The following is a 42,040-nucleotide window of genomic DNA, read 5'->3' as shown; positions in this document are numbered from 1 at the left end:
GTCATATGATGCTGGCCTCCATCCAGCCAGCATCAGTGAATCAGAACAGAACTGATTTGGGAATCCCAGCCGATTCAGAGAAACGAGAAAACGCTCTAAAACGTGAAACAAGCATCAACGGCTGCACTTCCTCGTTAAGAGGCCGTTGATAATAGCGTAAAAATTCTTGTTCTATTCGAGAAAATTCAAATTTTGAACGAATCTATATTTCGTGCCGGACCACTTTATACAAAAGCGACTCAGTACAGGCTCGCCACCTCAAGCGTTCAGCTTCCGACACGAGCCTTACGGAATGAGGCATTTGCCATCGTCCTAACGTCGTTCACAAGAGTTGATGAAAACTCCTGTCGCTCTTTTATCGAAGACTGCTGGTTCTTCGCAATACGGACTGCGAGATTGCGACTAGCTATTTCGACAGAAAGCAATGCGGGCCTAATTATCGTTTGTGGCGTTGTTTTTTTTGCCATCTCCAGCCCCTTCTCAACGTTCAACATCCGATGCTTCAACAGCACTGAATTCGCCCAACGCAATGACCACACCAATTGAATCAGCAAAGTGCATCAGTAGCAAGCCACTATCTGCGTCAAAACGATCCTGGCGATCACTTGTTGCAACAAGAACTCCGTAGGGCAGAGCACCTTCCTCATCGAACGGGCCAATCGGTATAGACGCAAAGGAACGATAAATTTCCACATCATAATTTTGATGCAACATCGCAGGTGCCCCACACAGCTGGATTACGTCTGGGTGCGCAGCATCGCCTGTGATTATCGGCTTGCCATCGACAAACGCTTTACCGACGTGCCCTTGTCCGCGTCCCCATGACCTACCCACTTCTCCGGATGGGTGGTTGCGGCTTTTTTCCCGCCAAATTTGCTGAAGCTGGTCTTTGTCCGGAAAATAAAGGTAAACACCGATACTCCATCTTTCCGACGCTTCAAATCCAAGAACTTCTCCGCCATTTAGATAAAGCGGAGACAGCGCATCTCCAACAAATTCAATCAAATCACTGGAGACAGTAACTTTGCCTCGGCAAGCTGCGACAGTCATCTGACGGAGCGTCAGTGCCGCGATGCTATGAAAAACCCACTTTTTTGCGTTTTCCAAAAGCGCCTTCAACTCAGCATGGTCGGCCCTGAGATCAAAATTTTCTACCGTGAGCGAAAATACTGAGCTGTCTGAAGGGTAAGAACGAAACCAAAACAACCCATGCAAAACTATGGCTAAAAGCCAGCAGAGTAAGACAAGCCAATAGTAGTCGCTCCAAAGAATCGTACTAAAGACCCCGAGCCCGGCCCATAGGGCCGGCATCACGACAACAAGCGCTACGTCAGTGGCGCGTCCTCGCTCTTTCAACCGTGACGCCTCTTTTCTCGCAGGATGATTGCTGTCCAGCTTGAACATTTCCCTCTCCGGCTACAACGGGCGATCGGACAGCCGCCGCATAAATTCCATCTTAAAAATTATGATATAAGATGGTGCCCCGTGCCGACGTAGCATGTTCGGCCAATTTCAAAGACATGCCTTCCCCGCACCTGCATTCAAAGCCCTGTTGAAAACGCTCGCGTTTTCGCGCAACCGACCGCACCTTTTGCATCGGACAGATCGAAAAGGATCGCTTCGGCATATCTGTCCAGCATGCCAGCAACATCGCACGCGGCAACGCCTGGATGGTGGAAGCAAGGGCCGGAAGAGTGGTGCCTGCCGGTCTGACCACGCGCGCAGCCGTCGCCATAGAACAGACGCTCGGCATATGGCCGTCAGATGACCACAAAGCTTTCGTCGAGGGCAGTGCGATGGCGATGCTCCGCTCTGAAAATGGGCGCCGCGTTATCATGGAAGATATCGGCAGATGGTTGGATGTTCAGACGCAGCACGTGCCGCCTACGAGAATGATTGACTCCTAAACCAACAAGAACATAATGAGAACGAAATCTAACGATCGAGTTCTCCATGACGAAAAGAAACGAAGCAGCTTTCGATAATTGGTGGGCATGCCTCCCTTCTGGAGAGCGTGAGGCGCTGGACGAGGCCGCATGCAGGAAGGTGTTTTGTGCAGGGTTCGCCATCGGTGCAAAGCCAGAGAACAAGACATTCATGTTCTCTGTCGGCAAGCGTCGCGTCACCGTCCAGGCGCCGAACTATCGGTCAGCCAAGCACAAGGCGGAAATCACCATAGCCAAGAGATTTGAGGCTGAAGGAAAATCGCCGCCACGCTCCGGCTGGGTTCTCCAGCCTTGTTCACAGAGGCCGGCAAGCCAATGAGCCTACCCGCGCTGAAAGATTTCCGAGGCGAAAAGATCGACATGTCGTGCCATCGCTGTGATCGCCACGGCGTTTATGATCGAAAGGCGCTCGTCAAAAAGTTCGGCGCGAAAACGAAGTTCGTCGAACTGCGTCGGATCATGGCTATCGGGTGCGACCGCCGAGGAACGGACAAGTGCGAAGCTTCCTTCCCTTGCCTGCTGGCTGCGAACATCCTGATCGGAGCGGGCGGAGATGAGTGACGAAGGCCAACAGAAGAAAACCGACGCAGGCCCTTACGTGCATTATTGCGAGCACCCCGGCTGTGCCGCTTGGGGCAGTTTCGGCTTTGACCAGGGCGGCGGCGTGATCCGCTGGACCTGCATCGAGCATCAGCCGTCAGATTACAAGGGCCTCAAACCGTTTGGGTCACGCAAAGCAAGATAAACACAATACGCTGACAGCGTATTTTGTCTTGACCGATATACGCTGACAGCGTATATATAAGTCATCAACAAACGAGTTGATGACGGCGCCTCCCGAATGAGGGGCAAGGATCAAGGCAATGAAAAAGATCGTAGTCGTATCCGGCAAATTCCACGCAGTCGCAGTCCCTCAGAACCCCTGCGCGTGGTATCTTGACACATGCGATATCAAGGCAGAAATCGCAGACCTTCGTCGCGCCTATGGCGTTGACCCCGAGAAGGATGTCAAAGTCCTCGAAACCGTAGAAAATGGCTACGGCATCGCATTTGAAGGCAAGGGTGAAGTCCTCGCACGCTTTACATCGCACGAAGATGCGCAGCGCGCAGCAAACCGATACGCGAAGGAGGCTTGAATGGCGGCCTCTTTCAACCGGGGGCGCATCAATTGCGCCCCACTCACCATCTCGCCCATAGCACGCTCGCACATGATGGGTCTTCCACCCAACCTGGAAGCCGTGGCATCGATCTATGATTATTTCCCGGTCGTATCCATGGGCCTGATGGTGCGGGTCAAAAGCACTGGCATCCTTTGCCAATGGCGCGGCCGCGCTCTCAAAAACCTTGACCAGCGCAAGGCCACAGCCGCGCTCAACCTTATGCAATCGAGGATAGACGAGAATTATGACTGGTCCCAAAGAAAAGGAAATCAACAGCCGGATGGATCTGGCCGCGCGAGAGACGAAGGATCTGCTGCAATCACCTGAATACAAGGCGCAGCAAGCTGCCGAACTGGCGGAACTATGCAAGGCTTGGCGAGAAAAGGCCGACATCCCCGCATCGCGCGCTGCTCAGGTGCTAGGCATCCCGAAGCGGACTTACGAAGGCATTGAACAAGGCAGGGGATTTCCGTATCCGCTCTTGCTGACGCATGCGATAAGATCATTCGATTGATCGAATTTCGATAACAAAAAAAGCCTCGGCCGTCACCAGCCGGGGCTTTAGCTTGCCGCCTCACGCGCCGCCGCTTATCGCGCCAGCAACCAGGCCCATAGATCAGAGCCGAATTTGGTGACGACAAATGTCAGCGCCGAGGCCCCGACGCCGACGATCGCCAGCGCACCGATGCCGCGCTGCCGCCACACCTGCACCTCATCCACCACCGGCCGCATGTCCTTTACGTCATCCTGCACATCCGACACGGTCGCCTCGACCTTGCCCATGCGGTCGGTCATCTCGTCCATGCGCCGATGGATCGACGCCCGACTGACATCCGACTTTTCTTCCGAGCGCCGAACGCTCTCAATGAGCATGTCCAGCTTGCCGGACAGCATGCCTATCTCTCGCTGCATGATCGCATCTTCCGTTTGCACCGCCGCCGCCCTTTGCCCCTGCCGTGGTTGAGACCGTTAGTGCACCGCCCGGTCATGGGCGGCGCACTCATCTGGCGTCCAGGTGCGAGATCCGCAGACACCTGCCACGGTGTCATCGATCCGCGCCTGATCTTTTGGCGTGGCGCCCCGCGCGCCGATCAGCGAGGTGCCGATGATCGCCCTAGCCGTCGTTTGCAGTTGGCTTTTCGAGGCACTCACCTGTTGCGTTGAGGTACAGGCCGCCGCGCTCAATGCACAGGCGACGACGCACACGAGCCTTGTCAGCTTCATTGGATAACTCTCCTATTGCGATTGTGGTTGCGGCCTGCAGGCTGGCGCGCTCCGCCGCCCTCGCCTCTCGCTCCGCCGCCGGCTGCCACACCAGCGCATTGATCGAGAGGCAGGCGACAAAGCCGGCCACAGCCCCGGCGCCGAGTTTCAATCCGTCCAGAAGGCCGATCATGGTCAGGCCTCAATTTCGCGACGGATAGATTTGATCCGCCGGACGATCCATTCCCCTCCAACGAGCACGACGGCGAGAACCACGACGGCGATACCGGCCACCAGCAGCAGGCTTTGCCAGTTCATGCCGGCAAGCCATGCCGCAGCGCCGCCGCCACCGAACAGCGTGCCGAGCAGGCCGGAAAGCCAGTTTGTTTTCTGGCGCACCTCTTTCTCGACAGCGGCCGGCACGACAGGTTTTTCAACCTCGACAGCAACCGGCTTCTCGACGACAGTTTCGACCACGACCGGCGCGGCCCGCACCGTCTCGGAAGCTGCCCCGCTCAACTCCACGAGGCGCGCATGCAGCGCAGCGCGCGTTTTTGGCCCCACATCGCCATCCACATCGGCAAGGCCGCGCTCAAGCTGGAAACGCTTGACCTCACTTTCGGTGACGCCATACCCGCAGACAACGAGGCCGATGCGACCATAATAATCGATGCGGTCCGCCAGCCCGTTCTTACCGCCGTTGATCTTTTTGGTGATGGTCTCGATGTCGTTCTGGTCTGCCCAGGTGTTGAGCTTGCGTGTGGACCAGTACCAGATCGGTGCCAGTCCCTCCCACGGATCGGAATTGACCGCATCCGGATTGGCGACGAAATCCGGAGGGTTATACCCCTGTTCCCGGCACCAGTCGCGAAACTGCCGGTAATTGCTCTTTCCGGTAATCTGGATGCCGGCGCGGCCACGATACTTGTATCCGTCGCCATCGCGCTCAGGCGTATTGCCGAGATCCGTGCGCGTATCATAGCGCTGCTGTGCGGCAGTCGGCCCCCAGATTTCCTGATCGTAACGAAACGCTCCGCTCTCGTGCATGAGCTGCGCAAGGTAGTGCACAAGCCGATGCAGACGGTCGAGACCGGCATCAACACCAAACCGATCGAGCGCCACCAGCACGGATTGCATGTTGGCGTCATTGGGTTTGATTTTCGCAGCCATGCGGATTTGCTGCGCCGTTATGGGCACATTCATGGTGTTTCTCCGGGGTTGGATTGATTTCGACCGTTGGTCGGATATCCTCCGCATCTCAAATGGAGGCGGGGATGAAGAAGATTGCAATTACTGCCAGCGTGGTCGCGCTGGCTCTGTCAGGCTGCGCCGGCGTCAATTACGCGATCCAGCATTATAGCGGGATCAAGCCAGTGATCTGGACAAGCCCAACAACTGGGAAGTCATACCGGATCTACGACAAGCGGGCCGAGAACAGACTTATGATCGCCCTCGGCTTGGGTGAATCTGCACTTCAGGGCATTGGCGCCGGCGCAACCCTCGGCATTGCCGATACGAGAACGCCATCGGTCGTATATCAGGATGCCGCGCTGGAGTGGCTCGCAACAACCGGCAAGAAATGCGAGGCGAAAAACATCTCGCTCGTATTGGAGCCTCAGTATGAGGTCCGCTATGTCTGCGCCGGCATTCCGGCATAGATGAACACGCTCACCGCCATGTAAGGCGGCATATTATCATGCGCCTCGCCGCCTCCGGCCTCGCCGGTGGCGCCGGTCGAGACAGATGCAGTCGGCGGCTTGGTAATGTCGCCGGTGGAAATACCGAGCAGCGTGGTCGCCAGCAGAGCCTTTTGCACCGGCGTCTGCGCCACGCTCGCTTTCACTTCATCATGGCTGTGTTTCGGCATTTGCGGAGCGGTCAAAGCCACCTTCTCGGCCCCGCCGGTGGCAGCCAGCGGATATTTTTGCCCTGCCATCAGAAGGAAGCGATCGCCTCCAGGCGGAAGCCCGAATGTCGTGCTGGCAGCGCTACCGCCATACTTCGTGCCCAGAACCGCGAAAAGCTTGGCGTATTGCACCTTGCCGATCATGCGAGTGGTTTCGGAGAGCAGCAGCCACCCGTTGTGATCCTGATCGCCGGGAATGAAGCTGATCTTGCCATCGCCAATACGAGGAAGGCGAGCTAGGCGGTTGGGGTTGGTTGCCATAACGAATCCTCCTTGAAATCGAAAGCCTCACCAGCAATGATGCGGTCCTTGATCTCTCGCCCGCGCATGAACATGAAGGTCACGAAGTCATCTGCCGCCTGGCCGAACTCCACCATCATCCAGGCATCCATAGGGGTCAGCGAGTTGTCGGCAGCGATCCATGCAAAGTTCTGACCGGGTGTAGCCCACTGAAGATCACCCTCTCTTGCGCCATCGATCTGCGCTTTCGTCGCGCGCGCCGCCTTGCCCGCGATGTTGAGGATATCGCGTTCGCGCGCCTGGTAGACCTTGCCGTTAAAGGCGAAACCGGCATCCATGCGGCGATCCCGCTCGGCATCCACCACATCGGTCGTCAAAACCACAGACGCCAGCGCGTTGACTATCTTCGGTGAGCCATCGACCATCTGCAGGCTGGACGAGACCACCATCTGCCCTGCCGGAATAGGATCGGCCGGAGTGATCACCTTGAGCTGATAGCCCCGCAACGACCACCCATCGACCGCCGGAGAAACACGGGAGCCGTCCGGCAGGTCAACCCATCCACCTTCGGCGAATTGACCTATAATTTCCGTGCGATTGAGAACGGGGTTGTCCTTGATGAGTGCGAGCATTTTATTTCCTTAATAGAAAACGGCGGCGCTATGGCTCATATTCGTCCCGCCCGTGTTGCTGACTGAAAAGGAGGCAGCAGAAGTGTCATTGCGAAATGCAGATGAATGCCGATCACCGCCCACGGCGAAAAAGCTTGCTGAAGTTGCCCCCGTCCAATTAATTGCCGCCGTGCCGTTGTTCTGCGCAACAGCAATAGTTCCGCTCTTTTCAGGGGCAGTTAGAGGAATTGCCGCCGTACCGATTGATCCACCCGTCTGATGAATTAGTCCCAGGCCGCCAGTCACAGAGTAAACGGTTATGCCAACGTTAGTTGACGCCGTGCTCGACATAGTCACGACAATATCAGCAGAAGCCCCTGACGTTACCTTAAGACGATATATGGCCGAGGAAATATTCGGACTTGACCCGGTTGCTCGACCGGCACTGACGACCAGTTCCGCCGCCATGCCGCCAATTGAAACCCCTGAAATGTTGGCGTTCGATTCTGTGGTTACGCCGACCACAACCCAGCGATCCAGAGAAGCGGGACCTATATCCTGCGCCGCAAAAGTTCTCTGCCCTCCAGATGCAGCACCGACAGCCGTAGACACGAAGGACACACTAACAGGAGCCTTACCCAAAGCGTATGGAGGAGGAAAGAACTGCATCACCATCAGGCAATCCTCTGCAAGGCTACGGATGGAACGCCGGTGACGTTCGTCACATAGGCAAGAAACAGCGCCGTGTTGTCGGTAACGTAGGCATCTCCCGAAACTTTTGCGAAACCGGTAAAGGTTATGGCTCCCGCTGTCGCAGAATTGTAGATTTGAACGACGCAATAACCCGTCACGGCTGCGGGTGCGAATGTGTGAGCGCCACCGTTATTGTAGGACTGCATCGGCCGTCTGGACGGGTCAATGGTTACGGTTCCTGCGCTGATTACCCCAAGATTGAGCGCCGTTACCCCGGCCCCTCCGGTGATGGTCTGGCTTTCGACATTCGTTTTCACGTTGTCGTTCATCCGGCCGTCGTCGCCAGCCGCCACAGTTCCAGCAACGGTTCCCACATTGCGCGCCGCCGCATTGCCAGGCGCAAAACCAATGCTCGTGATAACCTTGCCGGTGGTGCCTGAGAATACAGCCAGATGTAAATTCGCTGCACTGGCAGGTCCGGTTACGTCGGAGCCAGCCTTGATGCCGGCAAGCTTGTTTGCCTCAGTCGTTGTGTAGCCCTGATAACCAGCAGACCACGTTAATGCGAGCGTGCCGGACGTTGTGACCGGAGATCCTCCAACGGTAAGACCTGTCGGCGCCGAAAGCCCGACACTCGTGACCGATCCTGTACCCGTGCCGTTCTGACCGGCAGGGATGCCGAAGTTGAGAGCGACCGTATCAGCATCGACAACAGTCTGCGTCACCGTCGCGCCGGAGCCAGCTGGTCGCGTGGTGACAGTCCCGATTATGATCTCGGTATAGGGCCCAGTCGGACCTTGTATGCCCTGTGGACCCACCCCATACGAGAATGGCCCCGCCCAGTCATTCAGCGTTGCGCTGCGCTTCACGTAGAGCGCGAGCGTAGCGCCGTCATTGACAAGATAGGAAAACCCCTGCGGCTGCGCGCCGTAAGAATTCCGGCCAGACAAAGGTCCGCTCACGTCATACTTGAACAGCGTGCCGTTTCGCATCTCCTCGATCAGTTCGGAGAGCGCCTCAGCATTGCGGATGATCTGGTTTTCATCATCCTCGCGGGCGATGGCATAGGCATAGGTGCCAGTCGCGCCCCGCCATTTCGTGGCAGCCGTGATGTTCACATTGCTGTTGACGCTCGCGATCGGAAGCGGGTTGCCAGCGGCGTCCGGATAGACGACGCCGGCCACGATCAGCGCCGTCTGCCAAGCCGTGCCGGTACCAATGACCACGGCAGAGCCGTTCGTCAGGGTGATGGTCCCTGTCGTGTAATTTGCCATGTGTGGATTGCCTTTTAGGGAGCCAATATGACGTATCTGACGAGGCTGCCGACCGCGTCGGCCCGCGCAACGAGCTGCAGGTTGCCACTCGCCATATTGAGATTTGCTTGGACGGCGAGCAGCCGGTGGCTTTCATGTTTGATGATAAACACGGGGGGCGCGGCGAAAGTCCTTCCCAAGGAGACGCTCACCGAGGTTCCCGGCGGCACATTGACTAAGCCGGTAGCAACATAAGTGAGCGGGCGCGACATCTCTTCATGGATCGTGCACTCCTGCAGTGTCGCAGTCCGCGCATTAATGCCTGGTCGAGATATGCGCATTTTGAAAACGCCGTTGTCATTCCCGATAAAGACCCTTTCAACCATCTATCTCGGCCTCTTGAAAATGACGTATCCCATGCGAGGTCGACGATTACCGGCCTGCCCCCCTTCGATGTAGAAATTTATGCTAAGGCCGGCTGAACCAACGGATAAACTCAAGTTGCCTATACCCGAACCATTTATATAAGTTATCTGAGGAGGATACGACACAACAGACGACCCCTGGTCCAGAAACGTTATATAATAAAGTGGGTTATACCCCAGCGCAGCCCAACTTCTTTGCCCAGAAATGAAGTATGTATTATTCACGTCTTGCGTAATACTTAGATTAAATACACCAGAAGCATGAATTTCCAGAGATGAAAAACGGCTATCAAGGATTAGCGCTTTTTGTGGATTACTTACATCGTCACCAGGCTGGCTAACAAAAAATCCTTTTGCGCCAAATAAATCGCCGATCAGCGTTCTCTCCATGATCACATACCCACGGCAAAAACTATATAAACGACAGAAAAGCTGTTTCTCTGCCTGTTTATGTATAGATAATTATTATCTGTTCGGCCATCTACCGCCCCGCCAGGGAACTCACCTGTGGTGATTACCAATGCGGAAGGTGCATAATGAAGGCTGTAAGGAAACGGCACCGGATGCTCTCCATAGGGCGCGTTGCCCCCTGCGCCTGGAACAGTGAGCGAGCCGGAAGCGATAACCAGACCACTCGCCATCCAGTTGCTGTCGAATATCTTCTGCTCGTCCGGCATATTCGGACTGGCATCGAAGCCAGCCTTACTCATGATGATGCGGCCTGCGTTCGCAAGAAATCTTACTGACATTGGTCAATCCGAGAATGACAGGAAATCGCCGGCCAGGTTGAATATTGTTTTTTCGCTTGGACTTACCATCAGCGCGGCGCGGATAGTCCCGATGTCGGCAACATTGAGTTTCAGCACCCCGTTTTCGAACACCAATGGCAGTGTGTACTGCCCGCCATCTGTTACGACGAACTGATCCGCGAGGATAGCGAACCGGCTGCGCTGGACGCCAGACATGGTGTAGAGTTCGAGAAAGAAGCCCGTTTCCTTGAACGCCTCGTTGAGCGATCCTCGGATCGAGACCGAATATCGAGCATCAACACCACTCTGATTGGCAGCAACCGTGAAGGCGACCCGGCCTTGTGCGGATATCCCCAACACCGACGCATTGAGCGAAGTCACCGTCTGAGAGAGCGCACTGTTCGAGTTCGTCAGCGCCGTTAGCTGCTGCCCTACTGCCGCAGAGTTCTCATCGAAATCCGCTTCCAGCAGAGTGATGATTTCGGCCAGCGCATCGTCATCCGACGCGCGAACCCGCCGCTCTTCGACGATCTGCGCGAGCGCATCGCCCATCTGCGCCTTCATCTTCTGGCGCTGTACCTCGCCGACCGCCCCATTCAGGCTAAATGATGTGATCGCCTCTCGCAGCTTCCGAATGGCATCGGCATTGCTGGTCTGCAGTTCGGCGAACCGGTCAAGCACGTCCTTGTTGAGATTGTCGAGGCCCACCTCAAGATCATCATTGCCACCTTCCAGCGCCGTCGCCTCGATCTGTGATGACCAGCTCGTGACGCGAGAGGGCGCAATCAAGATGTGCTCGAAGACATAGGTTTCGAGATTGACCACGCCCTCTTGCAGCAGCACCAACGTTTCGCGAGAGGTGATGGAACGACTGAACTTGTTGTTCGGCTCGTTTTTAGGCCACCAGCGAAACTGCACGCCCTCAACGGTCACATCATCGACCGGCGACCACGACACGCGGAAGGCCGGATAGGTCCGGCCATCAGGACCAGCAGCCAGAACCGGGATGACCGCCCAGTCCTGTAGCTCATTCAAATAGACCGGCTCCGCTCCGGGGATTGCCACGACCGGCGGTGTAACGCCAACCGTCGTATAGATCGAAGCATCACGCTCCTGGAGGGAGAGCGAGACATTGCGAGGGCCGTCGCTCGTCAGCGCCCGAATGGATCGTGCCTGCACGATATAGACCCGGTCACCGTAGCGCGCCGAATTCCAACGCACCCAGTCTCCGACCTTGATGTCCTGAAAATACGGGCGCAGCACGACATCCGCCGTCGCCTCGAAACGGTTCTCGTTGTAATAGATCGACGCGAGCTGGTTGGCCTGACGCTTGGAGGTCACCGTCTCGAAGTTCACCTGCATGTCGAGGGTGCGGCGATCCAGCGCCACCTGGCTGACGTTGGTCTGCGTGTCGTATCCGACCGGCGACCACATGTTGGCCGGCTCTGGATATGTCCCACCCACCGAGTTCACCAGCTCGGACATCGAGCGCTTTTTCTTAAAACGCACCGGCTCGCTGATGATCAGGTCCGCATCGGCAAACGTTGCGACTACCGGCTGAGCCGTCCCGATCAACGGCCACGACCCCTCCACGCTATCGATCACCATGCCGGCGCAAGACGTCATCAGGGCGTCGATGTTGTCGCCGTGTTCCGCATCAGCATCCAGCATGATCGAGCACTTGTAACGCGTCTCGCCGCCGGCAATTTCGTCGCAGATATTGGCAGCGACGGCATACTTGTCGATCGGCAGATCACTCGCCGCCATTTCCATTCCGAGAAAAAAATCCGGCTGCCCGAGCGAATTCTGACCCCACGCAAAGCCGCGGCAATAATTGTAATCCATCACAATGGGGTTTTGACTGAACTCGTGTGTCGAGTAGTCTCCCCAACGATGGGAACCTGAGCCGCCGACAGTAGAATCCTTACGGAAGTCATAAAGCCGCGCGCCACGGATCTCGAAGAAGAAATCAGGGAAGTTTGCCAGCTTCTCCTGGTCATAGGTCATGCGGGCGATCAGGTAGCAGAGACCATCGCCGCGATGATCCGCCGTCCAGCGACCGGTCGGGTTGGAATTGGTAATCAGGCCGGCGTTGGCCGTCGTCTGCGTGCCGCGATAAAAGACAAACGTCATCCGGCCGGCGTAATCACCGTTCGCCACCGCATAGGTCGTCGAGTGCGCGTCGGTCGCCGTCTGGTTCAGTGTCAGCAGAGAGCCGCCGGCCCAGATCCGGCTCAACCCGTCGCACGGGTAGTCGGAAAACACGAATACCTGTTCCAGCCGCTTGTTGGACTTGTCGTAGGTATTCACGTAGCAGTCGTGGCCGGCGATGCCGACGAGACCGCAAGCCACCTGACGCGCCTGATTTTCACCGTAGGTCCGTTCGAACTGCGTGCCGGTAACGGTCTTCTGGTTTTTCTTGGCCAGCTTTTGCTGGATCTTGGCTGCAACGAAATTGAGGCCAATGCCGATAATGGCCCTGCCGACAATACCGAGGGCGCCGATCGCGGAGCCAATGGCTCCGATCGCACCAACAACCGCAGAAATGATGGGCATCTATCGAACCTGATAAGCGCGCGCGACGGCGGAAACGGGCAGGAATTGAAGGTCGTATCCGGTCATGACCTCGATACGCTTGCCGGCGATGCGATCGACGCGGCCATAGATGGTGCGGACAGCGAAGCCGGCAGAGGTGAAGACGCCGCACGAAATCGCGCCGTCACGGTCGATAACGCCGACATCGCCGCGCATGGCGGTCATGGGCGCGATCGGTTCACCCAGCGCCTTCACGAGGGCTTCCTCGACCGTCCGTTCGAACCCGTGCTTGCGAAAGACCTTGTAGCCGTCCGCCTCGCTCTTGTACTTCTGCAGCTCCGGCAAAATGCGTTCGCCGGTAACGGCCTCGATCGCATCCATGGTCATGATCCAGCAGTCCGAAACGCCCCATTGACCGGCGCACGCCTGATGCTTCGCCACAACATCGTTGAGGCGATTTTCCCAATCGGAATGTCTCATGGATCAGCCTTTGTTGATCAGGCCCTGTAGGACTGTGCCTATCGAGTTGTTCGACGATGCGACCGCCGCTTTCACACGGCCCCAGTAAACCTCGACGCGACCGGCCTGCCCTGCATGCTGAAAGAACTTGTCGCCAGCGGATCGCCTCTGCTGGTCTGCCATTGAACGCACGCGGCCATTGCGGCGACTGTAGTCGAGCTGGCGCCCTTCGCACATGGCGGTCAGGACATACCCGCGTTCTGGGTCGGCCTCGTGATTGACCACATCGAGGTAACCGCGAGCGACGGTTTCGACTTGAATCAGTGCTCCGGTATCTGGATGAAAGTGCGCATCCATGACCACGACCGGCCGATCGCGATAGTCTTCGTTCTCGATCTGGAGAAGGACTTCAGGCGTCAGGCCATCATCCGGACTTTCTGCAAGCGTCAGAGTAAAACTGCCGTCTGCCGTGGTGCCCGAGCCTCCGCCAATGTCGGACACCTCGATCAGGCCAAACGGCTTGTATTCGACGCCTGCATAGGTCAGCGGCTCGGAACGAGCGATAAAACCGTAAACGCCTGACGCAAACTGAAAACGCAACATCTGGCGCGTGCTGATGCGGCCCTCGTCGTAAAGGGCCTTGACTTCGGAAGAAAGAGCCATCAGCGCCCCTCCACCAGTTGGAAAGACGCAGTGTATCGACCAGACGATTGCTGCATCGACCAGCTACCGGGAACCGGACGCATCAAGAGAGCAGGCCTCGCGAAGCGCACGACGGTGCCCACGCCTGAAACCGCTGCAAATGGCGGCGGCTCGACTGCAATGCTGCGCGCCTCGCCAGATCCGGAAACCTCAGAAATCCGCCCCACATAGTACCGGCCAGAATTCTCCAGCCCGACACGATCGCCAATGACGAGCGACAGACCCACATCCACACCATTGACCGACAGGATATTGCCCGAGGAGACCGAAACGAGGTTGCCCGGATCGTTCGCAGGCGCCTGATTGCTTCCGTGATTTTTGGGAAAACACACATGCGGATGACGGAATAGCACGCTGCGCAAACCTCCCCGCAGCGACATCCACCACGCCTCAAACTCTGCAAACTGGCTATAGACCAGCGATCGAGTGACGAGAGAGGCACGCCAGGTCGGATCGGCCACCTGGGTATAGTTGATCAACCGGGCTCCAGACGGCGAAGCCCTCACGCCATCGTCGAGCGTGAAATCGGCAGTGACGTAACCGACATTCGGCAGTTCGCGCGGAAATGTCACCACCATTAGATCGCCCTACGCCTCTGCGCATCCTTGACCGTGCCGACGATCGTACCGGGAAGCTCTGCCCTCAGCTTAGCAAGCTGACGCTCGACCCGCGCAAGCCCAGCGCTGTCGGCCCCCGTTGCATCGATATTGATCGGCATTGAAACGGAAACGCCTCCGCCACCCATGGCTTTAGGAACTTTGGGAATAACCTGAGCGCCGCGAGGCAGGTTCACCAGCTCCGGACCTTTTTCGCCGACGACAGCGAGACCGCCCGGAGCGAAGTTGGTACCCTTGGCAAATCCCGGCACAGCACCGATGAACTGGCCGAACGTGGTGTTGGCCTTGAAGCCACCACCACCGCCGAACAGGCCCAACAGGCCCGACAGAAATCCACCGCCTCCGCCGCCAGCATTATTGATCTTGAAAATGCTGTCGAGCACATCGTTGATCAGTGAGTCGCCTATTTTCTTCAGGCTGGATACGACAAGGTCTCCGGCTTTGGCGCCATCTGTTAATCCGTCGATAAGCCCTCGCGTGACATCCTTCGCTGTCGATAGAGCGTTTTCTGCACGTTCGCGGATCTCATCCTGCTTTTCCGAAAGCCGCTCGCTTTCGACGACAGCAAGAGCATAAGCGGTCGACAGACTCTCGATCTCTTTCGCAAGCTCAGGAGTGACCTTCTTTCCGGCCTCTTGCGCGGCGGTTAGCAACTCCTGCTTTGCTCGTGCTTTCTCGACAGCAAAACCGTAATCCTCGATCAAAGGGTTTACACCAGCCTGCGCCGAGGTCTCCGCGATGACGGCAGCCGTCCGCTCTTTGATTTGCTTTATCTCGCTCGCGTAATCATCGAGACGCTCCTTGCGCGCTTTCGCTTCCTTGCCGCCGACAGGAGCCTTGAAGTCAGAGAGCGATACGGGTGTAACCACTGCAGCTGATGGCTGGCGCCTTTTTCCGCCACGGATTCGAGAACCGCCCATCTGACCATTGGTTCCGGCCTCCGATCCACCCGGAACCGCCTCGAAACCGGTCTCACCAATGCGATACCCTTCGATCGTCGCCGGGATCGTTCCTATCTGAGCCTGCAGCCTGGAAAGTTCTGCCCTCAGCTCCTTGAGCTTCACCATGGCTGGGCTGGTGTCGATCGCCATTTGAGGATTCGCTTCAATGCGATCCTCCAGATCCATGATCGCGCCTTCGACGTTCTTGATCTTTGTCTGAGCCGCATCGAGAGCAGGGTTGATGAACTGCCCTTCGCCATCCGTCACGCCAAGAGCCTTATTTAGACCCTGCCATTGCGGAATGCTGTTGAAGAAATCATCAATCTCCGTGCGAGCATCCCGAACTTTTTTTATCAGACCAGCGACGTCGAACGCAGCTATTTCACGCGCTGCCCAGTTTATCCCATCTGCGAAGTTTCGGCTCGCCCCCGTGCTATTGTTGAACTCACGAGCCACATCAATAAGAGATGTCTTCAGGTTTACATTGGCCTGTTCAACCGTGAAAACGGCGTTTTTCACCTTGTCCTGAAGCGTCGGCGCCCCGGCCTCAAACGCGCGGAAGAATGCTTCCGAGGAAATCTTTCCGTCGATAACGAGAGCCTTCAGACGAGATACAGATCCTCCGGCTTCCTTCAATCCAGCCGCAACCGCCTGCGCGATCGTCGGCGCGCCCTCAAGAATTGAATTGAATTCTTCGGCTTGGACCTTACCCGCGCCTAGAGCCTGACCAAGCTGCAGAAGAGCGCCACTGGCCGACTGAGCATCTGTGCCAGCAACGCGCAGCGCCAACGCCACATTGTTGGTAAAGCCAATCAGTTCTTCCGTACTGACGCCGAGCTCTTTCTGGTTTTGGGCAGCTTTCCCGTAGAGAGCGGCAAGCGTCTCGACGGGCGCCCCATTCTCTACAGCCGCCTTGCTAAGGCGCTGGTAAACCCTTTCTAATTCTTCGCCGGACAGGCCAGCGACCTTGAGCGAGTTGTCGATCCGCGTGGCAGCGTCTGACAACTCCACCGCACCACGAACGAACTGCGACGCGACAAACGCTGCCGCTATCTGCGCACCGGTCTTCGCGAACGCTGCGGCGATTGCGACACTACTAGACTCTGCCTGCTTGCGGATCGCACCAAGGCGCTTGTTAGTCACACCCTGAGCACGGTTCATTGCATTTTCGTACTTCTTGATATCAGCCGAAAGCTGAACCACAAGGCGCTCAAGTTCAGTTGCGGCCATAAGTTCTGCACCCTATAACCAACCATCGCCTGATGTTTGGAGGTTGAATTTGTCGAGGTTGTTGATTTTTGCGGCGGCATTGGCCGCCACGCCGGCAGTAGCGGCTGAGATCGAGATCGAAGTTCAGAACTTCACATCAAAGAACGGGATTGCTCGAGCGACGATGCTCGTAAAAAACACGTCCAACGAAACAATCCGGGACGTCTACATTGACTGCGCTTTCCTCGGGCGAGACAAGCGAGCTGTCGGTATCGGTAAAGCAAACATCAGGAATCTGCCGGCACGCGGTGACGCCTACACGGATGCCTCCCTCGTTACGAACGACGACATAAAATTTGTCGACTGCCGCGGCATAGACGGGTCTCGCTAAAATCCCTTGTCCTTTTCCTGCATCCATTGCCAAACATCATCAACGTCTGCGCTGGAAAGCTTTCCGTCATCTGGTGTATTCGCCTGCACATACCCTTCGATCGCGGCCATGTATTGCCACATGGACATGGCACGCACCTGCTGAGGCGAAAAGCCTACGGCTGCGCCGGTCCCGTAGATGGCGCCAAATCGGATTTTCCCGTTCGGGAGGTCGTCGACCTTTTGCCCGTCTTCCGCTTTGGCGCCCTGGGCTTTCCCAGGCTTTCATCCGGCGCCCCCATCAGGCCGGCCGATAGGACGGCTATCGCATGGGGAACATTTTCCATCGGTGGACGTTGCTCGACGTAGTATCGAACCTTTTTGACGGCCTGGTCCGGCGCCATGCCACCTCCGATCAAACCCATGCGGATGACGTTGGAGATATCCTGCACACGCCACGTGCCAGCGTGGAGACGTTGCAGGACAACATACGGCCCTGCGTCGGTCTTCTCCTGCAGCTCCTCCAGTTCCCCCCAGCCGAGACGGAACTTGAAGTCGCCATCCCCCCAGGGGATCGTGATCGAGGCATCACGGCTCATGCAAACGTGTCCGTATCGACGAGTTCGCCATCGGACTGGAGAGAAACCGAGACCGTGACACGACCGCCCTGCTCGGCACCCAGTTCCAGAGTTTCGAGGTGCATGAGGCCGGTGAGCGTGAGCGTGCCAGTAGAAAACTCGATTTCTACTTTCACAGGCACAGACTCGACGCTTTTGTAAGCTGCCATCCAGGCAGGCAAAGCAGAAGCGGCGAGCACCCCTTCACCAGAAACCGACGCAGTCGTGCTTTCGACATCGCGGCCGGTGGCAATAGGCTTGTCCGGATCATCGCAATCCGGAATCGAAACTTCGGAAAGCGATTTGCCCAAAGTCAGGGATTTCGACGTGAAGCCACACGGCGCGGTGTAGACGATCGGATCGGCATCGTTTCCGAGCAAAACGCGGAACTTGCCAAAGCGAGCAGTGACGGGAGGTGCCATGATTATCTCCTATGGCGCTGGAAAGCGGCGAACCGCACGGATGTGGATTATCGTCCGGCCGCCACTTCCTTGGCCGCCTTGGTCGTCGCACGCGACATGCGACTTTTCACACGCCGACGAAGGGTGCGGAAACTGACATAAAAGAACGGCTGCGCCGGGATGGCTGGAATAGTCGATCCAGAGAACTTGCCGCCGGCCGTATGAGCAGACGTCCCGAACTCAACCCAACGGGCATAGAATGCCTCGCTGTTGCCAGCGTAGACAGTAATCGTCATGCCGCCAGCAGTTGACTTCACGCTCGCGATCTTCAACGCGCCTTTCGGCGCGTCACCCCACGTCCAGCCAATACTGTCTCTGAGATCGCCGCTATCGACAGGAACAAGAGACCGGGCCAGAGAAACAATCTCTTTCGCCCCCTCCTCCATCGCCTCACGGATACGCTGCTTCACTTTCAAAGGCAGCCGAGCCAGTTTTTGCTGCAGCTTGCTCAGCCCTGCGATCCGCGCGCTCACACGTCTTCCACTTCTTCGACGATCGCCAGAACCTGGACAACACCATGCTGCTGCGTCGGATCAGGATCATCTGTCACCCGCCATAAACGAACTTCGATGGCAGCGAGCGCCGTACCGGATAGTGGCAGATACGCTTCGTGGAGCGACTTGCGGATCTGAGAAATCACATCATCGACAGACCACCGATTTGGCTTACGAGACCAGATATCGATCTGCGCAGTAATTTCCTGTCCGACAATGCAGTCCGCATCCTCGGACGAACCGGTAAAAGGCCCGCGGCTAATGTAGGTTTCGCGGGCGCCGAAAGGATTGGCGGGCGCTTTGTCATAAACACCATCAACAAGCGACATGAGGACGGGATTCGCCTTCATGGCCGTGAGCATGGCACCCCAGAGATCTTTCCCGGCGCTCACTCTTCGGCACCTTCTCCAACACCGCCGCCAGCCCTGATTTCTTCCGCCTTGCCCTGCGCGATTGCCTGATCGGCACATTCGCGCTTCACAGTTTTTTCCATCCCAGCACGATATCCCACGGTGACCTGAGACGTCGGCTTGTAATCGAAATCATCCGTAAAACGAACGCGAGCCATGCGGCCTCCTATGCGGCCACGCCGCTCTTCGCCTGAAAATAGATGAAACCCGGCATGGTCAGCCCATCCGGCTGCGCATTGATCGCGTATTCGCGATCGACACCGTGATCGGCAACGATCATCCGCCATTCCGAGGTGATCTGCCGCGTCTGTGTGGATGCTCGAACGTACACGTTGAGGACCTGCGTGCCTTCCAGCCGAGCCGCAACGACGGCTTCAGACAGGCCGCCTGGGCGCAGAGCGACCCAAACTTTGAACTTCTCTTCCCAGTCGCCGGAGACCGGATTCCCATAACCGTCATCGCCGACCGCTCTGGCCTCAAAACGCGCACGGTTTTTGAAATCTCCGGCCTGAAGCTTCGGCGCCATAAATCACACCCGCAACAAGCGATATGGGTTGATGAGCATCTGCGCGGCAGATGGGATACCTTCACCACCACTACGATTTTCGAACAGATCGCTCACAATCATGAGCGCAGCAACCTTGAACACACTTTCAGCGCCAAGGGGCACGAGCGTGACGTTGCAATACTGGAGAACCGCCTTTTCAGCAGCATCCATGTAGGCCTGAATGGTCGCGTCGTCATCGCTTGTGTCGACGTGCAGATGCGCCTTGACCTCTTCCAAGGTATAAAGCGGTCCCAGTTCTTTGATGACGACGTTTGCCATTGGCTTGCCCTTAAGTATCGATAGATTTGTTCGCGACAGGCGGCGCCATCTTGTTCTTGACCGTCGGCGCAGCCTTTACGGTACCGTCGCCCGCCTTGCGAACCGCCCCCAGCGCTTCCAACCGGTCGAAATCGACCTTGTCAAATTCGCGCTCAGATCCTTCCGGATGGCCGTCCAGCGGCTTTGTGAGAATTGCCTTGATCATCTTTGCCTCCTTCGGTTCATGAAACCGGCGCTCGCAAAAGCGCCGGTCGGTATGAGCCGAAAAGATCAGGTCACGCGGCTAAGATCGCCGTAGGTGAGCGACTGCGGACGATAAATCGCCAGCGCCAGGCGCTCTTCCGCGCGGATCGTCACCTTATTCCTGACAAAGTTGTCCTGGTCTTCAGTCGATACATCTACCGTTGCATCCTGACGATCAAAGATCTGGGCCGCGAGATTGAATGCGCCGACCAGCGCCTTGTCGACACCCATGGCCTGCGTTTCAACGACCGGTAGACCCCAGAGCGTCTTCTGGATCGTCCCCTGCGGATTACCGATCACGTAACGACCGGTATCGTCCTTCTGCATTTCGATCGCAGCCATATCGATCGGGTTCATGACGATACCGTTCGGCGGATATTCAGCCAGTGCCGTCTGCAAAATCATAAGACGAACGGTGTCCAGCTGTGTCGTGGCGACCAAACTGCCAGGCGCAGCATAGGCAGTAGCAGCAGTCACCAGACCAAGAATATTCTGGCCGACGCCGGAGCCGTTGAGCAGCTGCTGCTCTTCGACGTAGGAAAGGCCATAACGGAGACGCTGGTCAATGATCGAGCGCAGGCCGGGGGCGTCCGCGAGGATCTGCACCGAAGTGCGCATCCAGTGAGCGATGGTGCGAACGTTGGCGACCTTGTCTTCGAACTGCAGTTCCGACTGCGGCTTCAGCGCGCCTTCGGCGACGGGCTCGGCGTTGTTGGTGAACAGCTTTTCCTGTTCGTACTCGATCGAGCTACTGGAGGTCTGGCCAGGCATCAGGAGCGAACGAACCGTCATACGGCGCTGCGGCAGCTCGACCTGCATACCGCGACGATCGGACGGGATCAGCGCGCCGGCAGAACCGGGAGCATCGGTCGACAGTGAGGTGATATCCTTCACCTCCACGAGAACGCGGCCACGCGGACGGTTCTGTCCGGCGAAGGCCTTGAAATTCTCGTCATCAACGAACATTTGGCCGGCAGTGCGCGCATCGTCACCGTCGCCGCCGCGCCGCGCCATTTTCTGGTCGAGCTCATCGAGGCGAGCCTTGGCATCGTTCATGCCCTTGATCGCCTCGTCGGCCAGCTCTTTCGCCGTGGTCGCCAGCGGCGTGCCCTTTTCGGCTTCGGCAAGCGCCTTTTCGGCAATTTCCTTGACCTTGTCGTGCTTGGTTTCGAATTCGCGCTTGAATTCGGCAGCCAGCTCCGCAGCCGTCTTGCTGCCATTGCCACCGGAGCGATCCGGCATATCGAACATGATGCGCGGGCCGAACGGCATGGCCGCCATGGACGCCACGACAAAAGCAATCGATCCGCCACCAACGATGGCGAGTTTACGTCCCGACATGGGGAACCTCCAGTTTTCGGTTGAGATCGGGCTTTCAGCCCACAAGGGCGCGGAGGAATTCCACGCCGTCATCAGCCGCGTCGACAGGTTCCCCCTGTCCCTTCAGGCAGACACGCGCGGCGCGCTCCGCCTGAGAATTCGAAAAACCCACCTCAAGGCCCTTGAGCCAGGTTTCGAATTCACGTTCTGTCAGCCGGTCCCCGGCCTTCAGCTTTTCGGTCAGTTCATGCACGGCTTTTGCCGCTTTCACGCTCTGAACGACCGCGTGTTCATTGGCGCCTACGGAAACGATGCTAACCTCGATCAGGTCAAGCTTTTCCAGGGTCCAGATGCCGGTCTCGTCGTCGACACTGTGCCTCTGGATCCGGTATCCGATGGACAAGCCGTCGATATCGCCGGCCTTTAACAGCGCATACGCCTCGCGTCCGCGCTGGACATCCATATTCAGCTTGCCCTGCATCAGCAGGCCGTGGTCATCTTCTTTAGCGGACACCCATTTGCCGATTGGCTCATCGCGATTGTGCTGCCAGAAGAGCTTGGGCATGGTGCCCTTTGCCTTGTGGTTGGCAAGGCTTTCGGTATAGGCGCCCACCGCGATAACATCGCCGTAAACGTCCGGCTCACCGCCAAACGTCGAGCCATAACCTTCGAACTCACCGGTATCCTTGAGCGACTTGATCTCAAGAATCGGAGCCGTTTTCTTGTCCATTTCGATCTCCGTTGATGGCATTCACGAGCGGAATGTCCTGCATCTGCACTGTCACGACATCACCGCCCTCGATCGGCGGCAGGTTTTCCAGCGCACGGCACTCGTTCCGGGTAGCAAGGCCCATGCGGATGGCTTTTTCGTAAGCCTCATACCGGCTGGCAGTATCGCCCCGCAGCAGACCTTCCAGATTGAATTCGATCGTGATGCCCTGCGATCGGCGCTCAGAAAGCGGAATAAGCTGCTTCTCGACCGACTGTTCCATCCGCTTGAGCCGCTTGCGCAGGGCGAATTTCTGGAAACCGAGAACATCCGCCTCTTTTCCCGTGCCCCAGTTCGATGCCTTGTCGCCGAAACCGACCATGGCAGGCGGGACGCCAAATATCCGACAGATCTGCTCACCGCTGAATTTCCGACTTTCCAGCATCTGCGCATCCTGCGGCTTGATGGAAAGCTGCTGCCATGTCAGTCCGTTGTCGAGCAACATTGGGCGGCCGGAGCGCATGGCTCCGACATACCGCTCTTGCAGGATCCGCTCTAGATCGCCCCGCTGCTCTTTCGAGAGCTGCTGGTCAGGCTTTGTTGAGAGGACGCCACCGGGATTGACGCCATTCCTGAACATCGAGCCGGCGGCATCTTCTGCGGCCATCGCATCAGAAAACACGCTGCTGCAGATCGAGAGCGTCGAGGACCCGGATAGACCATCGCCCAATGGACCACGAATATGCAGTACATCTGCGCTACGCCTGACGTAACTGCGACCATCCGACCACGAATACTCCAGGTCGCCATCCAGCTTGCGAGTAACCTTCATCCTATCTGGACGAACCGGATGAAGCGCCGTCACAATGCCGCCGGTGCGCCGCTCGATCAATGCATAGGCATTGCCGTAAAGCTCAACGCTGGCGGCCATCACCTCCCAGAAATCCACCGCCGTCTGGTCAAAGTTCGGGCTGTCATGCAGCACAAAGTAAAGCGGATGATCCTTCGCTACGGTACGAACGCCGTTTTCCGAGCGATAAATCATCAACGGCAGAGAGGCGATCGTGCCGGCGATGAGCTGGACACAGGCCCATGTGGCCGAGAGACCCACCGCCGCATTCGCATGCCCGTATCGACCATCCTGCCAATCGGACAACGTCACCTGATTGGTCGTAAAATTATCGCCGTTTTCGGTCGATGCGGCACCCGAGCGCCATGGCTCGATGTCCTTCACGCCACTAAGGCGCGCCATAATTCGCCCGAACCGGTTCATGCGTAACTCTCTATCCACGCTTCCGCATCGAATGCAGGAGCTGCTTCAGGATTTCGGCTCATCAGCGTGACCGCCGCGAATGTAGCGATCAGCGGGTCAATCTTGGCTTTGCCGGATGTTTGCTTCTCAACCACCACGGCGTTTCCGCGCTGGATGACCTTGGCGTTGCCGACTGAGAACGTCATCAGGTCCTGACCGCCATGGGAAAATGTCCCGTCTTTCAGCTTCCGCTCCAGCCCCCACACCGCCGGGGAAAGCCGAAATCCCTGACTGACCGACACAAGGAGCGGGTCACCCATGCCCCTGGACGCCAATTCGTCGATGATCGCCGCAACTCCCTGTGGGTCGAAGCCGATGCCTCCCGCCTTCGGCAGCAAACCGGCATCACGGATTCTCTCGCAGACATCAGCAACTCCGAGAATATCGGCGACTGTATCGTCGCAAAAGGTCAACTGACCGAGATCAGCGATGTCCTGCAGGCGAGAAGCGATATCCTTGCGAAGGTCCAGGACATCTCGCTGACACCATGCATGCGACCAGTGCAGCCACCGACGCGTTGTCTTGCATCGACCGATGACGGCAGCCGCAAGCAAATCGTCCAGACCGCCGCCATCGACGCCGACAACCGCGACCTCGGATCGTTCGATCAGTTCATCCAGATCCTGAAGCCGGTCATCCTTGGCGCCTTCCCAAAAGTGGGCACCGCGCCAGCTCGTCCCATTTATTGCAATGCCGATCTCGACGTTAAGATGCTGGCTGGCCCATATCGAGAAGTCGCCGACACCCTTTTCTTTCGCCTCCCTGAACTTTGGGAGAAGGCGTCCGATCGTCACCGATCGGTTGATGTTTGGCAGCACGAGAGGCCAGTGCTTCGGGTTTTCCCAAGGCTTGCTCTCGTCGGACTGCATGGCTGCCGGAAACTCGTAGAGCATCGGCAGGGTTTCACCTTCTGTAAATTCCCCGTCGCGAACAGCACGCGCCAGATCCAGTTCAGATTTGAACACGCCCGCCGGCGGCTCCACTGACTGCGTCGTGATGATGATCACAAACCCTTCCGGGTTAGCGAGGATGCCGCCATCGATCTGCGACATCACCTTGGCTGCGTAAGCGATCGTGCCGAGCTCGTGCAGCTCGTCGACAAGAACACCGACAGGCTTGACGCCGGTCATCACCTTGCTGTCGAAAGACTTGACCTTGAGTTTAGCACCGTTCTTTCGGTCCTCGATCGTCTTGACGTGATCCTTTGTGTGGAACCGCTTCTTCAGCCAAGGATCGGCATCAACCATCCCTTTTGCCTGGTCATATGCCAGTTCGGCGGTCGCCTGTGTCGGGCCAACCAGAAGAAACTCCGCATTAGGCCGACGATTTCGCAGCAGCGCGGTCATCATGATCGCGGCGCCGTTCGTGGTCTTGGAGTTCTTCTTCGGCACGAGCTGGAAGAATTTCCGCACAGGCCTGTTGATGATTACTGAACGATCCTCGCTCATCTCCACCAGACCGAAGATCGCCGAAACGAAATCCCGCGCCCATTGGCCGGCCACATCACGCAAGAGCGGTTGGCCAGGAACGTCCGGTAACCGCAGCTTGTTGAAGACAACGACTGCGGCGTCAGCTTCTTCCCTGTCGATCGGCAGATGATCAGGAAGCGGAGATCGCCCGTCTTTCAGCTTTTCGAACCAGTCAGGGCAGGAAAGATCGAGCGTCATTGCATCGTCTGCGGTATTGCGCCTTCCCAGTCATCCGGCGGACTGTCCGCCTCGATGCGGGCCTGTTCCTTCTTGCCGACGCGATCTTTCGCCCGCTCGACCTGCTCTCCAAAGATATCGCCGACCGCCGCATCGTGACGCCGGAAATATTCCCTCATGGCAGCGACATTCCCTTCGCGGCCCATATTCCAGAGGGTCAGGATGCCGATGGCCTCAACGCGATCGCGGGCCACATCCCTTGTCTTCAGAACTGAAAAATAATGCCGCTTCAAAGTCGGTATCGTGATGCCAACGGCGCCAGCGATCCGCTCGTTCGTCCAACCCTGCGCCAAAAGGAGCATGATTTTATTGATGTTTTCCTTTGTTGGCACGTGTTCCGGCCTGCCGCGCTTCCCGGCATTCCGCCTCACCGGATCGCCAAACAGGTCGAATGCCGTCTCAGAATTATCCATGCCGAAAAAAAATCCGTGAATGAGAGGGACGCGGGTGCGGCGCCGCCGACCCTTTTGAACTTTCGACCCGCCCCCCCTTGATGGGTCAGGCGGCCTCGGTCGGCTCCCGCCTCATGATCGAGAGCGTCAAGCCTGGATCAACGATAAGCAAGCTGGTGTCCTGACCCGCAAATGCTTTGAAGGCGTCCTGCATACGCAAGCAGGTCTCGGCAGATATGGGTCGATCCGACTTCATGATGAACTTGTCACCATTACGGACATCAACACGATGCAGATGACCATCAAAGCTGAGCTTGTCATCTTCATCTAAGGCAACAGCGTCGATCCTCACTGGACTGATCATGCCAGCCAGATCAATCAGAGTAGCAACTAACCACATGCGAAGCCCGAAGGCTCTTGGCATACGGACTGAGATAGTCAGGCTCCGCATGATACCGGCTCCATCAATTTCTACCTTGGCCATGTTTCACCAACCGGGCTGCGCCCGCTCCTGCTTCTGCTTCTCACTGTCGTGGTATTCCTTCGTCACAGTCTGGAGATTGTTGATATCCCAGAACAGACGCTCGTCACCGCGATGTGGATGCTTGTGGTCGATCACCGGGCTGTTTGGCTCTGGGTGCTTGCCGGTGCAGATCACGCCAGTCTGCTGACATGTCCAGTGATCACGCTTCAGGACCTCTATCCGAAGCGCTTTCCATCGCTGGCTGTGATACCACTTGCGCCAAGGGATAACCTTCTCGCGCTCCGCCAGTCTGGCCTTCTCATCACCAGGCGCTCGACCGAGCCGTGATGGCATCGAGGTCAACCGAGGAGGAAGCGACTTGAGACGAGGCATATCCTAAGACGACAAAAGGCGACCTCTCGGTCGCCTCATCATTCAGTCATAGCGGTAGCACTTGCCCTGAATCGATGCCTCACTTCGAAGGCGGTTCAGGGCTGGGGCTGATGGCACTGTTCCCTTGGCTTAATGGAGCCTGTTCTGGCGGGATCTAGTCCCGGCATCGGAGGGTGTGCACGTCCTGCTCGTCCAATGAGCAAATGACTCTCACAGCTTTTGAAGGAATGCAAGAGGGATGCGCGCGATCGGGAAAAGGCGACCAGACATATCGATGGTCACCGACGCCCAAGCCTCTCGGCACCACTCCACCTTCATGATGAGGCAGCAGAAACCGTTGAAGGGACCATGGGTAATCTCAGCTGTATCACCATCCCGAAACGACTTGTCGCATGGCATGCGCGATGTGTCTGCCTTCTCAAATATCGATTTGAAAACAGCAACATCCTCGTCGCGAATGACATGATAGTGCCCGTCATTCCGCCCGACTATTGCCACCACATGACGGTGGTGACGAAGACCGTAAAACGCTTCAGGAGAGGGTTTCAGACGCACCAACACATAGCCAGCCATATAGGCACGCTCACCCTCGATCTTGCGACCCTTCCGCACAGAAACCCACTTTTCACGCGCGACAAAGGCATCGACATTCACGTCGAGAAGATCTTTTTCCACAACGAACTCTTTCCCTTTGTCGACATGGATGCAGAACCATCGTGCCGATTCGGCGCTTTCCGCCCAACGCTCCCGCGAAGCAGCCAGCAGATTGCGGGCAGCGATTCTCCGCATGCGGTCATAAAAGCCTTCACGTGCGGTGCCGATCGGAGATCCGGTAAGTGTCTTATGCTGCATCATCATGGTCCCGTTCCTCGATCATACGTTTCTGGAAGTCTTTCAGCGCCCACAGCACCGCCTCATCGGGATCATCGATCCCATCCGGCAGCGCCGGGAATTGCACGAAGGGCAGCCCCTGCGGCTCCGGCAGCCATGGCCAGCATCGCTCGTGGTGAAGCCGCTTCCACGCCTCCCACACATCGCCGCCCACCTCGACCTTGTCGAAGCCTGTCGCTGCGAGAGCAACGATATGCGGCGGCACCACGACCTGCTTTCGCTCGCGCGCCAGCTCGTGCATCTTCACCACATCGGGCCAACCGGCCTTTTCACGCTTGTTGCGCCAGATCGCGTCCGCCTTCTCAGGTGCATCGGCGATAATCTTGTCTTCGAACTTGTCGAGGAACAGCTGCACCGGGTGCTGCGAGAGAAGCGCAAGACGATGCGCAGCCCATGGCCGGGAATAGGCGTTGTGCCTCTCGATAGCCGCAGGTGCCGCCGTCTTCGCCTTAAGCGCCGGCAGCTTCTCCCAACGCCGTTCCTTCAGATATTTCGCAGCCGAGCAGAGATACTTCCTGCCCGTCGAAAGCGCGATTTCCTGATAGACAGCCGATCCGTCCTGCGCCGCCTGCCGCTCTTCTGCGGTCAACACCGACCATTCCCGGCGAGCATCCGGTTCGCTGTCGCTGATCGCGGTGCCCCAGCCGATGAAGAACCGCTTGAACTCACGCTCCACGGCCTTCGCATTTCCTTCCCCTTCCGAAAAGCCGCGCTCGCGCTCTCTCTCTTTTCGTTCATCTGGGGTCGTTAAACTGGGGGCGTTATATGGTGCCGATCCAGAACCGGCAGGGGGTGCCGCTCCATGGTCGGCAGGGGGTGCCGATATATCGGCAGGGGTACGCCCTTCAGATGCTCCCGAAATAGGATCGTTTTCCTGTTCTTCGGCTGCAAGATATGCGTCGAAGTCATAGCCTGCATCTGGTGCGCGGTCATAGATCACACGGTATGAATGCGCCGTGTCGCCCAGTCCCGGCAGTTCGCGGGTATGCTTTTCTAGAACGCCAATATCGATCAGCCGATCGATAGACGCCTGCACGGTGGAGCGGGCGCAGTCGAGCTGCGCCGCCATCTTGACCTGGCTGCGGAAGCACCAGCCATGCTTGTCTGTATGGCGGCCCAACAGACACAACACCTGCAGGTCGCGCCCCTTCAGGCGGTGATCCGTGACGATCCAGCCGGGAATGATGGAAAATCGAGCGTCATTACTCATTCGGAGAACTCCGCTCAGCCGTCTTCACGGCTTCCCACATCAAAAGCCGCGCCATCTCGGTGGCCATCAGTACGGTCTGCGGAAACCGCCCGTCATCTGTTCGGCGCGCGCTCACCTGCGCCGTCAGAGCACAGAGATATTTGTGGCCGGCCTCAAAGCCCGCCACGTTCAGGATGGCCGCAATATCCGGTCCATCGCGATAGACGACGCCGTGAGGAACGGCAGAAAGCCATTCCGCGCGCGCCCTGTCCGTCGCTGCCCCCGCAAGGATATCGACGATCGGTAGAAACCCGCTCATGGGCGCACCTCGCCACCTGAACCAAGATGTTTCACATTGCGTCTGGTGCAAATCTCTGGATCGAAAGGCTTTTCCGGCTCCAGATAGAAGTGGTCAACCGGCACGTCGAGCCACCGGCAAAGCGCAATGACCTTGCCGACGCTCACCATCTGTCCGCCCATGGCGCGAGAAAGGTCACTTGTCGTAACACCGATCTCGTCACCAATGACCCGCAGGCCACGACTGTCACCGGCCCGGTGATTGCGAAGCGCGCTCGCGAAACGCCGCAAATCATAATCAGCGCGGCTAGGGTTGCTGGCATTCTGCAAACCACTCACGAAACCACCTCCTGACGATCCATACCCACCAGGCGCACGCCAAAGCGTGCCGGGTCGGCGCCAAGCGCCTTCCACAGCCGCAGCCGCGCATCTGGGCAAATTTTCCGTTTTGAAAGGACCAGATCGATCTGCTCTGGCGTGACCTTGGCGCGCTTGATGAGCGCGGCTCTTTCCGCTGCGCAGGCTTGCTCAAAAGTCACCTGCGCGCGCCGTACCGATTTCCGCTCATCGGGAAACGTTTCCCGATATCTGGCGGAATGAATTCGCATGTAGACGAACCCGTGAAGCATGGCGGGGGAGAAATCAGGCGTCATGAGAGCACCTCATCCAGCGGCACGCCAGCACGCAGCGCCTTGGTCATTTCGACCGCGCCGACGGTGGCGATCATTTCCATGCCCTTGCCGGTCGGCAGCCAAAGGCCATCATCACCCACGCGGATCAGCTCATTCGCGGCGAATGCATCGATCAGCGCCGAAGCGGTGGAAGCGCGCAGGCCAAGGCCCTTGCGAAACTTCGCCGCGTCGAAAGGTTCGAGGTCCTTCATCCAGATGAAGGCGCGAGCGAAATCATCTTCTACCCGCTCATCCAGCGTCTTGCGCGGCGTCGTGCGGGTGAAATCCTCTTCCTCTTCACGGAAGGTCAGCGGCGAGACATGCCCGCCCTCACCCGGCGCCAAAGGTTCGGCATGCTCGAAATTGTCGTAAACGACGCGGATCAGGCGCGGATATCCATCACCATACGACCCATCGTCATTGCGGTCCCAAACGAACCATCCGGTATTCATCTGGCTGGAGGCCTTGTTGCCCTGCCAGCCATCCCGATGCATCATGGGAAGGCGATGCGCAAAGATGTAGACGCGGCTCGGCGGGTTCTCATCCATCACGAATTGCCGGTTGGCATCCTCGAATCCAGCAAGGAAATTCAAGTTCAGCAGCAACGCCATCTTGCGCGGCTTGTGCTCGCGCAGCGCATGGGCGGCATAGGCGTTCGCCACGCCGTAAGGCGGGTTCGTCACGATATCCCAACCGCCACCGATGGCGATCGACGCCAGAAAATCGCCCACGCCCTGGCACTCGCCATGCTGCGTGGTGATCTCGCGGTCGACGAGGTCGGATATCGTCACCTCGTAACCGGCAGCTTCCAGAGGCCGCAGGATCGCGCCGCGTCCCACGCTGGGCTCCAGCACGTTCAGGCCAAAGCTTTCCAGCGCCAGCAGCGTGCGCATCGCCTCGATCGGCGTCTCGTAAAGATCGTCGCCGCGATCTTCTTTCGTCGCGGTTTTGGTGCCGATCGCGTGTCCGGCTTCCTTTTTCAGCGCCGCGCGGCTCGGCTCCAGCCCTTCGGAAAGGCGAGCCTCGACCACACGCTCGATAAATTCCGGCTCTCGGCGCACAGCCTCGCGGATCTGCCGCGCTTCATGGAGTCGTCGCTTGTCGATGCCGACATCTTCGAGTGTAAAATGGTCCTCGCTCTGGACCTTTTCTGGACGCCCACGAGAGAGCTTGCCAGAGGCTTGCGCGACGTCCACCGCGTCAGCCATCGCGACATAGCAAATACCCTCGATCTTGGCCGCCTCTGCCTGCATGCGGCGGGCTTTGTCCACCAACTCGCGGGAGGCCTTCACCCGTTCTGCGCAATCTGCCTCTGCCTTTGCGCGGTCGTAGGTGACATTCGAAAGCTTCATTGCCTTCTGCACGTCACCGGCATCCAGCAGCGCGCGAACGATCTCGATCGAGGCGACCAGTTCGGAGGAATTGGCAATGGGAGCGACAGCCGTCATCGCGCACACCCCTTTGCCTTCAGGAGCAACGCCTTGCGCGTCACCTGAACAGCACCGAGCGAAACGGCCTTGGCGCGGTTCGCCTTGCAGATATCGTAATGCGGCGCCCCGGCCTTATCCTGAAACCAACGCTTCACGCCCAGCTGGTCGGCCATGCCGTGCAGCTCATAGAGCGTGTCAGCGGCCATGTGGCACATCTGCATGCGACCGAGACGATAGGAGGAAGTGTCGACGTAAACCGCCATCAGCCTGCCCTCCGGTATTCGCGCCAGACATCGAGCGTGCGCTGGATCGTCGCCTCCGGCACACCCAGGGCCATGGAAATCGACGCCGTGTCCCAATCGCCGCGCGCCCAAAGGAGAAGCGTACCGCCCACCACGGCATCCAGATCCGCATCAGTGATCGGCATGCTCTTTTCACGCGCGCAGATCGCCGCAAATCCGATGTCAAAAACGCGGCCCGCCCAGACAGAACCAACAAGTCCACGTTCACGCGCCTGACGGTCAATCGTGATCTTCGCCCGCTCCGGAACGTTGATCGTAATCCCCACCTGCTTTTGGAAGCGCGGCACCATCAGTTCGCCCTCGCGCGCCGCAGCCGGTTGCGGATGCTGACAAGAGCTGCCATGAGGCCGCGCCCCGCCTGATCGTCCGTCATACCGGCGTCGACACATTTTGCCGCGGCGACAGCCAGCGCCACCTGAGCGGCGTCAGCGTCATCGGCAGGCAGCGCATCGATGATCGTGTCGGAGGCTTTCTGGATTTCTGAATCGGTCATGATCAGCACGCCCCCGCCATCATTGCGTCGAGACGCGCCAGGAACTGCATGGCCGGCACGATGCGGCTGCGCACTTCGTGCCGCTCCGCCGCATCCATGTGCCCGTCTTCGATCGCGACTGCGATGGAGCGCACCACATCATCGAGCACGCCATCCAGTTTTAGAATGGCCGTCGCGGTGATCTCGCCGACGCTAACCGGCGCCTGGTCGGCAACCAACTGGTTCATGGCCGTTGTGAGAAACGGATGCCCGGTCGCGCGATCGAGAGCGACAGCAAGATCCACGCGGATGAAGTTTTTCGACCACTCCTCAGCGGTGGAGCAGTACTTCGTCAGTGCAGAAGTGCCCATGCCGAGCAGCTCGGAGGCTCGCGAAATGCCGCCAACCGCATCCACGGCGGCAACCGTCGCGGATTTCAGCAGGGCATCGGATTGAGAGAGATATGCGCGCACAAAAACACCCCTGAATTTGGTCAAGGAAAAAGTGAGGTCCGAAGGATTCCGTGAGTGCCGCGCGAGGGCGGCGTAAGTGTCAGGCCGTCACATCAGGAGGCCCACATGCATGCACTTCAAGAAAAGAGCCGCCGGGGCTCAGAGGTCCGCCACCCCGGCGGCAGGCGGTGCGGTCCGCTGGGAGGAGCGCCGAACCGCACTGGGGAACATCGAGAAGGCGCATCATTCGGCCGCCTCGCATACTGCAGTTTCATCCTGAATAAACTTTTCAGGACGGTTGCTCCTCAGCCACTGAAGCCGCGTCTGGAACATGTCAGCAGCACACACTGCCTTAGCAGTAACGGTTTCAATCCGCTCAACCATGTCTGCATCAGGCTGCCTTGATCCCGCTTCAATACGGGCAAGGGTTCCGCCCGGATTCACGCCGACAATGCCAAGTTGCCGCGCCAATGACGCGACAGCTAAACCCTTCGACAATCTCCAATCTCGTAAAAGCATTCGTTATGTAAGCCATAACGGCTAATTTAATTCAAGCATTTAAATTAGCCAATGCGGCTCTTTTTGCTTTAGCCAGATTGGCTAGGATCGACCAATGATCGATTTATCTAAGAAATACGAGCATTTCAGCGCGCGTCTTCGTCAAGCGATGGAAGCGCGCAACCTGACAAATGAAGAGTTGGCTAGCCGCATCGATTCACACACAGTGACAATCTCGAAGCTTCGACGCGGAAAGATCGCGCTAGACGACGAATGGCGAGCGAAAATTGCAGACGCATTTGCGATGGACGAACAGGTATTGTTCGGCGATAGCGAATTGCCGGACCCAGCACCGATGGAAATGTTTCACCGACGCAGAAAGCCAGGGCCCAAACCACTAAATGACAACCAGGACCTACCTATTTTCGGCCTTGCTGCGGGTTCTCAATCAGGTCATCTCGTCATGACCAACGAGGTAATTGAAACCGTCCCCTGCCCGCCGGGCCTGCGGAAAGTCGCGGGCGCCTACGCCCTGCGCACAAAAGGGGATTCGATGATCCCACGCTATTTCCCAAACGACATATTGTACATCAACCCAAACCAGGACGTGATGGCAGGCGATCATGTCATTCTACAGATACGTATGCATGACGGTGATGGTACGGAAACTTGGATCAAGAGGTACGACGGGCAAACCAATGATGAGGTTCTCGCCTCACAGTACAATCCTTCCACGAAAATGAGCTTTCGGAGAAGATACGTCATAAACATACACAGGGTTCTCCCGATCAACGAGTTGTATCCGATCTCATAAGGACACGGGAATTATTCACACGCTTAAAACCGCCCCACTTTTGAGGGGCGGTATTTTTATGCAGTGAATCCAAACACAAACGAACCGCAACCAACATCAATAGCCATTTCGGCTAATTTAATTATTGACATTGAATTAGCCATTATGGCTTATTGGCTTCATCCGGTCCCGCCGACCGGCACGGACCCGACGATGTATCGACTCATCTTCGTCGGGTCCGGTCCCTCAACGGATGGAGATGACATGCAGACCGATAACAAGATCACCGCACAGGACCGCCGCGACCGCGACGAGATGCTCCGCCTGTACCAGGAGCGTGGCCCGATGACGGACAAGCAGCTGCTTGCCGCCGGCATCAGCATGGAAAGCCAGGCACGCAATGCCGCCGCTGTCGCCGAAATGGTGCGCGAGGCGGCCTGACGAGATCCGCTCAGGTGTCAGCCTGTCACCCCTCAGGCTGCATCCTGATCGGATGGAGATCATTCCCATGCAAAACGCTTTCACACCCTTCCTGCCGGACGCCCTCGGCGCACCGGCACCAACGCCGGCTTCCGCCGGTCCGCTTCATTTCGTCGGCGAAAACAAGCGCCGCGCCGAGGCGAAGCCCAGCCGCACCATCATCATCAGCATGCTGGCCGCCGGCTTCCTGACGCTCTTCGCCGCCAGCGCGCTGGCCGTGCAGTCGCTCGTCGAGCTCGACCGCAGCTTCAAGGCGGAGCTTGTCTAATGGCCGACGTTCTTCGCTTTCCAGCGCGCAAGCCAGCCCTGACACTCGCTGTCGACAACACAGTCAGCGCGATGGACGTTCACGAGCTGCGCCGGCTCAACGAGCTGGAGCACACGGCCAACTATCTGAAGGCCGCGCTGATACGCATCGATATGGAGCTGCACGGCCTGTGCCTCCCTCAGGAGGGTATCCGCAAGGCATCCCCCAGCATCAAGGCTGCGCTCTTTCACGTGCTGACGCTCGATGGCTGCCGCGAAAAGGATCGCGCGCTGCGCAACATGCTGGCTGCCGAGGATGACGCGCAGGACAGCGAGGCGTCCCGATGAACCTCGACGTTGCGCGCGCACTCTATCCGGAAGCGAAGGAACTGACCGGCCTCATCAGTGAGGAATGGTTGGAGTCCTACAATCTGGGCGAAGGCCGCGCCGAGATCTGCCTGCGCGACACATTGACGGGCGAAGTTTACCCGATCGCCCAGGTTCTGCCGACCTGCACCTTCGATGACCGCCGCCTGATGTTCAAGGCGCCGGCACTCCTGCGCGCCGTGGTCACCGTCTGCGAAGCGGCCTTCGTCGAGATCCGCCGACTGAAGCCGACGCAAAAGGGACCGGACCCGAAAGATTTCGCCGCTGAAGTCTCGATGAAGTGCGCCAATGATCACGCGTTCCGCCGCTACCTCATCGAATGCCACGACCTGAAAGATGCCGGTGATACCGAGCGCGTGAAATCCCGCGTCCGCTCTGTTCTGGCCGTCAGCTCGCTCAAGGAACTGAATGACGATCGTGACGCAGGCGCCCGATGGGTGTCGCTGCGCACCAACTTCAAAACATGGCTGAGGGACAAACGATGAGCAATGCATCAACACAGCGCGATGACGTGGACGCTCGCCCGATCGCCTATACGTCGCAACGCAACTTGGATCGCCTTCGTGAAAACCCGAGCTTTAACTCGGTTATGTGGGGCGAACCTCTCCCACACCACGAGGATATTGCGCTCTACATCCACCCAGCCCCCTCAACGCATGTGCGCTGGCTGCCGATCGCGCTCGCTGACAAGACCATTACCAACGTCGAGGACTTCTCAGAGGTTGGCATCACGCTGCGCACCTCCGATCGATACTGGGTCCGCGACGACGATGGCCGCATCTATGAGGCCGCGTGGTCAGAAGGCGACCGCGACTATTGGTGGGACTTCGCGGGCGAAAGCCCGGTCGATCCGGTTGAGTTCATGCCGCACCCACTTGACCCGCGATGGGTCGCCACCACGGAGACAAACTGATGTCCGAAGCCACCTCATCTGCACTTCAAGATTTCATTCTGGCGGAAGTTGTCCGCAAGTCCTCCGAGGAAAATGTCCGCTCCCTGATCGAGAAGAAAATCGATGAAGCCATCAAGGGCGCGGTCGATGACGCATTTCGGTCCTATGGCAGCGTCTACAAGCAGATACAGACTGCGGTTGGCAACGCTTTGGCTGTCGGTGACGACATCAATGTTCCGGCATATGGCGTCATGGTCATGAACCTCCTGCGCGAAAAACTCGACGCCAGCGTTTCCGAACTTCTGCGAGGGAAAATCGCAGAGGACATGGACGAACTGCTCAAGATCGCCCCGAAGGAAGTAAAATTCTCCGAGATCGTAGAGAGCATGATCCGGCATGCCAAGGAGATGGGCAACGGCTGGGGCAAGGTCGCAGTGTTCGTTGAAGAAAGCGATTACACGGCGGGCTCATACCACGTCGGCATTGATCCAGATGGAGACCAGCGGAAACGATACGAATGCGACACTCAATTCTATGTCGATGCAGCCGGTAAAATATCCAGCCTCACCGTCAATCGTCGCGACGTAAACAAGATTATCGGCATAGCCCCATATTGGGGGTATCAGAAAACGATCTTCTCCGCGTATGCGTGCGGGTCGAAGCTGATCATGGATGATCTCGAACCATCGCTCGAATACGGGGATGGCTACTGATGATCACGACCAACAAGCTTTTGCCCTGCCCATTCTGCTGGAGCACGGCCAGCCTCGAAACCGGCCTGACCGCCAATGTCGGCGGCGATGAAATTCAATATGTCACTTGCGTGAGCTGCAGCGCACAGGCTGACCCACACGACTGGCAAACGCGTCCAGATGCGCCAGCGCCGCAGGAACATGCGACAGGGCTTTGGCGCGTCTTTGATGCCGATAATGGCGACTGCGGCATCGTTACTGAAGGCGCCACCAGCGACGAAGATGCGATCCTCTATCCGGTCAACGTCTACCGAGACACGCTCGTTCGCATCGTCGATGCGCACAATTACTGCCTCACCACATCAACAAAAACCGATCGAGAGGATACGGACCTATGCGCTTTGAATTCGCCTTCATGTGGTTCGCTATCGGATGCTGCTGCGGCACCTCAGTCGCAACCACAATCAACCTCCTCACCCGGTATTAATGTGACCGGCTGGGCGCTAACGGATGCCCGTGGTCGTGTATCGAACTTTACAGATAGCGCGACCGATGCGCAGATCTGGAAAGACCTTGGCTACGTCGTCAAAGAATACGTAGATGCAGCGACATCATCAGGGGGGTCGCCCAGTGAGCATTGAGAAGCTTCCAGACTGGGTTAAGCCCGGCGCGTCCTTTCGATACGAATACGGGCCAGACAATCACAACACCGGACGAAAATTCCACGTACGCGGTATTGTCGATGGCCTCGCAGTGTTGCGCGAATGGTCCTCCACAAAGCAGCGTTGGAGATATGAAGTTCAGCACCCTTCATATTTTGAGGCGTTCGAAAAGCACATCGTCATCGTTAAGCAAGCACCCGCTCCGCAGACGAAAATAGGAGGTGAAAGCTAATGACCGTATTTCCGTTGCCAGTGGGCATGGGCGGATATGAAGCTCATCCTAGCGACATCCATGTCGCAACGATATCGCAACGCCCCACTACACGCCGATACTGCGTTCCAATAAGCATATCCTGTACGAATTCCGGGGGTTTCTCGAAGAAACTTGAGGGCCTCGCGCGGCCCTTCGATGGGCCTATCTTCAAGCCCAACTTTGACAAAAACCACGAACTTCCACCGAAGACGGAATCCTACGTTGACGACGGAGCACACCATATTTTCCCTTCACGGGGGCGGGATGAAAAGAGCTTAAGAAAAGTCACGCGACGAGAAGAACTGTTCGGCTGGGGTGTTACCCAGCCGAGGTCTCATTTATCAATCGGGACGAGTTTCCAGATCTTCGTTATCCGGCTTGGCGGACTTCTTGTCCGCGTCATCGCGCGGACTACGCCGATCGTCGTTTTGGGCCGGCTTTTTCCGGTCGTCATCGCGTCCGGGCTGCGGAGTGTTAGACATGCTCTTACTCCTCGTCGCGAAATGCGACATACTCTAAACTTTTTGTTGTGCGATTGGTTCCAAGAAAACTTATGGGCGAGCATATCCAACGATGGATGCCCCCCTTGATATCCCGCGCCCTTGAGGCAGCCCTCACCATGGAGGGCCAGCCATGAGGATCGAGATATCCAACGTCGAACTTTTGGCCCTCAAAAAGCTCGCACTGATCAGCGGCGCGCTCGCCCAATCACTTTCCGATCTCAGTGCTGTTCGCGAGCAGAAGGCTCTGACGCGCGTCCTGATCGAAGTAATCAACCGTGCGGAGGCCAAAAGATGACCGATAATCAACCCCGCTACACCACAAAGCGCCTACATGAAGAAATCGCCAAGGCTCGCGCTTACGGCATGGAGTTTGCCGCCAGCATGTGCGTTGAGCGCGCCGCAGAGTATGACGCATCCTTCGATAGCACCGCCTACAAAACCGAGACCTTGGCCGGGAGCGCAGCGCTGACAGCAATTGCTGCGAAGATCAGGGAGAAAGCCGCCAGCCCATCCCCCGAAACGAATACGTCGGCGCCTGACGCCCTTTTGAAAGAGGCGATCGACGCCGTATGGCGGTGCAGCCTGATCATTGAAAGTAGCGTCAGGCGCGGCGACGGACCGATGCAGTATGCCGAGGTTCAGTACGCGCTGGAACTTGTCAAAGAAGTCCGGGCCGCTCTCAACGCCGAGGGCCAACCATGACCACAGATCCTTTCCACAAGGCGCAGAAGGGCGGCGTCGTCATCACGAAGCTCGGAAAGTTACCCGGCAACGAGGAGCACACCGGCAAGTGCAACCACTGCAAAACTGAGGTCAAGTTCAAGCGCGAGGCTGCGAAATATCACAACGACCAGCGGGACGGCGATTATTTGGAAGTGGCTTGCCCTCTCTGCAGCAACCCCATCACCACCAGCGTTCGCGGAGGACGCCAGCCATGAAGGTCCTGATCGGCTGCGAGACCAGCGGTATGATGCGCCGCGCCTTCGATCGGTTGGGCCACGACGTGTGGTCCTGCGACCTCCTGCCGGCAGACGACGGCAGCAATCGCCATATCATCTGCGACGTGCGTGACCTGCTCAATGACGGATGGGACTTGCTCGCCGTCATGCATCCGCCATGCACCAGACTATGCAACAGCGGCGTCCGCTGGCTGTCCGAGCCGCCGACCAAGCTCAACGAAACCTACCCGGCCGCAGAGCGCGAGGCCTATCAGGTCATGGATCGCGATCAGCGTCTCGAATTCATGTGGCAGGAACTGGATAAGGGCGCGGCGCTGTTCTCCGATTGCTGGAACGCGCCGATCGAGCGGGTGGCGATCGAGAACCCGGTGATGCATCGCCATGCGAAAGAGCGCATCCGCAATTATCAGCCGCCGGCACAGACCGTGCAGCCGTGGTGGTTCGGTGACGAGGCATTCAAGGGAACATCGTTCTTCCTTCGCGAGCTGCCGAAGCTCATCCCGACCAACCGACTGATGCCGCCGAAGGCCGGGACCGACGAACATAAGGCGTGGTCGAAGATCCACCGCGCGCCGCCCGGCGTCGATCGCTGGAAAATCCGATCCGAAACATTCCCCGGCATCGCCGACGCTGCAGCGCTTCAATGGGGCGGGCATGCGGTTGAACAGATGAGGACAGCAGCATGACAAATCCTGACACCCACACCTGCCCGATCTGCGCCGAGCCGTTCAAGCCGGACGATATCTGCGCCACCGATATCACCGAAGGTCCATGTCATGCCGCGTGCCTCGAAGGATCTCCCGTCGTGGACCTCGACACCGGTGAAGAACTTCCGGAAAGCGAGCTGCACACCTACCCGTACAGCGAGGTCATGGAGCCGGCACCGCCGCAGACGAAATCAGTGCTTCGTCCTATCGTGGGACCAGAAGCCCTCACACCAAGCGCGGAACCGCTCGGGGAAAACATCAGTGAAATAAGGGCAAGCGAAGGGCGTGAGACCGTCGACAGCGGCCTGACGGCCCTCTTCGACAATCTCGGCGCGGCGCGCGTCGCTGAGGACTCGGGAACTGCTTTCCATAATGAGCTCCGCACAGAGGCGAGAGCGCAAGCATCTCCCAGCCGCCGAGAAATCGGCGATGCTGCTGATATGGAGCGGATGACGGAAAAAGAAACCCCGGCGCCGCCGCAAACGATTTTGGACACGGAGGACGGCCGATGACAGCACAAGCCGTGGTCAAAAAGTCCGATCTGGACCGCATGGCCGCAATCGCGAACGAGCGGAATGTGACGGTTGAGATCGTGGAGGGCGGGCGGACAATTCGCGTGTCGCCAATCTCTCCCGCTCAGGTGGATAGAATTCCGCTTGCGCCGAAAGGTGGAGTTCGGCTTTGATGCAAGACATGCCGCGCAAACTGCCATTGAACGTTATCCGAGAGAAGAACCGCCACGGAACCATCGTGTTCTATTATCGTGTCGGCAAAGGCCCCCGCACGCGCCTCGCCGGCGAACCGGGAACGGAAGAGTTCAAGCAGTCATATCGCGACGCGATCGCCGCAGAGCAGCCCGCACGCCCCCGCCAACGAGGCGACAGCCGCACGCTGAAATGGCTCATCGGTCAATATATGGAAAGCCGCCAGTGGGCAGATCTTGCGACCTCCACGCGAAAGGCGCGCGGCAATCTCTTCATTCAGATGCTGAAAAATGCTGGCGACAGCTTCTTTGCAGACATCTCCAAGAAGGACGTTGAGGCAGCCCTCGACGCGCGGGCCGGCACGCCAGGGCAAGCTAACGCTTTGCTGAAGGCGCTGCGCGGTGTCTTCGAATGGGCAGTCAAAGCAGACTTAACCGGCTTCGATCCGACGCATGGCGTCGACCGTCTCCAGTACAAAACGGACGGCTTTGAGCCATGGACATCTGAGGACGTTCATAAATTCTGTCTCAAGTGGAAGATCGGAACTCCGCAGCGCTTGGCAATGGAGCTGCTTCTCTGCTCTGGCCTTCGCCGGTCAGACATCGTGCGTGCCGGCCGCCAGCACATGAGCGGCAACACCTTCACGCTACGGACCCACAAAACCGGCGCCGAGATCACCGTGGAGTTTCCAGATCGCCTCATGAAGGTAATCGAAAAAACGAAGACCGGCGACCTCGCCTTTATCGTCGGCGAGAATGGCCGGCCCTTTACGGTCGAATCATTCGGGAACTGGTTTCGCAAACACTGCACGAAGGCCGATGTGGACAAAAGCGCCCACGGGCTGCGTAAACTATCCGCAACTTTGGCCGCGAATGCCGGCGCTTCATCGCACGAATTGATGGCTCAATATGGCTGGGCAACATCCAGGCAGGCAGAAATTTACACGAAAAAGGCCGATCGCAAGCGCCTTGGAATTCGCGCTTCGAAACTGGTTGCAGAACAGATTGAGATCGAACTCGCCCCGCACCTAAATCCCGGTGCGGGAAATATTCAAAATACCGAAGCAAAAACAACGGTCAAAAAATAAGATGGTGCCCCGTGCCGGAATCGAACCAGCACTCCTCTCGGAACCTGATTTTGAGTCAGGCGCGTCTACCAATTCCGCCAACGGGGCATTCCAAGTGAGTGATCGGCCTCTAGCATGAGTGCGCGGAGGCGGCAAGACGCGTTGTCGGCCTTGCGGCAGCATCGCCAAAAAAATCTCCATCGCCTTCAACTCGCCGAAGTGGCGCGCTTCACGAAACTGTGCCATGCGCTAAGCCAATCTGCGACGGCATGTCGATTTACAGCGATCGCGCAGAAGCCTAAAGCAGCGTCAAGCATCACTGTGCCCTGACGGCACGATGCTGCGCGACACACAGCAGGAGACAGTCATGGCACATGCAGCATCGGGCGGTTCCATCCGCAGCATCCCGCAAATCGCCTTTCCCCTCCTGCTGACATTCGGCATGGCAACCGTCATCCTGAGCGCGCTCGCCTTCCAGCATATCGGCGGTTACATGCCCTGCCATCTCTGCCTGGTCCAGCGCGATCCCTATTATTACGGCATTCCGGTCGGCATCCTCGCCGTCGGCACCGTCGCCTTCAAGCTGCCCTCCTGGACGGGACGCGTGCTGCTGTCCCTGATCGGCCTGATGATGCTGGTCGGCGGCGCCATCGCCGTTTATCACTCCGGTGTCGAATGGGGCTTCTGGGCCGGTCCTTCCAGCTGCACCAATCCGGCCGGCGCGATGAGCACCAATGCCGCCAGCCTGCTGGACGATCTCAACACCGTGCGCGGGCCTTCCTGCGATGCCGCAGCGCTGCGTGTCCTCGGCCTCTCCATGGCCGGCTGGAATGTGCTGACCAGTGCCGCCCTCGCAGCCATCGCCTTCGCCGGCGCATTTCGCAAGTCGGCTTGATATAAGCGCCGTCAACTTGGCGCGCCTGAATTGAAAAGACCGTCGGCACGATACATGCCGACGGTCTTTTGATGAGGTGCCAAGACACGTTTAGCCTTACGGCTGCAGCTCGGTATCCCAATAGAGATAGTCGACCCAGCTTTCGTGAAGATAGTTCGGCGGAAACAGCCGGCCATTGTTGTGCAAATCCTGCACGCTCGGCGCATAGGGTTTCTGGTGCGGCACCATGCCGGCC

Annotated in this window: 68 protein-coding genes and 1 tRNA gene (1 of these 69 only partly in view); 23 read left to right on the top strand and 46 right to left on the bottom strand. The window is 57.9% G+C overall.

Translation table 11 applies throughout. The features are described 5' to 3' along the window. Nucleotides 1-480: 480 nt before the first annotated feature. Nucleotides 481-1,404, bottom strand: a complete 924-nt coding sequence (locus J2T09_RS11800; RefSeq protein ID WP_306834518.1) for a GAF domain-containing protein — start codon at nt 1,402-1,404, stop codon at nt 481-483. A gap of 549 nt (nt 1,405-1,953) precedes the next feature. Here J2T09_RS11800 and J2T09_RS11795 point away from each other — a divergent pair. The 5 genes from J2T09_RS11795 to J2T09_RS11775 all read left to right on the top strand — a co-directional run bounded on the left by J2T09_RS11795 (nt 1,954) and on the right by J2T09_RS11775 (nt 3,620). Further along, the gene (locus J2T09_RS11795; RefSeq protein WP_306834516.1) at nt 1,954-2,265 is read left to right on the top strand and encodes a hypothetical protein; all 312 of its coding nucleotides are present in this window, start codon (nt 1,954-1,956) and stop codon (nt 2,263-2,265) included. After that, nucleotides 2,262-2,507, top strand: coding sequence for a hypothetical protein (locus J2T09_RS11790; RefSeq protein ID WP_306834514.1), 246 nt, complete (start codon nt 2,262-2,264; stop codon nt 2,505-2,507). The genes J2T09_RS11795 and J2T09_RS11790 overlap by 4 nt, the downstream gene beginning before the upstream one ends. Next, complete coding sequence (locus tag J2T09_RS11785) at nt 2,500-2,691, top strand: hypothetical protein (protein WP_306834513.1); 192 nt, start codon at nt 2,500-2,502, stop codon at nt 2,689-2,691. The genes J2T09_RS11790 and J2T09_RS11785 overlap by 8 nt, the downstream gene beginning before the upstream one ends. Before the next feature lie 118 nt (nt 2,692-2,809). Continuing rightward, nucleotides 2,810-3,082 carry a hypothetical protein gene (locus J2T09_RS11780; RefSeq protein WP_306834511.1) on the top strand — a complete coding sequence of 91 codons (273 nt, stop codon included), beginning with the start codon at nt 2,810-2,812 and terminating at the stop codon, nt 3,080-3,082. 268 nt (nt 3,083-3,350) lie between these two features. Further along, a complete protein-coding gene (locus tag J2T09_RS11775; protein ID WP_306834509.1) occupies nt 3,351-3,620 on the top strand; it encodes a hypothetical protein in 270 nt (89 codons plus the stop codon). A 74-nt stretch (nt 3,621-3,694) separates the two neighbouring features. On the opposite strand, the gene J2T09_RS11770 is transcribed toward J2T09_RS11775, so the two are convergent. The 3 genes from J2T09_RS11770 to J2T09_RS11760 all read right to left on the bottom strand — a co-directional run bounded on the left by J2T09_RS11770 (nt 3,695) and on the right by J2T09_RS11760 (nt 5,512). Then, nucleotides 3,695-4,018, bottom strand: coding sequence for a DUF1515 family protein (locus J2T09_RS11770; protein WP_306834506.1), 324 nt, complete (start codon nt 4,016-4,018; stop codon nt 3,695-3,697). A gap of 202 nt (nt 4,019-4,220) precedes the next feature. After that, nucleotides 4,221-4,502, bottom strand: a complete 282-nt coding sequence (locus J2T09_RS11765) for a hypothetical protein (protein ID WP_306834504.1) — start codon at nt 4,500-4,502, stop codon at nt 4,221-4,223. A 2-nt stretch (nt 4,503-4,504) separates the two neighbouring features. Further along, nucleotides 4,505-5,512, bottom strand: a complete 1,008-nt coding sequence (locus J2T09_RS11760) for a peptidoglycan-binding protein (RefSeq protein ID WP_306834502.1) — start codon at nt 5,510-5,512, stop codon at nt 4,505-4,507. A 71-nt stretch (nt 5,513-5,583) separates the two neighbouring features. On the opposite strand from J2T09_RS11760, the gene J2T09_RS11755 reads away from it, so the two are divergent. Beyond that, a complete protein-coding gene (locus tag J2T09_RS11755) occupies nt 5,584-5,967 on the top strand; it encodes a hypothetical protein (protein ID WP_306834500.1) in 384 nt (127 codons plus the stop codon). Here J2T09_RS11755 and J2T09_RS11750 read toward each other — a convergent pair. The 12 genes from J2T09_RS11750 to J2T09_RS11695 are packed head-to-tail and all read right to left on the bottom strand — an operon-like array spanning nt 5,940 to nt 16,670. Continuing rightward, entirely contained in the window at nt 5,940-6,476 is a 537-nt protein-coding gene (locus J2T09_RS11750; RefSeq protein ID WP_306834498.1) for a phage tail protein, read from the bottom strand. The genes J2T09_RS11755 and J2T09_RS11750 overlap by 28 nt on opposite strands. Next, entirely contained in the window at nt 6,452-7,087 is a 636-nt protein-coding gene (locus J2T09_RS11745) for a DUF4376 domain-containing protein (RefSeq protein ID WP_306834496.1), read from the bottom strand. The genes J2T09_RS11750 and J2T09_RS11745 overlap by 25 nt, the downstream gene beginning before the upstream one ends. 9 nt (nt 7,088-7,096) lie before the next feature. Further along, on the bottom strand, nt 7,097-7,741 hold the full coding sequence (locus J2T09_RS11740; RefSeq protein ID WP_306834495.1) for a hypothetical protein: 645 nt from the start codon (nt 7,739-7,741) through the stop codon (nt 7,097-7,099). Continuing rightward, nucleotides 7,741-9,033 (bottom strand): hypothetical protein, encoded by a 1,293-nt coding sequence (locus tag J2T09_RS11735; RefSeq protein WP_306834493.1) that lies wholly within the window; start codon nt 9,031-9,033, stop codon nt 7,741-7,743. Before J2T09_RS11735 ends, J2T09_RS11740 begins: the two co-directional genes overlap by 1 nt. Nucleotides 9,034-9,047: 14 nt before the next feature. Continuing rightward, a complete protein-coding gene (locus J2T09_RS11730) occupies nt 9,048-9,398 on the bottom strand; it encodes a hypothetical protein (protein WP_306834490.1) in 351 nt (116 codons plus the stop codon). Further along, complete coding sequence (locus J2T09_RS11725; RefSeq protein WP_306834488.1) at nt 9,399-9,827, bottom strand: hypothetical protein; 429 nt, start codon at nt 9,825-9,827, stop codon at nt 9,399-9,401. Between the two features lie 2 nt (nt 9,828-9,829). Continuing rightward, entirely contained in the window at nt 9,830-10,186 is a 357-nt protein-coding gene (locus tag J2T09_RS11720) for a hypothetical protein (RefSeq protein ID WP_306834486.1), read from the bottom strand. Nucleotides 10,187-10,189: 3 nt separating this feature from the next. Then, a complete protein-coding gene (locus tag J2T09_RS11715; protein WP_306834484.1) occupies nt 10,190-12,742 on the bottom strand; it encodes a phage tail tip fiber protein in 2,553 nt (850 codons plus the stop codon). Beyond that, the gene (locus J2T09_RS11710; protein WP_306834482.1) at nt 12,743-13,201 is read right to left on the bottom strand and encodes a DUF6950 family protein; all 459 of its coding nucleotides are present in this window, start codon (nt 13,199-13,201) and stop codon (nt 12,743-12,745) included. 3 nt (nt 13,202-13,204) lie between these two features. After that, nucleotides 13,205-13,843 carry a DUF2163 domain-containing protein gene (locus tag J2T09_RS11705; RefSeq protein ID WP_306834480.1) on the bottom strand — a complete coding sequence of 213 codons (639 nt, stop codon included), beginning with the start codon at nt 13,841-13,843 and terminating at the stop codon, nt 13,205-13,207. Further along, nucleotides 13,843-14,460, bottom strand: a complete 618-nt coding sequence (locus J2T09_RS11700; RefSeq protein WP_306834478.1) for a hypothetical protein — start codon at nt 14,458-14,460, stop codon at nt 13,843-13,845. The genes J2T09_RS11705 and J2T09_RS11700 overlap by 1 nt, the downstream gene beginning before the upstream one ends. Beyond that, entirely contained in the window at nt 14,460-16,670 is a 2,211-nt protein-coding gene (locus J2T09_RS11695; RefSeq protein WP_306834476.1) for a tape measure protein, read from the bottom strand. Before J2T09_RS11695 ends, J2T09_RS11700 begins: the two co-directional genes overlap by 1 nt. Before the next feature lie 49 nt (nt 16,671-16,719). Between J2T09_RS11695 and J2T09_RS11690 the strand changes: the two genes are divergently transcribed. Beyond that, nucleotides 16,720-17,040: a hypothetical protein gene (locus J2T09_RS11690; RefSeq protein ID WP_306834474.1), complete on the top strand. Its 321-nt coding sequence runs from the start codon at nt 16,720-16,722 to the stop codon at nt 17,038-17,040. 154 nt (nt 17,041-17,194) lie between these two features. Here J2T09_RS11690 and J2T09_RS11685 read toward each other — a convergent pair whose 3' ends face one another. The 26 genes from J2T09_RS11685 to J2T09_RS11560 form a co-directional block, all read right to left on the bottom strand. Beyond that, entirely contained in the window at nt 17,195-17,617 is a 423-nt protein-coding gene (locus J2T09_RS11685) for a gene transfer agent family protein (protein ID WP_306834472.1), read from the bottom strand. Then, nucleotides 17,614-18,057 carry a phage tail tube protein gene (locus J2T09_RS11680; protein ID WP_306834471.1) on the bottom strand — a complete coding sequence of 148 codons (444 nt, stop codon included), beginning with the start codon at nt 18,055-18,057 and terminating at the stop codon, nt 17,614-17,616. Before J2T09_RS11680 ends, J2T09_RS11685 begins: the two co-directional genes overlap by 4 nt. 47 nt (nt 18,058-18,104) lie before the next feature. Beyond that, nucleotides 18,105-18,569: an HK97-gp10 family putative phage morphogenesis protein gene (locus J2T09_RS11675; protein ID WP_306834469.1), complete on the bottom strand. Its 465-nt coding sequence runs from the start codon at nt 18,567-18,569 to the stop codon at nt 18,105-18,107. Continuing rightward, the gene (locus tag J2T09_RS11670; protein WP_306834468.1) at nt 18,566-18,982 is read right to left on the bottom strand and encodes a DUF3168 domain-containing protein; all 417 of its coding nucleotides are present in this window, start codon (nt 18,980-18,982) and stop codon (nt 18,566-18,568) included. The genes J2T09_RS11675 and J2T09_RS11670 overlap by 4 nt, the downstream gene beginning before the upstream one ends. Continuing rightward, the gene (locus tag J2T09_RS11665; protein ID WP_306834466.1) at nt 18,979-19,158 is read right to left on the bottom strand and encodes a hypothetical protein; all 180 of its coding nucleotides are present in this window, start codon (nt 19,156-19,158) and stop codon (nt 18,979-18,981) included. Before J2T09_RS11665 ends, J2T09_RS11670 begins: the two co-directional genes overlap by 4 nt. Before the next feature lie 8 nt (nt 19,159-19,166). Then, complete coding sequence (locus tag J2T09_RS11660) at nt 19,167-19,526, bottom strand: head-tail adaptor protein (protein ID WP_306834464.1); 360 nt, start codon at nt 19,524-19,526, stop codon at nt 19,167-19,169. A gap of 3 nt (nt 19,527-19,529) precedes the next feature. Next, on the bottom strand, nt 19,530-19,826 hold the full coding sequence (locus J2T09_RS11655) for a head-tail connector protein (RefSeq protein WP_306834461.1): 297 nt from the start codon (nt 19,824-19,826) through the stop codon (nt 19,530-19,532). Between the two features lie 10 nt (nt 19,827-19,836). Next, a complete protein-coding gene (locus tag J2T09_RS11650; RefSeq protein WP_306834459.1) occupies nt 19,837-20,031 on the bottom strand; it encodes a hypothetical protein in 195 nt (64 codons plus the stop codon). A gap of 65 nt (nt 20,032-20,096) precedes the next feature. Next, complete coding sequence (locus J2T09_RS11645; RefSeq protein WP_306834457.1) at nt 20,097-21,410, bottom strand: phage major capsid protein; 1,314 nt, start codon at nt 21,408-21,410, stop codon at nt 20,097-20,099. 34 nt (nt 21,411-21,444) lie between these two features. After that, complete coding sequence (locus tag J2T09_RS11640; protein ID WP_306834456.1) at nt 21,445-22,119, bottom strand: HK97 family phage prohead protease; 675 nt, start codon at nt 22,117-22,119, stop codon at nt 21,445-21,447. Further along, nucleotides 22,091-23,350, bottom strand: a complete 1,260-nt coding sequence (locus J2T09_RS11635) for a phage portal protein (RefSeq protein ID WP_306834453.1) — start codon at nt 23,348-23,350, stop codon at nt 22,091-22,093. The genes J2T09_RS11640 and J2T09_RS11635 overlap by 29 nt, the downstream gene beginning before the upstream one ends. Nucleotides 23,351-23,367: 17 nt before the next feature. After that, nucleotides 23,368-25,077: a terminase TerL endonuclease subunit gene (locus J2T09_RS11630; protein ID WP_306834451.1), complete on the bottom strand. Its 1,710-nt coding sequence runs from the start codon at nt 25,075-25,077 to the stop codon at nt 23,368-23,370. Beyond that, a complete protein-coding gene (locus tag J2T09_RS11625; RefSeq protein WP_306834446.1) occupies nt 25,074-25,529 on the bottom strand; it encodes a hypothetical protein in 456 nt (151 codons plus the stop codon). Before J2T09_RS11625 ends, J2T09_RS11630 begins: the two co-directional genes overlap by 4 nt. An 85-nt stretch (nt 25,530-25,614) precedes the next feature. Beyond that, on the bottom strand, nt 25,615-25,992 hold the full coding sequence (locus tag J2T09_RS11620; protein WP_306834443.1) for a hypothetical protein: 378 nt from the start codon (nt 25,990-25,992) through the stop codon (nt 25,615-25,617). Between the two features lie 3 nt (nt 25,993-25,995). After that, complete coding sequence (locus J2T09_RS11615) at nt 25,996-26,325, bottom strand: HNH endonuclease (RefSeq protein ID WP_306834441.1); 330 nt, start codon at nt 26,323-26,325, stop codon at nt 25,996-25,998. 249 nt (nt 26,326-26,574) lie between these two features. After that, on the bottom strand, nt 26,575-27,222 hold the full coding sequence (gene nusG, locus J2T09_RS11610; protein ID WP_306834439.1) for a transcription termination/antitermination protein NusG: 648 nt from the start codon (nt 27,220-27,222) through the stop codon (nt 26,575-26,577). Beyond that, complete coding sequence (locus J2T09_RS11605; protein WP_306834437.1) at nt 27,206-28,465, bottom strand: helix-turn-helix domain-containing protein; 1,260 nt, start codon at nt 28,463-28,465, stop codon at nt 27,206-27,208. The genes nusG and J2T09_RS11605 overlap by 17 nt, the downstream gene beginning before the upstream one ends. Further along, entirely contained in the window at nt 28,458-28,763 is a 306-nt protein-coding gene (locus J2T09_RS11600) for a hypothetical protein (RefSeq protein ID WP_306834435.1), read from the bottom strand. The genes J2T09_RS11605 and J2T09_RS11600 overlap by 8 nt, the downstream gene beginning before the upstream one ends. Continuing rightward, the gene (locus J2T09_RS11595) at nt 28,760-29,080 is read right to left on the bottom strand and encodes a hypothetical protein (protein WP_306834433.1); all 321 of its coding nucleotides are present in this window, start codon (nt 29,078-29,080) and stop codon (nt 28,760-28,762) included. The genes J2T09_RS11600 and J2T09_RS11595 overlap by 4 nt, the downstream gene beginning before the upstream one ends. Next, complete coding sequence (locus J2T09_RS11590) at nt 29,077-29,394, bottom strand: hypothetical protein (RefSeq protein WP_306834431.1); 318 nt, start codon at nt 29,392-29,394, stop codon at nt 29,077-29,079. Before J2T09_RS11590 ends, J2T09_RS11595 begins: the two co-directional genes overlap by 4 nt. Continuing rightward, nucleotides 29,391-30,860, bottom strand: a complete 1,470-nt coding sequence (locus J2T09_RS11585; RefSeq protein WP_306834429.1) for a hypothetical protein — start codon at nt 30,858-30,860, stop codon at nt 29,391-29,393. The genes J2T09_RS11590 and J2T09_RS11585 overlap by 4 nt, the downstream gene beginning before the upstream one ends. Further along, nucleotides 30,857-31,105, bottom strand: a complete 249-nt coding sequence (locus J2T09_RS11580; protein ID WP_306834427.1) for a DUF4031 domain-containing protein — start codon at nt 31,103-31,105, stop codon at nt 30,857-30,859. The genes J2T09_RS11585 and J2T09_RS11580 overlap by 4 nt, the downstream gene beginning before the upstream one ends. Then, nucleotides 31,105-31,434 carry a hypothetical protein gene (locus J2T09_RS11575; RefSeq protein ID WP_306834425.1) on the bottom strand — a complete coding sequence of 110 codons (330 nt, stop codon included), beginning with the start codon at nt 31,432-31,434 and terminating at the stop codon, nt 31,105-31,107. The genes J2T09_RS11580 and J2T09_RS11575 overlap by 1 nt, the downstream gene beginning before the upstream one ends. Then, the gene (locus tag J2T09_RS11570; protein ID WP_306834423.1) at nt 31,434-31,637 is read right to left on the bottom strand and encodes a hypothetical protein; all 204 of its coding nucleotides are present in this window, start codon (nt 31,635-31,637) and stop codon (nt 31,434-31,436) included. Before J2T09_RS11570 ends, J2T09_RS11575 begins: the two co-directional genes overlap by 1 nt. A 2-nt stretch (nt 31,638-31,639) precedes the next feature. Beyond that, complete coding sequence (locus J2T09_RS11565; protein ID WP_306834421.1) at nt 31,640-32,089, bottom strand: hypothetical protein; 450 nt, start codon at nt 32,087-32,089, stop codon at nt 31,640-31,642. 222 nt (nt 32,090-32,311) lie between these two features. Further along, a complete protein-coding gene (locus J2T09_RS11560) occupies nt 32,312-32,566 on the bottom strand; it encodes a helix-turn-helix domain-containing protein (RefSeq protein ID WP_306834419.1) in 255 nt (84 codons plus the stop codon). Nucleotides 32,567-32,681: 115 nt separating this feature from the next. Between J2T09_RS11560 and J2T09_RS11555 the strand changes: the two genes are divergently transcribed. The 8 genes from J2T09_RS11555 to J2T09_RS11520 all read left to right on the top strand — a co-directional run bounded on the left by J2T09_RS11555 (nt 32,682) and on the right by J2T09_RS11520 (nt 36,697). Next, a complete protein-coding gene (locus tag J2T09_RS11555; RefSeq protein WP_306834416.1) occupies nt 32,682-33,380 on the top strand; it encodes an XRE family transcriptional regulator in 699 nt (232 codons plus the stop codon). A 243-nt stretch (nt 33,381-33,623) separates the two neighbouring features. Continuing rightward, nucleotides 33,624-33,800, top strand: coding sequence for a hypothetical protein (locus tag J2T09_RS11550; protein WP_306834414.1), 177 nt, complete (start codon nt 33,624-33,626; stop codon nt 33,798-33,800). 67 nt (nt 33,801-33,867) lie between these two features. Continuing rightward, a complete protein-coding gene (locus tag J2T09_RS11545) occupies nt 33,868-34,107 on the top strand; it encodes a hypothetical protein (RefSeq protein ID WP_306834412.1) in 240 nt (79 codons plus the stop codon). Next, nucleotides 34,107-34,433, top strand: coding sequence for a hypothetical protein (locus J2T09_RS11540; protein WP_306834411.1), 327 nt, complete (start codon nt 34,107-34,109; stop codon nt 34,431-34,433). The genes J2T09_RS11545 and J2T09_RS11540 overlap by 1 nt, the downstream gene beginning before the upstream one ends. After that, on the top strand, nt 34,430-34,957 hold the full coding sequence (locus tag J2T09_RS11535; protein WP_306834410.1) for a hypothetical protein: 528 nt from the start codon (nt 34,430-34,432) through the stop codon (nt 34,955-34,957). Before J2T09_RS11540 ends, J2T09_RS11535 begins: the two co-directional genes overlap by 4 nt. Then, entirely contained in the window at nt 34,954-35,385 is a 432-nt protein-coding gene (locus J2T09_RS11530) for a hypothetical protein (protein ID WP_306834408.1), read from the top strand. Before J2T09_RS11535 ends, J2T09_RS11530 begins: the two co-directional genes overlap by 4 nt. After that, complete coding sequence (locus J2T09_RS11525) at nt 35,385-36,077, top strand: hypothetical protein (protein WP_306834406.1); 693 nt, start codon at nt 35,385-35,387, stop codon at nt 36,075-36,077. Before J2T09_RS11530 ends, J2T09_RS11525 begins: the two co-directional genes overlap by 1 nt. Next, nucleotides 36,077-36,697, top strand: a complete 621-nt coding sequence (locus J2T09_RS11520) for a Lar family restriction alleviation protein (protein WP_306834403.1) — start codon at nt 36,077-36,079, stop codon at nt 36,695-36,697. The genes J2T09_RS11525 and J2T09_RS11520 overlap by 1 nt, the downstream gene beginning before the upstream one ends. 249 nt (nt 36,698-36,946) lie before the next feature. Here the strand turns inward: J2T09_RS11520 and J2T09_RS27585 are convergent, their stop codons facing one another. Beyond that, nucleotides 36,947-37,213: a DUF982 domain-containing protein gene (locus tag J2T09_RS27585; protein ID WP_373458426.1), complete on the bottom strand. Its 267-nt coding sequence runs from the start codon at nt 37,211-37,213 to the stop codon at nt 36,947-36,949. A 99-nt stretch (nt 37,214-37,312) separates the two neighbouring features. Further along, a complete protein-coding gene (locus J2T09_RS11515) occupies nt 37,313-37,453 on the bottom strand; it encodes a hypothetical protein (protein ID WP_306834401.1) in 141 nt (46 codons plus the stop codon). A 151-nt stretch (nt 37,454-37,604) separates the two neighbouring features. Between J2T09_RS11515 and J2T09_RS11510 the strand changes: the two genes are divergently transcribed. From J2T09_RS11510 to J2T09_RS11480, 7 genes are read left to right on the top strand one after another with little or no spacing between them, the layout of a single operon-like run. Continuing rightward, entirely contained in the window at nt 37,605-37,769 is a 165-nt protein-coding gene (locus J2T09_RS11510; protein ID WP_306834399.1) for a hypothetical protein, read from the top strand. Beyond that, entirely contained in the window at nt 37,766-38,176 is a 411-nt protein-coding gene (locus J2T09_RS11505) for a hypothetical protein (protein WP_306834398.1), read from the top strand. The genes J2T09_RS11510 and J2T09_RS11505 overlap by 4 nt, the downstream gene beginning before the upstream one ends. After that, nucleotides 38,173-38,412, top strand: a complete 240-nt coding sequence (locus tag J2T09_RS11500; protein WP_306834396.1) for a hypothetical protein — start codon at nt 38,173-38,175, stop codon at nt 38,410-38,412. Before J2T09_RS11505 ends, J2T09_RS11500 begins: the two co-directional genes overlap by 4 nt. Next, nucleotides 38,409-39,119, top strand: a complete 711-nt coding sequence (locus J2T09_RS11495) for a hypothetical protein (RefSeq protein ID WP_306834393.1) — start codon at nt 38,409-38,411, stop codon at nt 39,117-39,119. The genes J2T09_RS11500 and J2T09_RS11495 overlap by 4 nt, the downstream gene beginning before the upstream one ends. Next, entirely contained in the window at nt 39,116-39,652 is a 537-nt protein-coding gene (locus J2T09_RS11490) for a hypothetical protein (protein ID WP_306834391.1), read from the top strand. Before J2T09_RS11495 ends, J2T09_RS11490 begins: the two co-directional genes overlap by 4 nt. After that, complete coding sequence (locus J2T09_RS11485; protein ID WP_306834389.1) at nt 39,649-39,825, top strand: hypothetical protein; 177 nt, start codon at nt 39,649-39,651, stop codon at nt 39,823-39,825. The genes J2T09_RS11490 and J2T09_RS11485 overlap by 4 nt, the downstream gene beginning before the upstream one ends. Then, nucleotides 39,825-40,931, top strand: coding sequence for a tyrosine-type recombinase/integrase (locus J2T09_RS11480; protein ID WP_306834386.1), 1,107 nt, complete (start codon nt 39,825-39,827; stop codon nt 40,929-40,931). Before J2T09_RS11485 ends, J2T09_RS11480 begins: the two co-directional genes overlap by 1 nt. A 2-nt stretch (nt 40,932-40,933) precedes the next feature. Here J2T09_RS11480 and J2T09_RS11475 read toward each other — a convergent pair. Continuing rightward, a tRNA-Leu gene (locus J2T09_RS11475) sits at nt 40,934-41,018 on the bottom strand. A 259-nt stretch (nt 41,019-41,277) separates the two neighbouring features. Here J2T09_RS11475 and J2T09_RS11470 point away from each other — a divergent pair. Next, nucleotides 41,278-41,805, top strand: a complete 528-nt coding sequence (locus tag J2T09_RS11470; protein ID WP_306834383.1) for a disulfide bond formation protein B — start codon at nt 41,278-41,280, stop codon at nt 41,803-41,805. Between the two features lie 96 nt (nt 41,806-41,901). Here J2T09_RS11470 and J2T09_RS11465 read toward each other — a convergent pair whose 3' ends face one another. Further along, nucleotides 41,902-42,040: the end of an HNH endonuclease gene (locus J2T09_RS11465; protein WP_306834382.1), read on the bottom strand. The gene runs 419 nt beyond the window's last position; only the last 139 of its 558 coding nucleotides appear in the window; its start codon lies off the right edge, out of view — the gene reads right to left on this strand; its stop codon occupies nt 41,902-41,904.

This window comes from Neorhizobium huautlense (genome assembly GCF_030811685.1).
In the GTDB taxonomy this organism is placed as follows: domain Bacteria; phylum Pseudomonadota; class Alphaproteobacteria; order Rhizobiales; family Rhizobiaceae; genus Neorhizobium; species Neorhizobium huautlense_A.
The sequence above is the reverse complement of the archived record's forward strand: the minus strand, read 5'-3'. Positions and strand labels throughout refer to the sequence as shown.

Coding starts and splice junctions, on each gene's coding strand:
- J2T09_RS11800 (WP_306834518.1), bottom strand. CDS start 1,404: ATGTTCAAGCTGGACAGCAATCATCCTGCGAGAAAAGAGGCGTCACGG.
- J2T09_RS11795 (WP_306834516.1), top strand. CDS start 1,954: ATGACGAAAAGAAACGAAGCAGCTTTCGATAATTGGTGGGCATGCCTC.
- J2T09_RS11790 (WP_306834514.1), top strand. CDS start 2,262: ATGAGCCTACCCGCGCTGAAAGATTTCCGAGGCGAAAAGATCGACATG.
- J2T09_RS11785 (WP_306834513.1), top strand. CDS start 2,500: ATGAGTGACGAAGGCCAACAGAAGAAAACCGACGCAGGCCCTTACGTG.
- J2T09_RS11780 (WP_306834511.1), top strand. CDS start 2,810: ATGAAAAAGATCGTAGTCGTATCCGGCAAATTCCACGCAGTCGCAGTC.
- J2T09_RS11775 (WP_306834509.1), top strand. CDS start 3,351: ATGACTGGTCCCAAAGAAAAGGAAATCAACAGCCGGATGGATCTGGCC.
- J2T09_RS11770 (WP_306834506.1), bottom strand. CDS start 4,018: ATGCAGCGAGAGATAGGCATGCTGTCCGGCAAGCTGGACATGCTCATT.
- J2T09_RS11765 (WP_306834504.1), bottom strand. CDS start 4,502: ATGATCGGCCTTCTGGACGGATTGAAACTCGGCGCCGGGGCTGTGGCC.
- J2T09_RS11760 (WP_306834502.1), bottom strand. CDS start 5,512: ATGAATGTGCCCATAACGGCGCAGCAAATCCGCATGGCTGCGAAAATC.
- J2T09_RS11755 (WP_306834500.1), top strand. CDS start 5,584: ATGAAGAAGATTGCAATTACTGCCAGCGTGGTCGCGCTGGCTCTGTCA.
- J2T09_RS11750 (WP_306834498.1), bottom strand. CDS start 6,476: ATGGCAACCAACCCCAACCGCCTAGCTCGCCTTCCTCGTATTGGCGAT.
- J2T09_RS11745 (WP_306834496.1), bottom strand. CDS start 7,087: ATGCTCGCACTCATCAAGGACAACCCCGTTCTCAATCGCACGGAAATT.
- J2T09_RS11740 (WP_306834495.1), bottom strand. CDS start 7,741: ATGGTGATGCAGTTCTTTCCTCCTCCATACGCTTTGGGTAAGGCTCCT.
- J2T09_RS11735 (WP_306834493.1), bottom strand. CDS start 9,033: ATGGCAAATTACACGACAGGGACCATCACCCTGACGAACGGCTCTGCC.
- J2T09_RS11730 (WP_306834490.1), bottom strand. CDS start 9,398: ATGGTTGAAAGGGTCTTTATCGGGAATGACAACGGCGTTTTCAAAATG.
- J2T09_RS11725 (WP_306834488.1), bottom strand. CDS start 9,827: ATGGAGAGAACGCTGATCGGCGATTTATTTGGCGCAAAAGGATTTTTT.
- J2T09_RS11720 (WP_306834486.1), bottom strand. CDS start 10,186: ATGTCAGTAAGATTTCTTGCGAACGCAGGCCGCATCATCATGAGTAAG.
- J2T09_RS11715 (WP_306834484.1), bottom strand. CDS start 12,742: ATGCCCATCATTTCTGCGGTTGTTGGTGCGATCGGAGCCATTGGCTCC.
- J2T09_RS11710 (WP_306834482.1), bottom strand. CDS start 13,201: ATGAGACATTCCGATTGGGAAAATCGCCTCAACGATGTTGTGGCGAAG.
- J2T09_RS11705 (WP_306834480.1), bottom strand. CDS start 13,843: ATGGCTCTTTCTTCCGAAGTCAAGGCCCTTTACGACGAGGGCCGCATC.
- J2T09_RS11700 (WP_306834478.1), bottom strand. CDS start 14,460: ATGGTGGTGACATTTCCGCGCGAACTGCCGAATGTCGGTTACGTCACT.
- J2T09_RS11695 (WP_306834476.1), bottom strand. CDS start 16,670: ATGGCCGCAACTGAACTTGAGCGCCTTGTGGTTCAGCTTTCGGCTGAT.
- J2T09_RS11685 (WP_306834472.1), bottom strand. CDS start 17,617: ATGAGCCGTGATGCCTCGATCACGATCCCCTGGGGGGATGGCGACTTC.
- J2T09_RS11680 (WP_306834471.1), bottom strand. CDS start 18,057: ATGGCACCTCCCGTCACTGCTCGCTTTGGCAAGTTCCGCGTTTTGCTC.
- J2T09_RS11665 (WP_306834466.1), bottom strand. CDS start 19,158: ATGGCTCGCGTTCGTTTTACGGATGATTTCGATTACAAGCCGACGTCT.
- J2T09_RS11660 (WP_306834464.1), bottom strand. CDS start 19,526: ATGGCGCCGAAGCTTCAGGCCGGAGATTTCAAAAACCGTGCGCGTTTT.
- J2T09_RS11655 (WP_306834461.1), bottom strand. CDS start 19,826: ATGGCAAACGTCGTCATCAAAGAACTGGGACCGCTTTATACCTTGGAA.
- J2T09_RS11650 (WP_306834459.1), bottom strand. CDS start 20,031: ATGATCAAGGCAATTCTCACAAAGCCGCTGGACGGCCATCCGGAAGGA.
- J2T09_RS11645 (WP_306834457.1), bottom strand. CDS start 21,410: ATGTCGGGACGTAAACTCGCCATCGTTGGTGGCGGATCGATTGCTTTT.
- J2T09_RS11640 (WP_306834456.1), bottom strand. CDS start 22,119: ATGGACAAGAAAACGGCTCCGATTCTTGAGATCAAGTCGCTCAAGGAT.
- J2T09_RS11635 (WP_306834453.1), bottom strand. CDS start 23,350: ATGGCGCGCCTTAGTGGCGTGAAGGACATCGAGCCATGGCGCTCGGGT.
- J2T09_RS11630 (WP_306834451.1), bottom strand. CDS start 25,077: ATGACGCTCGATCTTTCCTGCCCTGACTGGTTCGAAAAGCTGAAAGAC.
- J2T09_RS11625 (WP_306834446.1), bottom strand. CDS start 25,529: ATGGATAATTCTGAGACGGCATTCGACCTGTTTGGCGATCCGGTGAGG.
- J2T09_RS11620 (WP_306834443.1), bottom strand. CDS start 25,992: ATGGCCAAGGTAGAAATTGATGGAGCCGGTATCATGCGGAGCCTGACT.
- J2T09_RS11615 (WP_306834441.1), bottom strand. CDS start 26,325: ATGCCATCACGGCTCGGTCGAGCGCCTGGTGATGAGAAGGCCAGACTG.
- nusG (WP_306834439.1), bottom strand. CDS start 27,222: ATGATGATGCAGCATAAGACACTTACCGGATCTCCGATCGGCACCGCA.
- J2T09_RS11605 (WP_306834437.1), bottom strand. CDS start 28,465: ATGAGTAATGACGCTCGATTTTCCATCATTCCCGGCTGGATCGTCACG.
- J2T09_RS11600 (WP_306834435.1), bottom strand. CDS start 28,763: ATGAGCGGGTTTCTACCGATCGTCGATATCCTTGCGGGGGCAGCGACG.
- J2T09_RS11590 (WP_306834431.1), bottom strand. CDS start 29,394: ATGACGCCTGATTTCTCCCCCGCCATGCTTCACGGGTTCGTCTACATG.
- J2T09_RS11585 (WP_306834429.1), bottom strand. CDS start 30,860: ATGACGGCTGTCGCTCCCATTGCCAATTCCTCCGAACTGGTCGCCTCG.
- J2T09_RS11580 (WP_306834427.1), bottom strand. CDS start 31,105: ATGGCGGTTTACGTCGACACTTCCTCCTATCGTCTCGGTCGCATGCAG.
- J2T09_RS11575 (WP_306834425.1), bottom strand. CDS start 31,434: ATGGTGCCGCGCTTCCAAAAGCAGGTGGGGATTACGATCAACGTTCCG.
- J2T09_RS11570 (WP_306834423.1), bottom strand. CDS start 31,637: ATGACCGATTCAGAAATCCAGAAAGCCTCCGACACGATCATCGATGCG.
- J2T09_RS11555 (WP_306834416.1), top strand. CDS start 32,682: ATGATCGATTTATCTAAGAAATACGAGCATTTCAGCGCGCGTCTTCGT.
- J2T09_RS11550 (WP_306834414.1), top strand. CDS start 33,624: ATGCAGACCGATAACAAGATCACCGCACAGGACCGCCGCGACCGCGAC.
- J2T09_RS11545 (WP_306834412.1), top strand. CDS start 33,868: ATGCAAAACGCTTTCACACCCTTCCTGCCGGACGCCCTCGGCGCACCG.
- J2T09_RS11540 (WP_306834411.1), top strand. CDS start 34,107: ATGGCCGACGTTCTTCGCTTTCCAGCGCGCAAGCCAGCCCTGACACTC.
- J2T09_RS11535 (WP_306834410.1), top strand. CDS start 34,430: ATGAACCTCGACGTTGCGCGCGCACTCTATCCGGAAGCGAAGGAACTG.
- J2T09_RS11530 (WP_306834408.1), top strand. CDS start 34,954: ATGAGCAATGCATCAACACAGCGCGATGACGTGGACGCTCGCCCGATC.
- J2T09_RS11525 (WP_306834406.1), top strand. CDS start 35,385: ATGTCCGAAGCCACCTCATCTGCACTTCAAGATTTCATTCTGGCGGAA.
- J2T09_RS11520 (WP_306834403.1), top strand. CDS start 36,077: ATGATCACGACCAACAAGCTTTTGCCCTGCCCATTCTGCTGGAGCACG.
- J2T09_RS27585 (WP_373458426.1), bottom strand. CDS start 37,213: ATGGTGTGCTCCGTCGTCAACGTAGGATTCCGTCTTCGGTGGAAGTTC.
- J2T09_RS11515 (WP_306834401.1), bottom strand. CDS start 37,453: ATGTCTAACACTCCGCAGCCCGGACGCGATGACGACCGGAAAAAGCCG.
- J2T09_RS11510 (WP_306834399.1), top strand. CDS start 37,605: ATGAGGATCGAGATATCCAACGTCGAACTTTTGGCCCTCAAAAAGCTC.
- J2T09_RS11505 (WP_306834398.1), top strand. CDS start 37,766: ATGACCGATAATCAACCCCGCTACACCACAAAGCGCCTACATGAAGAA.
- J2T09_RS11500 (WP_306834396.1), top strand. CDS start 38,173: ATGACCACAGATCCTTTCCACAAGGCGCAGAAGGGCGGCGTCGTCATC.
- J2T09_RS11495 (WP_306834393.1), top strand. CDS start 38,409: ATGAAGGTCCTGATCGGCTGCGAGACCAGCGGTATGATGCGCCGCGCC.
- J2T09_RS11490 (WP_306834391.1), top strand. CDS start 39,116: ATGACAAATCCTGACACCCACACCTGCCCGATCTGCGCCGAGCCGTTC.
- J2T09_RS11485 (WP_306834389.1), top strand. CDS start 39,649: ATGACAGCACAAGCCGTGGTCAAAAAGTCCGATCTGGACCGCATGGCC.
- J2T09_RS11480 (WP_306834386.1), top strand. CDS start 39,825: ATGCAAGACATGCCGCGCAAACTGCCATTGAACGTTATCCGAGAGAAG.
- J2T09_RS11470 (WP_306834383.1), top strand. CDS start 41,278: ATGGCACATGCAGCATCGGGCGGTTCCATCCGCAGCATCCCGCAAATC.